Source organism: Geomonas terrae (assembly GCF_004791675.1).
GTDB lineage: Bacteria > Desulfobacterota > Desulfuromonadia > Geobacterales > Geobacteraceae > Geomonas > Geomonas edaphica.
The window spans coordinates 692,058-749,728 of sequence record NZ_SRSC01000001.1; the positions used below are offsets into that span (position 1 = coordinate 692,058).

The 57,671-nt window shown below is 63.5% G+C and carries 42 protein-coding genes and 1 pseudogene (2 of these 43 cut by a window edge); 16 read left to right on the plus strand and 27 right to left on the minus strand.

What is annotated here, in order from left to right:
* On the minus strand, positions 1–381 hold the 5' portion of the coding sequence (locus E4633_RS02890) for a beta-propeller fold lactonase family protein (RefSeq protein ID WP_198419377.1). It extends 2,547 nt beyond the left edge of the window; the window shows 381 of its 2,928 coding nt (coding positions 1–381); it begins with the start codon at positions 379–381; its stop codon lies beyond the left edge, outside the window.
* A gap of 357 nt (positions 382–738) precedes the next feature.
* On the opposite strand from E4633_RS02890, the gene E4633_RS02895 reads away from it, so the two are divergent.
* Positions 739–1,881: a hypothetical protein gene (locus E4633_RS02895; protein ID WP_135868758.1), complete on the plus strand. Its 1,143-nt coding sequence runs from the start codon at positions 739–741 to the stop codon at positions 1,879–1,881.
* A gap of 102 nt (positions 1,882–1,983) precedes the next feature.
* Here the strand turns inward: E4633_RS02895 and E4633_RS02900 are convergent.
* Positions 1,984–2,223: pseudogene (locus E4633_RS02900) on the minus strand (EamA family transporter); the annotation flags it as partial.
* A gap of 161 nt (positions 2,224–2,384) precedes the next feature.
* Between E4633_RS02900 and E4633_RS02905 the strand changes: the two are divergent.
* Entirely contained in the window at positions 2,385–5,369 is a 2,985-nt protein-coding gene (locus E4633_RS02905; protein ID WP_135868759.1) for a tetratricopeptide repeat protein, read from the plus strand.
* Here E4633_RS02905 and E4633_RS02910 read toward each other — a convergent pair.
* From E4633_RS02910 to E4633_RS02920, 3 genes are all read right to left on the minus strand, one after another.
* Positions 5,366–7,657, minus strand: a complete 2,292-nt coding sequence (locus E4633_RS02910) for an ATP-binding protein (RefSeq protein ID WP_135868760.1) — start codon at positions 7,655–7,657, stop codon at positions 5,366–5,368. The two genes, E4633_RS02905 and E4633_RS02910, sit on opposite strands and share 4 nt — an antisense overlap.
* Positions 7,644–8,504, minus strand: coding sequence for a PhnD/SsuA/transferrin family substrate-binding protein (locus E4633_RS02915; protein WP_135868761.1), 861 nt, complete (start codon positions 8,502–8,504; stop codon positions 7,644–7,646). Before E4633_RS02915 ends, E4633_RS02910 begins: the two co-directional genes overlap by 14 nt.
* Before the next feature lie 155 nt (positions 8,505–8,659).
* Positions 8,660–12,784, minus strand: coding sequence for a fibronectin type III domain-containing protein (locus E4633_RS02920; RefSeq protein WP_135868762.1), 4,125 nt, complete (start codon positions 12,782–12,784; stop codon positions 8,660–8,662).
* A 259-nt stretch (positions 12,785–13,043) separates the two neighbouring features.
* Here E4633_RS02920 and tsaA point away from each other — a divergent pair, with 259 nt between their 5' ends.
* From tsaA to E4633_RS02960, 8 genes are all read left to right on the plus strand, one after another.
* On the plus strand, positions 13,044–13,562 hold the full coding sequence (gene tsaA, locus E4633_RS02925) for a tRNA (N6-threonylcarbamoyladenosine(37)-N6)-methyltransferase TrmO (RefSeq protein WP_135868763.1): 519 nt from the start codon (positions 13,044–13,046) through the stop codon (positions 13,560–13,562).
* A 368-nt stretch (positions 13,563–13,930) separates the two neighbouring features.
* Entirely contained in the window at positions 13,931–14,431 is a 501-nt protein-coding gene (locus E4633_RS02930) for a chemotaxis protein CheX (protein WP_162604928.1), read from the plus strand.
* Positions 14,432–14,614: 183 nt separating this feature from the next.
* Complete coding sequence (locus E4633_RS02935; protein WP_135868765.1) at positions 14,615–14,941, plus strand: hypothetical protein; 327 nt, start codon at positions 14,615–14,617, stop codon at positions 14,939–14,941.
* A gap of 95 nt (positions 14,942–15,036) precedes the next feature.
* Positions 15,037–15,453 carry a cytochrome c3 family protein gene (locus E4633_RS02940; RefSeq protein ID WP_162604929.1) on the plus strand — a complete coding sequence of 139 codons (417 nt, stop codon included), beginning with the start codon at positions 15,037–15,039 and terminating at the stop codon, positions 15,451–15,453.
* Between the two features lie 136 nt (positions 15,454–15,589).
* Positions 15,590–16,177, plus strand: coding sequence for a class I SAM-dependent methyltransferase (locus E4633_RS02945; protein ID WP_135868767.1), 588 nt, complete (start codon positions 15,590–15,592; stop codon positions 16,175–16,177).
* Positions 16,178–16,196: 19 nt separating this feature from the next.
* A complete protein-coding gene (locus E4633_RS02950; RefSeq protein WP_135868768.1) occupies positions 16,197–16,820 on the plus strand; it encodes a LysE/ArgO family amino acid transporter in 624 nt (207 codons plus the stop codon).
* A gap of 103 nt (positions 16,821–16,923) precedes the next feature.
* Positions 16,924–18,147, plus strand: a complete 1,224-nt coding sequence (locus E4633_RS02955) for a multiheme c-type cytochrome (RefSeq protein WP_135868769.1) — start codon at positions 16,924–16,926, stop codon at positions 18,145–18,147.
* Between the two features lie 190 nt (positions 18,148–18,337).
* The gene (locus tag E4633_RS02960; protein ID WP_135868770.1) at positions 18,338–18,757 is read left to right on the plus strand and encodes a hypothetical protein; all 420 of its coding nucleotides are present in this window, start codon (positions 18,338–18,340) and stop codon (positions 18,755–18,757) included.
* 101 nt (positions 18,758–18,858) lie between these two features.
* Here the strand turns inward: E4633_RS02960 and E4633_RS20495 are convergent, their stop codons facing one another.
* The gene (locus E4633_RS20495) at positions 18,859–19,026 is read right to left on the minus strand and encodes a hypothetical protein (protein ID WP_198419378.1); all 168 of its coding nucleotides are present in this window, start codon (positions 19,024–19,026) and stop codon (positions 18,859–18,861) included.
* 163 nt (positions 19,027–19,189) lie between these two features.
* On the opposite strand from E4633_RS20495, the gene E4633_RS02965 reads away from it, so the two are divergent.
* A complete protein-coding gene (locus E4633_RS02965) occupies positions 19,190–21,928 on the plus strand; it encodes a phosphoenolpyruvate carboxylase (protein WP_135868771.1) in 2,739 nt (912 codons plus the stop codon).
* Between the two features lie 161 nt (positions 21,929–22,089).
* Positions 22,090–24,510 carry a methyl-accepting chemotaxis protein gene (locus tag E4633_RS02970; RefSeq protein WP_135868772.1) on the plus strand — a complete coding sequence of 807 codons (2,421 nt, stop codon included), beginning with the start codon at positions 22,090–22,092 and terminating at the stop codon, positions 24,508–24,510.
* A gap of 134 nt (positions 24,511–24,644) precedes the next feature.
* Here the strand turns inward: E4633_RS02970 and E4633_RS02975 are convergent, their stop codons facing one another.
* Genes E4633_RS02975 through E4633_RS02985 form a run of 3 tightly spaced genes read right to left on the minus strand, consistent with a single transcriptional unit; the run spans position 24,645 to position 29,616 of the window.
* Positions 24,645–27,455, minus strand: coding sequence for a response regulator (locus E4633_RS02975; protein WP_135868773.1), 2,811 nt, complete (start codon positions 27,453–27,455; stop codon positions 24,645–24,647).
* A complete protein-coding gene (locus tag E4633_RS02980; RefSeq protein ID WP_135868774.1) occupies positions 27,448–28,536 on the minus strand; it encodes an ABC transporter substrate-binding protein in 1,089 nt (362 codons plus the stop codon). The genes E4633_RS02975 and E4633_RS02980 overlap by 8 nt, the downstream gene beginning before the upstream one ends.
* Positions 28,537–28,554: 18 nt before the next feature.
* Entirely contained in the window at positions 28,555–29,616 is a 1,062-nt protein-coding gene (locus E4633_RS02985; RefSeq protein WP_162604930.1) for an ABC transporter substrate-binding protein, read from the minus strand.
* A gap of 312 nt (positions 29,617–29,928) precedes the next feature.
* On the opposite strand from E4633_RS02985, the gene E4633_RS02990 reads away from it, so the two are divergent.
* Positions 29,929–30,729 carry an alpha/beta hydrolase gene (locus E4633_RS02990; protein WP_281276725.1) on the plus strand — a complete coding sequence of 267 codons (801 nt, stop codon included), beginning with the start codon at positions 29,929–29,931 and terminating at the stop codon, positions 30,727–30,729.
* 49 nt (positions 30,730–30,778) lie between these two features.
* On the opposite strand, the gene E4633_RS02995 is transcribed toward E4633_RS02990, so the two are convergent.
* The 3 genes from E4633_RS02995 to E4633_RS03005 form a co-directional block, all read right to left on the minus strand.
* Positions 30,779–31,954: an aminotransferase gene (locus tag E4633_RS02995; RefSeq protein ID WP_135868776.1), complete on the minus strand. Its 1,176-nt coding sequence runs from the start codon at positions 31,952–31,954 to the stop codon at positions 30,779–30,781.
* Between the two features lie 122 nt (positions 31,955–32,076).
* Positions 32,077–33,147 (minus strand): type IV pilus twitching motility protein PilT, encoded by a 1,071-nt coding sequence (locus E4633_RS03000; RefSeq protein WP_135868777.1) that lies wholly within the window; start codon positions 33,145–33,147, stop codon positions 32,077–32,079.
* A gap of 12 nt (positions 33,148–33,159) precedes the next feature.
* The gene (locus E4633_RS03005) at positions 33,160–34,818 is read right to left on the minus strand and encodes a GspE/PulE family protein (protein ID WP_135868778.1); all 1,659 of its coding nucleotides are present in this window, start codon (positions 34,816–34,818) and stop codon (positions 33,160–33,162) included.
* A gap of 300 nt (positions 34,819–35,118) precedes the next feature.
* On the opposite strand from E4633_RS03005, the gene E4633_RS03010 reads away from it, so the two are divergent.
* The gene (locus E4633_RS03010) at positions 35,119–36,123 is read left to right on the plus strand and encodes a hypothetical protein (RefSeq protein WP_135868779.1); all 1,005 of its coding nucleotides are present in this window, start codon (positions 35,119–35,121) and stop codon (positions 36,121–36,123) included.
* Here E4633_RS03010 and E4633_RS03015 read toward each other — a convergent pair.
* From E4633_RS03015 to E4633_RS03045, 7 genes are all read right to left on the minus strand, one after another.
* Positions 36,113–38,554 (minus strand): sensor domain-containing diguanylate cyclase, encoded by a 2,442-nt coding sequence (locus E4633_RS03015; RefSeq protein WP_135868780.1) that lies wholly within the window; start codon positions 38,552–38,554, stop codon positions 36,113–36,115. The two genes, E4633_RS03010 and E4633_RS03015, sit on opposite strands and share 11 nt — an antisense overlap.
* Before the next feature lie 18 nt (positions 38,555–38,572).
* On the minus strand, positions 38,573–39,646 hold the full coding sequence (locus E4633_RS03020) for a response regulator (protein ID WP_135868781.1): 1,074 nt from the start codon (positions 39,644–39,646) through the stop codon (positions 38,573–38,575).
* 198 nt (positions 39,647–39,844) lie between these two features.
* Entirely contained in the window at positions 39,845–40,819 is a 975-nt protein-coding gene (locus E4633_RS03025; RefSeq protein WP_135868782.1) for a transglycosylase domain-containing protein, read from the minus strand.
* A gap of 23 nt (positions 40,820–40,842) precedes the next feature.
* The gene (gene pdxA, locus E4633_RS03030) at positions 40,843–41,820 is read right to left on the minus strand and encodes a 4-hydroxythreonine-4-phosphate dehydrogenase PdxA (RefSeq protein ID WP_135869566.1); all 978 of its coding nucleotides are present in this window, start codon (positions 41,818–41,820) and stop codon (positions 40,843–40,845) included.
* A gap of 106 nt (positions 41,821–41,926) precedes the next feature.
* Positions 41,927–42,661 carry a glycine zipper family protein gene (locus E4633_RS03035; protein WP_135868783.1) on the minus strand — a complete coding sequence of 245 codons (735 nt, stop codon included), beginning with the start codon at positions 42,659–42,661 and terminating at the stop codon, positions 41,927–41,929.
* Positions 42,662–42,715: 54 nt separating this feature from the next.
* A complete protein-coding gene (locus E4633_RS03040) occupies positions 42,716–44,932 on the minus strand; it encodes an ATP-dependent helicase (RefSeq protein ID WP_135868784.1) in 2,217 nt (738 codons plus the stop codon).
* 93 nt (positions 44,933–45,025) lie between these two features.
* A complete protein-coding gene (locus E4633_RS03045; RefSeq protein ID WP_135868785.1) occupies positions 45,026–45,703 on the minus strand; it encodes a response regulator in 678 nt (225 codons plus the stop codon).
* A 445-nt stretch (positions 45,704–46,148) separates the two neighbouring features.
* Between E4633_RS03045 and E4633_RS03050 the strand changes: the two genes are divergently transcribed.
* On the plus strand, positions 46,149–49,574 hold the full coding sequence (locus tag E4633_RS03050; RefSeq protein ID WP_135868786.1) for a CHASE domain-containing protein: 3,426 nt from the start codon (positions 46,149–46,151) through the stop codon (positions 49,572–49,574).
* A 45-nt stretch (positions 49,575–49,619) separates the two neighbouring features.
* Positions 49,620–50,759: an ATP-binding response regulator gene (locus tag E4633_RS03055; protein ID WP_135868787.1), complete on the plus strand. Its 1,140-nt coding sequence runs from the start codon at positions 49,620–49,622 to the stop codon at positions 50,757–50,759.
* Between the two features lie 14 nt (positions 50,760–50,773).
* On the opposite strand, the gene E4633_RS03060 is transcribed toward E4633_RS03055, so the two are convergent.
* From E4633_RS03060 to E4633_RS03095, 8 genes are all read right to left on the minus strand, one after another.
* Positions 50,774–51,667, minus strand: a complete 894-nt coding sequence (locus E4633_RS03060) for an ATP-binding protein (protein ID WP_246037879.1) — start codon at positions 51,665–51,667, stop codon at positions 50,774–50,776.
* Positions 51,668–51,815: 148 nt separating this feature from the next.
* Complete coding sequence (cooS, locus tag E4633_RS03065) at positions 51,816–53,723, minus strand: anaerobic carbon-monoxide dehydrogenase catalytic subunit (RefSeq protein WP_135868788.1); 1,908 nt, start codon at positions 53,721–53,723, stop codon at positions 51,816–51,818.
* Positions 53,720–54,286, minus strand: coding sequence for a 4Fe-4S dicluster domain-containing protein (locus E4633_RS03070; protein ID WP_135868789.1), 567 nt, complete (start codon positions 54,284–54,286; stop codon positions 53,720–53,722). Before E4633_RS03070 ends, cooS begins: the two co-directional genes overlap by 4 nt.
* Complete coding sequence (hypA, locus tag E4633_RS03075; protein WP_135868790.1) at positions 54,283–54,642, minus strand: hydrogenase maturation nickel metallochaperone HypA; 360 nt, start codon at positions 54,640–54,642, stop codon at positions 54,283–54,285. The genes E4633_RS03070 and hypA overlap by 4 nt, the downstream gene beginning before the upstream one ends.
* A gap of 8 nt (positions 54,643–54,650) precedes the next feature.
* Positions 54,651–55,733, minus strand: a complete 1,083-nt coding sequence (locus E4633_RS03080; RefSeq protein WP_135868791.1) for a hydrogenase large subunit — start codon at positions 55,731–55,733, stop codon at positions 54,651–54,653.
* Positions 55,730–56,320, minus strand: a complete 591-nt coding sequence (locus tag E4633_RS03085) for an NADH-quinone oxidoreductase subunit C (RefSeq protein WP_135868792.1) — start codon at positions 56,318–56,320, stop codon at positions 55,730–55,732. The genes E4633_RS03080 and E4633_RS03085 overlap by 4 nt, the downstream gene beginning before the upstream one ends.
* On the minus strand, positions 56,317–57,204 hold the full coding sequence (locus tag E4633_RS21015; protein WP_135868793.1) for an NADH-quinone oxidoreductase subunit B family protein: 888 nt from the start codon (positions 57,202–57,204) through the stop codon (positions 56,317–56,319). The genes E4633_RS03085 and E4633_RS21015 overlap by 4 nt, the downstream gene beginning before the upstream one ends.
* Positions 57,205–57,358: 154 nt before the next feature.
* Positions 57,359–57,671: the final stretch of a Crp/Fnr family transcriptional regulator gene (locus tag E4633_RS03095; protein WP_135868794.1), read on the minus strand. Its footprint extends 347 nt past the window's final position; 313 of the gene's 660 nt are visible here — the last part of the coding sequence; its start codon lies beyond the right edge, outside the window — the gene reads right to left on this strand; its stop codon occupies positions 57,359–57,361.

Genomic DNA, 57,671 nt, shown 5'->3' on the forward strand with positions numbered 1-57,671 from the left:
CTGCACCACCTGCTTTTTGACCGGGGTGCCGCTTGAGATGTCGTAGATGAAAACGTACTCGTTGGAGTCCGGCGTGTACCAAGGGTAGGGAGAACTGGGGGTGGATGTATATACTCGATTGTAGCCGCTGGTCAGCACCAGAAGGGTTTTGCCGTCGGGACTTTTGACCGCCGTCACCGCTTGGCCTGCGAGCCAGTCCGGCTTGTCCGACAACCCGGGGTTCAGCGGCTCGAACCGGGAGCCCGATGGGGCAAGCGGCGTGATGTACTGGTTCATATTGGGAAGGAACTGCGCATCACCGACACTGCTGCTGCCGTTGCATCCCGAGAGCAAAGAGAGTGCTGCAGTCAGAACAATGGCGAACCATAAGCCAGACCTCATAAAAACCTCCTATTGTCAAATAGCTCCTCGATCCAGTCCGGGCGGCAACAGTCGAGACAACAGTTCTCCAAGTCGGTCAGCCTGTGAATTTCTTTAAAATTATTTTCTATTGGACGGGTTCCAAAACCGGAAATACGTCGTCATTCGAGGTCGCAATCTGCCCCTGCAAACAGATTTAAAACTGCACCTGTACGCGGAGCGAGTCCCGGCTTAATCTAATGCACAACCGGCCGGCCGTTTATCAAGAATAGTGGCATGGCTCCCGCTTGAGTCCCAGGCGCGGAAGCCATAAAGTGATGCGTTCAACGGGAAGAGTCAGGAGAATGTTTTGTTCCAAATGAAGAAAAGGAGAATCCAGTGCTTGAACGATTGAAATTAACCTTGGCGGCTTTGTCCTCGTTTACCGTGCTCATTTCCGTCAGCCCCGTCGCTTTTGCGGAAGACCTTACCTTTCCGCTCGGGACGGCAACCCCCTCTGAGACGTGCGGGGCATGCCATGGCGCCATCTACCGGGAGTACACGCTCGGCACCGGTAGCGATAACCACAGTGCCCATGCACAGACAAAACACGGCAACATCGCCATGCCCGCAAAAGTCAGCTCCTCGGCGACGGCTCATGCGACCGCACTTTCCGAGTCGCGCGGCCAAGACAAAAAGGACTTTCACTGCGACAGCTGCCACTTCCCCGACGCCTTCAACATCACCGACAAAGGTGCGGACGGCAAAACAAAACCCAAAACCGCCGCGGCGGTAAATGGCGGACTCACCTGTGCAAGCTGCCACCTTACTCCCGACGGCAACATCCGCGCGTCACACAGCACGAGCGGCGCGCCGCATAAAACGGTAGTCGAACCAGCACTGCAGAGTTCCGTCATGTGCGGCCACTGCCACGGCTACCAGTCCCCCGACAAACGGGTCCCGGGGAAGATGTTCCAGACCTTCCTCGAATGGCAGGAGGATTACTACAAGCCGGGCCTTGGCAAAGATCAGTGCCAGGACTGCCACATGCCCCGGACGCTTCGCAAGACTGCTGAGGACTTCGACGTCCCCCCCCGCAGCGTCGGGCGGCACACCTGGACGGGCGCCCATTCAAGGCAGCGTCATCTGAGTTCCCTGAGTGTCACCATCGTTCAGCCGTATGAGAACAAGCAGTCGCTCGACTTCGCGGTCGTGAACATCGGAGCGGGACACTCCGTGCCGACCGGAGAGCCGTCGCGTGCCGTCTACCTTCAGGTTGAGGTGTCCGATAAAAAGGGAGTAAGCACGAGCCGGAAGGAATGGATGTTCGCCCCGACGACGGACGGGCAGACCACCGACGTCATGGGACCGCACGAGGCTTCCATTCGCGCCGGTGAGGAACGGACGCTTCACTGGGACCCGGCTCTGGCGCCGGGCGAGTACACCGTGAAGGCGAGACTGCTCTATTGTACCGACCGTTTCCAGACCAAGCCGGCAAAGGAAGAAGTGACCAGCGCCACCCTCGTCATAACGGCAAAATAGAGGAGAGCTACACTCGAGCAGTCGTTTCGGCCCCTGGCGAAAGCCAGGGGCCTCTTTGTTTTCAGCTCCTTCCGCCCGTTGCCCGTAAAACCGCCCCCTAGGTTACCACCCGGCCTTTTTTCGCAGCCTTAACGCCCCCTGCAGATACAACAACAGTAAAGACACTATCAGCAAGGCACCCCCCAGAAACCCAAGCGAAGAGAAGCGCTCCCCGAAGAAGAACCAGGCCAGCAAAGTCGCGGCCAGCGGCTCCAGGAGCGTGCTGATACTCGCCGCCGTCGCCGAGGTGGAGCGCATCCCTTTCAGGAAAAGCACATAGGCGAGTGCCGTAGGTACCGCACCGAGGTAGACGAGTCAGCCAAGCCTCACTCATCCTTAATACCGCGTATGTCGACGATCACATCCAGGGCTACTGTCATAAATGCGAGCCGTGCTCTTGCGCCTCCGTGCAAAGAGACCAAAATTAGTCATATTTAATTTTAGTGACAGGAGGGATCGCTCTTATGATATGGGAAAAGCACGTACGGCGTGCGGAGGCAGTGCTAGGCTCCTCGCGGCTCCCCGGGGCCGAAGAGATCATCTCTCTCATCAAACGGGTCAACCCGACCTCGCTCCAGCTTTCGGAGGCCGACCGCGAAACGGGCTACCGATTGAAGGACTCCCTGCAGAACCTGCTACTGGAAAACTACGGCGAGAACTTCCGGCTCGTTCCACACCCATACAGCGACGACATCCTGCTCATCAGGCACAGATTCAATCCGACCATCGACGCCTGCCATACCCACATCAGAGTGCTCTCGATCAAGGCCCTCGATACCATCGATGATGCGTCACGCATCCAGGTGCCGGCAACGACGAAGCCATCCCCCAAGAAAAAGCAGAAGCAGGCGAAAAGTGGCACTCACGCAAGGGAGGCCCTGGCCATAGCCCAGCGCCAGCTGGTTGAGTACGACTACAGCGGCGCGGAGGAAACCCTCGCCGCCATCCGGGTCAGGGACCGCAACGAGTTGGCGCCCCTGATCAAGGCGGTGCGCATCCTAGTGGAGGAGATGGGGACGTACGAAAGCGCCGCAGCAACCATCCTCGCCCAACCGGAAGATGTCCAGGCGGACCGGCAGGTGCGTGAACTACTGGCGCTTACCTGTTACGGCAGAGACATGATTCCCGAGGCGAGGGCCCTTTTCGAAAACCTCCGCCCCGACACCCTCGGCAAGAGCGCACTTTTCGCCTGCGCCGACGTCTCCTTCCGTGACGGGAACCTCTCCGCCGCCCTGTCCTTTTTGAAGCTTGCCGAGGCAAAAGAAGGGATCCTGCCTGCAGAAACCGAGCTGAGAAACAAGATCGAGCAGCGCATGCGGGCGGAGGCGGAGCCGCTTCTGCTGCAGGCCCGGCCTGCTCTGGCCGCAGGGGACCTCGATCAGGCTGAAGCGCTGATCCGGCAGGCCCTTGCGCGCTACCCGCACTACCCGGAGGGGCGCTGCCTGCTGCGGGAAATCGAGGCGAGAAGAACAGAAGGGGAGATCAAGGCGCTCTGGCTTGAGTACGAGAGCTCGGCATCACCGCAGGAGAGGCTGAAACCGCTCGCGAAGCTGCAGGGGCTGGACAGCATCAGCGCGGACCGGGTCAGAGCACTCATCGAAAAGGAAAAGGGGGTACTGAAGCTTCAATCGGTCGAACAGCGCCTGTGCGAGCTCCGCACCCTCGCCGCCGCTGAAGAGTGGTCCGGGTGTTTCGACATCCTGATGTGGCTGTCACACGAGGGCGAGGCCGGGAGACTCGAGGAAGCTTGCGCCGTCGCACCGCTCTTTTCGGTGCTGCAGGGAAACCGCAAGCTGATGAAGCTTCCCGATGAGGAGGCCAAGGAGATATGGCTCTCATTCGTCGCGGTGAAGGCACAGCTTTCGACGGGCATGCGCAGGGGATGTCTGGAGCGTCTGGAGAAGATCAAGCCGTACTTTTGCGGCTATGCCGATTTCGACGAGGAATACGCCGGCCTGCTGGAGACGGAAAGGGAGCTGGCGAGAAGTGCCGCCAGCGACCTGATGAGGCGGATGTTCCAAGCCGGATCTTTGGCTGAAGCGAGGACGTACGCCGCCCGGTTGCGCAGGGTGACCACGAAGCTCCCTGCCGAGGAGGCCGCACGTTCCCGCGAATACAGAGACATGACGCTGAACTACCACAGCTACAGAAATCATACCGAGGAAGACAAACTGGAAGACTATAGGACCGCCCTTTTGCTCGGCAATGCCGCAAGGGCCGCCGCGCTGAAGGATTCCATAGAGGACCGGGAAAAGCTCGCCTCCATCGACAGGGAGATCGCCGATTATTTCGCCATCGAAATCGAACCTGTTACCGTTATCGTCTCGCCGGACGCGGACCTTGATCTCGCGACAAAGCCCCGGGTCCCGTTGATCCTGGTCGGAGAATCGCTCCTGCACAAGCTGTTCAGGGAGGACGATGAGACCATCCTCGTGATAAACGTCGTCAAAGGCACCGCGGCGCGGTACCGGTCCCCGAATTTCAAGGATCTTGGTTTTCTGGACTCCATCCCCGACAGGGACCTCTTTCTCTTCGCCAACGCAGAGACCTCCAACCACGTCTGGCGGGCCAAGCTGTCGGAAACGGAAGCGAGGTTCCTGGCCGAGATAGTCATCAACGAAAATTTCACCTACGAAGGAAACCCCTCGTTCCGGGGCATGCTCATGTCGAGCAGCAAGGACAACGATTACTACGCGGTCATCACGGAGGGGGAAAACATCCGGGTGGTACGGCAGAGCCTCGACGTGGTCAGCACCACGGTGAGAACCTTTCATGCAAAAGGCGAGGTGACCTGCGTAAGCAGGGGATCGTGCCGCCCCGACACCATGTTCCTGGGTACCGATACGGGCACCTTTCTCCTCAACAGCAACCTTGACCTTCCCCCCGGCCAGAGCCGGGCGGCTCGCACCATCCCGATGCAGACTTTTGCCGTGGACTGCGAAAAGCTCCAGGTCTACATCAGGGAAGGAGCCGTCAAGCTGCTGAACTCCAAGCTGAGGATCATAAAGCAGTATCCCAATTCCGTCGCGGGAGGCCTCATCTCCCGGGCAGGCGTCCAGGCTTTATGCACCGAGACCGACGTCGCCCTCATAAGCCTCACGGAGGGAATGGGGACCTTTTACAACCTCAACACGAACAAGTTCAGCCAGACAATAGCGCTCGAGCGGATGATGTGGACCGATACGCCGACCAGGTGGCACGCCTATGATTACGACAAGGATGCCTCCACCCTGCTCCTCTGGGACATCACCCACCGGTTGGACACGCTTTTGGAGTGGAGGATCATCTGCACGGTGGATGAGGACGACGACACCCAGGTCGCGAAGGTCAGACAGTTCGAGGATCCCGACTTTTTCAGCCTCCCCCCCCGAACACCGGTGCAAGGGGACGCGGACAGCGAGCCCGCACCGGAGGAAAGTCACGGCGAGCCCGCAAAGGCCTCAACTTAAGCGGCAAGCACCTCGGCGACCTTGAGGGCGAACTCGTTCAGCGCGAAGGGCTTCGCGATGTAGTGGGTCCCTTCGTCCAGCACCCCCTGGTGCACTATGGCGTTGCTGGTGTAACCGGACATGTAAAGGACCTTCAGGCCGGCGTCGTGCTGGAGGAGCTTTCGGTGCAGTTGCGGGCCGGACATGTGCGGGAGCACTACGTCGGTAACGAGCAGATCGATGCGGCGTCCATCGGAAAGCTTCAGCGCCTCTTTCGGATCTTCGGCTATCAGCATCTCGAACCCCGCCTGCGCCAGAAGCTCGGCCACAAGCAGGCGCACCATCTCGTTGTCCTCGACGAGAAGGATGGTCCGCCTTGCTCCCTCCAGGCTGACCTTGCCGCCGGCATCGGCGCGCTCGGCAACCGCCGTCCCCTCCGCGAGCGGGAAGTAACACTTGAAAACGGTCCCCTTGCCCGGTTCGCTGTACACCCAGATGTTGCCGCCATGCTGCCGCACGATGCCGTAGACGGTGGCAAGACCAAGCCCGGTACCCTTGCCGATCCCCTTGGTGGTGAAGAACGGCTCGAAGACGCGCTGCCGCGTCTCCTGGTCCATGCCGCAACCGTCGTCGGCGACGGCGAGCATCAGGTACCGCCCGGGGATGACGTCCTTGTGCAGTCTGGCGTACTCGTCGTCCAGAAGCACCGGTGCCGTCTCGATGGTTACCACGCCGTGCTCGCTGATCGCGTCCTGCGCGTTCACCACGAGGTTCATCACCACCTGCTCGATCTGGTTTTTGTCCGCCCTTACCGGATAGCTTCCTTCCGCAAGCGACATCTTGAGATCGATGCTCTCGCGGATGGTGCGCCGCAAGATGCTCTGGAAGTTGCCAACTGCCTGGTTCAGGTCGATCACCTTCATCTCCAGGACCTGTTTCCTGCTGAAGCTCAAAAGTTGCTGCACCAGTTCCTTCGCCCCTCCGGCTGCTTTCAGCATGTTACCGCAGCGCTCCTGAACCAGCTTGTTTTCCGGCATGTCGAGCCGCAACAGCTCGCAGTACCCCATGATTGGGGTCAAGAGGTTGTTGAAGTCGTGGGCGATTCCTCCTGCGAGCCTGCCGATCGACTCCATCTTCTGCGCCTGGATCAGCTGGTCCTCGAGGAGCTTGCGCTGCGTCACGTCGATGAAGGTGACCACCGCGCCGCAAATCCTCCCGTCGTCTACGACCGGGTGCGCCCACAATTCGGTCTCCAGCGCCGTCCCGTCCGCGCGCCAGAGTACCTCGGCAGGGAGATGGGCGCCAGCCCCGGTTCGAAACGTGTTGCACACCGGACAGTCCTCGCTGGCGACCTCGTCACCGTCCACACCCGGCGGATGGATGAGGTCGTGGATCCGCTTACCAAGCAGATCCTCCTCCTGATGGTAACCGAGCAGTTGCAGACACGACCTGTTACAGAAGGTGCAGACACCGTCGGGGTCGACACCGAAGATCCCTTCCTCCGTGCAGTCGAGCAGATTGTGTATCCGTTCGTCCTTGGCCCTAAGCTCTTCCTGTATCCTCGTCCGCTCCGCCAGCTCCTGCCGCAAGGTCTCGGTCTGTTCTGTAAGGCGCTGGAAGGCGTCGTTGACAACGTTTCCCATGATGTCGAATTCGGTTACGCCGGTCGGCTCCACGCGCCTGGATGAACTTACCGCCGCAACCATGCTCTCCACCGGGCGCTGCAGATTCCTCCTGAGCACCAGGAATATGCCGAAGACCATGACCAGGCACCCGGTGGCTACGAGCGGCGTGAGCATGGCGACCTTGCCGTCCTGCAGCCAAGTGTTACGGGCCGTGCTTACCGTCACGACGTTCCATCCCCACATGGGGAAGCGCTGACCGAAGGTCGCCACGTCCTCGCCACCGATCTTTATGGCACGGTACCCTTCCGCAGCCTGGGTTGCCACCGCCCGGGTAACCGGGAGGGGGAGCGTGGTGCACAGCACGACTCCGCTCGAGTCGATGACGACACCGCCGTGGCTGGTTCCGGACCAAAGCAGCCTAAGGGTCTCCACTACACTCTTCTGTTTCGCCTCGGTGACTTCTTCGTTCCCGGCGAGCAGGGCGGCAGTGAGGTCGCTGGCGGCAGTGGTGAGGACCTTGCGCACTTCGCCGTTGGCAGAGGCCAGCGTAAAGCGGACGTAGTCGTCGTGGACCCGGACGGTGATTGACTTGATGAGGAAAAGCAGAGCGAAGAAGACGACGGCGATGACGACGAGGCTGGGAGCTATGAGCTTGAAGCCGAGGCTTTTTCTATCGAATGCCATTACCTGCGTCCTTGAACATGTCACGGATACGGAAGACGCCGACGAGGAAGTCCCGGTCAGGGGTGACGAAACCGTGCTTCACCTCGTCGTCCCAGTGGCTGACAAGCTCCCTGTCCCGTGCATTGGTAAGGGGTTTGAGTTTCAGCAAGGATGAAACGAGCCGTTCCCTGGCCTTAGCGGGAAACGCGGGGAGGGCGCAGACGGCAAAATTGGGCAGGGGTTCTGAACGGGAGAGGACATGCAGCTTTTCACGGGAGACCTTCTGGTAGAGGCTCTCCTTTATCCCAGCCGCGGCGATGTCGCCAGTCAGCAGCGCGGATACGAGTTTGTCCTGGCTGCCAAGAAACACGGGTGAGATGTCCGGCATGTAGACCCCGGCATCCTTGAGCATCCTCACCGGCACCACGTGTGCCGCGGTGGAGCCCTTGAAAAAGCCTACCCGCTTCCCTTTCAGGTCGCGCAGGTTCCGGATCGCCTGATCGCTCGACACGAAGACGGAGTGGTAAACCGGCTTGCCGTTTTGAGCGAGGGCTACCAGAACGGGTCTTGCGCCGCAGGCCTCATAGGCGCGGGCGAGCGGAACCGGACCGGTGAAGGCCGCAGAGATTTTTCCGTTGCAGATGTCGTTGAGAAATTCGGCGTGATTCGGGTAGAGCTGGAGCTGCCATTTATCGCCGGTGGTCTTGCTGAGATAATTAACCACCGGTGTAAAAAGCGTCCAGATCTTCTCGGGACTGTAATAGGGAACAACGGCGAAGGTATACGTATGCTGTGAAGCAGCACAGGCAACGTGCGCCGTCAATAACAGGTTAAGGAAGAGACAGCAGCATGCGGCAAGTCTTTTCATCGAAACACCTCGTGTCCCGAATAGGTATAACACAGCGACATCAGCCTACTTATAGGTGATTTCGAAACAAACCCTTACCGAAGACATGATAACGGTCCCTGAGTCTTGTTCAGATCGTCTCCGGAATAAGCCACCCCAGCTCCAGTATCATGCCGTTACCGCCCGAGATACGTGTCAATCATCCTGCGCAGTTCAGCAATTCCAACTTTGCCGTTGTTATCCACGTCGGCACAAGGAGCGGCGCCCTTCAGGCCAAGGAACATGTTTATCACCGATTGCACGTTAAAAGGACGTACTGTGCCGTCATCGTTGCGGCAGGCGTCGCCGGGTACCGTGAGCGGCGTCGTGAACGCGTAGCCGCTGCTTGTCATCGCGTTTCCAGCCGGGTCGACCGAGCGGACGGTAAACCGGTAGGTGCTGCCCGCCGTCAGGTTGGTCAGGACCAGAGAATGGCTGAAGGTCTTGGCGATATCGCCCGCAGTCAGGATGACCTCCGTGCCGTCCACGTTGTAGCTCACCATGGAATCGGCGATCTCATCGGTGCTCCACACCACCGTCGCCTGGTTGGGGCTCAGTGCAGTCACCGTGGGGAGGGCTGTTATCCCCGGTGCGGTCGTGTCCGAAACGGTTTTCGTTACAAATCCCGCGCCCCCAACATCGGCCAGGGCAGAGACTTTTTTGGCGACTGAAGTGACCTGGCCGGACAAGGCCCTCTTCAGGCTGTTGCCGTTTATGTCGGTGCAGGAGATTTCCATGCCGTACGGCGTGTTCGGTGCCAGGTTGGTGATGGTCACCTGATGCTTGTCCAGCTTCGTGCCGTCCGATTGCCGATTTGTGATACTGACTCCCTCCCCGTATTCCACGACTGTATCGCACGGCTTGTCCGTTTCGAAGTAGACGGTTGCCGAGGTGTCGTTCGCGTAGACGATTTCCGGCGCCTGGGTGAGGACCGGCGGATCGCTGCTGGGGATAAGATCCGTTGTGAAGCTGTAGGTCTGGCTGGCCGCGGGGCCGTTACCGGATGCGTCGGTAGCAAGCACGCGGAAGAAGTACGTCGTACCGGGCACCAGCCCGGTCAGCGGCCGGTTGTGCTTGGTCTGCAGCTCCGCTTTCGCATCGGTCGAGTCGAAAGAGGTGGTAGTGCCGAATTCGATCACGCTGTCCGAAGGTTCGTCCGTCTCCCAGTAAATAAGGGCCATCTGGTGGTTCACGTTTTTCACCACAGGCTGCAGGATGATCACCGGCGGTTTCTGGTCGGGAGTAGGCAGTGTGGTAAAGCCGGCCGCCTGGCTCAGGGTCGGTCCGTTTCCGAAACCGTCCTTGGACGAAACTATGAAGCTGTATGCCGTCTGAGCCTTCAACCCGGTCACGCGCATCGCATGGGAGGTTCCGAGGCTGTCGTCGCTGAGAAGACCGTACGCGGTGCCATCATTCCAGGAGACGCCGCTCGTTGCGGGCTCATCGGTTTTCCAGATGATGGTCGCGCCGGTGTCCGAGACATTGACCGCCATCGGGCCTTCCACGATTCTCGGGGCCGTGGTATCGGGAAGTGCCAGGGTTCGGAAAGAGCTTGTCCCGGTGGAAGTCGGCCCGTTGTTGACGGCGTCGACCGCATCGAGCTTCAGGGTGTAAAGCGTTTCAGGAGTGAGTCCCGCAAGCAGCACGCGATGCACGGTCGCAAGAGCCGTGTCCGCGACGGCTTTGTCCGGCGTTGTCGTGCCGTAGAAGACCGTTCCGGTGGATGGCTCGTTGGTGGTCCATTCCACTGCCGCGCTTTCGTGGGTGATGTTCACGATCACCGGCCCGGTGAGAACGACCGGCGGGACAGTATCGGGGACCGGCTTGGTGCTGAAGCTTATGATCTTGCTCGAGGTCGGGCCGTTTCCTGCCACATCCGTCGCGGTGACCTGGATGTAGTAGGTGGTGTTGGGGGAAAGGCCGGTAAGCGGCAGCACGTGCTTTACCGCCAGCGACATTTCCGCGGAGAGCTGTGCAGGCGGGAAAGCGGCTCCAACGAGCACGCCCCCCTTGGCGGGCTCGTTGGTTTCCCATTCGATGGTGGCGGTCGAGTCGGTCGAGGACGAGACGAGTGGACCGGAGATGATTACCGGTGCTGCGGCATCGGGCATGACGAGGATGACGTTTTGCAGCAGCGACTTGGTGGCGTTGACACCGTTGATGACGGTCTGCGAGAAGCCACTTCCGGAAGGAGGCGTCACCGTGAGCGAGTAACCGGTCCCCTCGATCATGCCAAGCACGTAATTGCCGGAGTCGTCTGATTCCACCACGGGAAAGTACGGGATGTTGGAAAAGCTGGAGACGTACTTCTGATAGTTATCAGGCTCAGGGTAGACGGATCGACTCGCCTGGGTGATCTTCACTCCCGCCACCGCAACCCCGTTGGCATCCGTGCATTTCCCACTCAACGTCACCAGCGGAAGCGTTATATCCTGCGTCATGTCCCCCGCAACGGAGAGGTTGCTGAGGATCGAGACATATTCGAAGTACTGCGGCGCGGGAACACTCGGAATGCAGTAACCGTCACATGCGCCCGAGTCATATACGCCTGCCCCACCCAGGATATCTATCCGGTACGTGCCCGTGGAGACCGGAATGGAATATTCCCCCCGCTCATTTGTCACCTGCTGTCCCACAAGCGTCCCGCTTGCCTGGTCAACCGCCTTCACGAAAACCCTGCCGACGACCGTTCCGCTCCCGGTCCTGACAACACCGCTCAGGTAGTTGGCCCGCTGCAGTATGATGTCCAATTTAGTCGGGCCACTCACGTTCACGTTATTCACGACACTTTGCGAGAAAGCACCTCCCGGAGGTGGCGTAACCGTGAGTGAGTACCCGGCACCCTCGATCATACCCAGCACGTAATTGCCGGATGCGTCTGATTCCACCACGGGAAAGTACGGGATGTTGGAAAAGCTGGAGACGTACTTCTGATAGTTATCAGGCTCCGGGTAGACGGACCGACTCGCCTGGGTGATCTTCACTCCCGCCACCGCAACCCCGTTGGCATCCGTGCATTTCCCACTCAACGTCACCAGCGGAAGCGTTATATCCTGCGTCATGTCCCCCGCAACGGAGAGGTTGCTGAGGATCGAGACATATTCGAAGTACTGCGGCGCGGGAACACTCGGAATGCAGTAACCGTCACACGCCCCCGAGTCATATACGCCTGCCCCACCCAGGATATCTATCCGGTACGTGCCCGCAGAAACCGGAATGGAATATTCCCCCCGATCGTTCGTGACCTGCTGTCCCACAAGCGTCCCGCTTGCCTGGTCAACCGCCTTCACGAAAACCCTGCCGACGACCGTTCCGCTCCCGGTCCTGACAACACCGCTCAGGTAGTTGGCCCGCTGCAGCATGATGTCCAATTTAGTCGGGCCGCTCACGTTCACGTTATTCACGACACTTTGCGAGAAAACACTTCCCGGAGGAGGCGTCACCGTGAGTGAGTAGCCGGCACCCTCGATCATACCCAGCACGTAATTGCCGGATGCGTCGGATTCCACCACGGGAAAGTACGGGATGTTGGAAAAGCTGGAGACGTACTTCTGATAGTTATCAGGCTCCGGGTAGACGGACCGACTCGCCTGGGTGATCTTCACTCCCGCCACCGCAACCCCGTTGGCATCCGTGCATTTCCCACTCAACGTCACCAGCGGAAGCGTTATATCCTGCGTCATGTCCCCCGCAACGGAGAGGTTGCTGAGGATCGAGACATATTCGAAGTACTGCGGCGCGGGAACACTCGGAATGCAGTAACCGTCACATGCACCCGAGTCATATACGCCTGCCCCACCCAGGATATCTATCCGGTACGTGCCCGTGGAAACCGGAATGGAATATTCCCCCCGCTCATTTGTCACCTGCTGTCCCACAAGCGTCCCGCTTGCCTGATCAACAGCCTTCACGAACACCCTGCCGACTGCAACTCCGCTCCCGGTCCTGACCACGCCGCTGAGGTAGTTCGCCGTTTGCACCAGGACGACGTTTTGCGTCACGTCACCGCCGGAGACGACGACCCCGTTCACGACGGAGTTACCCAGGTTGCTGGACAAGGGAGGGGCGATGGTCAGGTTGTAGGTGCCGTTTTCAAGGGCGATGGAGTAACCGCCTCCTGTGCCGGTGGTGCTCTTTCCCGCCTCGCTCTGGTCGGATGCCTTGAATGCCGTCACCGTCACGCCTTCCAAAGGGGCGCTCCCGCCGTACACGGTGCCCGCAACGGTCCAGGCAAAGGCTGGATTCACCGTTACAAGAAGCATTGCAAACAGAATCACCAAAGCAGAAAGGTAGGACGTACTAGAGCGCATAGCTCCTCCAGGAGTCGAAGTTCTTTCGACGAAACTCAAAATCATATCTTTGCTATATCGGCTCACATTACAAATATATTAAGTCACATAAATGGGCACTCCAATGACCATTCATGGTTCGGTTATCTGAATCAAAGCAACATATCCTTAAGACTCTGTTGCCTTTTTATATTGCCTGTTCTAAAATCCAGCGCCTTAGAGAGAGCGATAAATGATACAGAGCCCCCATTTCACCTACCGCCCCATCGGCACCCTCAGATCCCCGTATGCACGCCGCATAGATGCGCCGCACCAAGGTACCGTGGTCGCGGGAACGCAGACCGGAGAACCCGCGTCGGCCACACTCGAACTCGAGGAGTGGCTGGACGAGAAGGCAATTCAGGACCTGAAAGGGTTCGAGAGACTCTGGCTCATCTTCGCCTTCCATTTGAGCGAAGGGTGGCGCAGCAGCGTCAAGCCGCCGAGGGGTGGTCCGAAACGCGGTGTTCTCGCCACACGGTCGCCGCACCGCCCCAATTCCATCGGCCTGTCGGCGGTGGAACTGGTCGGGATCGAGGGGAAGACGCTGCACCTGCGCGGCGTGGACCTTCTCGACGGGACCCCTGTCCTGGATATCAAGCCGTACGTCCCTTACGCGGATGCATTTCCCCACGCGAAGGCGGGGTGGATCGACGAGCTCGATGCCACGCTCGGACGCGGCTATGCACCGGGTCCCAGAAGGCCGAGGTAGTCGGCCCATCAGGGCGCCGCGGCGAAGAAAACGCCCCGCACTCCGCGCGCGCCGGGGCAACGGCGCTCTTTACCACACATCCGCCACATGAGTCGAGTGAAATTAGCCGGAGACAACATAGCCTTCTGATCCCGGCTCCCCCTGTTTTCCGCAGCATCCGCCGTTCGCCGGTGTCCCCGGAACACCCACACCGTCCCTAACCGGGACACCACTTTAACGGTACATCCCGCCAAACTCCCGATCCGCCGCGCCTTTGGTGGATGGCACGCCCCCTGCTCTACCCCTTGTCGATACACCGGCCATGCCCCTTTCCTGCCTTCGTGCGGGACAACGGGTGCAGCCGCACTTCACCGGGGATGGAGAAAAACATGTTTTCGGATCATTTGCTTGCAAGAATCGGCAGCGCCGGACCGGCTCTGGAAAAATCGCTCATCCAGGAGACGAGGAAGATCTTCTCGACCCTCCTCGGCATGGACCACCTGCTGCACCTGCCTCTCTCGGTAGATCCCGCCTCCAACTTCGCCGACTGCATCAGCGGCCTGGTCGGCCTTGCCGGAGAATACAACGGCCTGGTGAGCCTGCACGTCTCGACCCGGCTTGCGCATCGCATGGCCTGCCAGATGCTCGATATCGATGAACCCACCGACGAGGAGGTGGAGGACGCCCTGGGCGAGGTGGCTAACGTCCTCGCCGGCGCCTTCAAGCGCTACCTTTCCGAGGAATCCCTCGCCATCAGGCTTTCCACCCCTTCCATCGTATCGGGAAAGCAGTACGTGATCCACGTGGCAAAGAAGCCGGAGGTGATGACCCTGCTCTTCGATTTGGAGGACGAGTGGTTCATCGCGGCGCTCGCCGTGGAACGGGATTGATATCAGAACCTGAACACCCCTTCCGTCGCGATTGTGCAGAGGCTGAACACCCGAGACGAAATGGATTTTCAAGTTCCGAGTCAACCGGCTGTAATATGACGATTTACCACCCTGCTCTTTTTACGGCAGGATGGCATCTTCCTTGTAACGGTACGGTTAACACGCACCGCACAGGAGGAAGCCATGAGAACCCTGACAAGATTTCAAGCAAAGCTTTTCACCATACTGACACTCACACTCACCGCCGTTGCACTGGAGGGGTCCAACACCGCAGCCCATGCCGACGAGACCCCAGCGGCGGCCGCATCGACCAAGGGGATCTGCCCTTACTCCCTGATGCTGCAAAAGTCGGTCGAGGCGCAAAAGGCGTATCTTGCCAAGGTGGAAAAGGCGAAGATGAACAGCCGGATCGATGACCGTGAGGAGACAGCCGACGCGGACGAAGGCGAGACCTCCGGAGAACGCTCCTTCGCCCTGGTGAGCTTCTCATGGGGTTCCAAGACCAGGTGAACCGGAAAAGGCTTCTTCCCTAAAGTCCCGCCGGAGTGCCGCCGAAGAGATCGGACAGCACGCATTTTATGAACCGGCCTGACAAGGGGGCAAACATGCCATGGAGCAATAGAAAAAGCGCAATGATCGCAGCAGCGGCGGCGCTTCTCATAGCTAACGCGGGCCCGGCACCGGCCGACGCACCGCCGGAGATCGACCCGCTGTCGAGGGAGTGCATCGGCTGCCACGACGGCGCCGCAGGGCCGGATGTCCGGGTGAACCTGCGCAACAACGCATCCAACAAGACGATGCATGTGCACTCATTCGACGGGGAGCACCCCATCGGGATGATCTATCAAAGCTACGTGAACAAGCAGGGGTACAAACCGATCTCACCGCAGGAACGCAACATGGTCATGGTGAACGGCGCCGTGGGGTGCCTCACCTGTCATGATCCCTTGAACCCCGCCAAGGGGCACCTGATCAAGAGCGACAAGAACAGCGCGCTCTGCATCACCTGCCACGACAAATAATCCCCATCAAGGCAAGGCCCGGAGTCCCCTCCGGGCCTTCGGTTTTTCCAGATCCGCTTTTTCCCTTGCAAAATTAAGCCGTCGGCTCTAAGTTGCCGGCATCGCTTATCAAACCTCGGCGCCACGGAGGAAGCACATGCAGCCCCTGAACGATTACTTCACACTGCTCAACACGATGGAGTCCGGCGCGGGAGAGGTCGCCATAGACCGCAGCCACAACATGTTCATCATCGGGGCCCTGCTGTCGCAAAAGCCGGACGACGTGCTGGAACTCGGCATCGGCACAGGCTATCTCACCGTGAGCCTTATCCACGCGCTGCGTTACAACGGGAAAGGGAAGCTCACCTGCGTCGACAACTGGGGCGACGCGCGCGGCGGCGACATGGAGGACGTGGCGGGTAACCTGCGCATGGCCGGGGTGAACGTGGTCGCCCCGATGGAAGAGCGCACCTTCCTCGCGAACTCCCCCGACAACGCCTACGATTTCCTCATCTCTGACGCCGACCACGTGAACAGCGGCACCTGGGTGGACGAGCACCTGCGCGTGGTGCGTCCGGGCGGCATCCTCTTCTTCCACGACACCAACAACACCGTCGACTATCCGAACATGTCACTCATCACAAAGCGGGTGCGGGAGCTGGACCTCCCCCATTACCACTTCACGAAGAGCAGCAGGCCCGACGAGCGCTGCGAACGCGGCCTCCTCTTCGTCGTCAAACGCTGACAAGGGATCTCCCCGCACCATGACCCAGTTCCTTTCCCCTCTACTGAGCGGCTTCGGCCTCGGTGCTGGCCTTATCATCGCCATCGGAAGCCAAAACGCCTTCGTGCTGCGCCAGGGGCTCAAGCGGCAGTACGTCTTCACCGTCTGCACCATCTGCTTTCTCTGCGACTCACTGCTCATCTCGCTCGGCGCGGGAGGCTTCAGCTCCGTGGTCGCCGCCTCACCGCTTTTCATGAAGCTGACGCTCTGGGGAGGGGTCCTCTTTCTCTTCGCCTACGGCCTACGCGCCTTCGCCGCCGCCTTGAGGCCCGGCGCGCTGGAGGCGGAAGACGGTACCGCTTCCGAAGTACCGCTCAGGCAGGTGGTGCTCATGACCGTCTCCTTCAGCCTTTTGAACCCGCACGCCTTCCTGGACACGGTGCTTCTTTTGGGAAGCCTCGCCGGGCAGTACCCGGGGCTGTCCCGTCTCGCCTTCGCTCTCGGGGCCATGGCCGCCTCCCTCACCTGGTTCTACGGCATCGGATACGGCGCACGCCTCATCGCCCCCTTTTTCCGCAAGCCGCAGGCCTGGCGGATGCTCGACATCATGGTCGGCTGCACCATGTGGGTCATCGCCTTCAGGCTCGCCTTTCCCGCACGTTAGCCCCCACCCCCGTTCACCGTTTTTTGACCTGCGTCAAGGAAAAGACCGTTTTCATGTGGTTTACATGTCCCCTGTTTTTTTATCCATAAAGGGGAGGTATTTCATGATCGATTGCTGTAAGAGGCTGGGAGGGGCGCTGGCGCTGGTACTCATGCTCGCCGGGGCGGCCTTCGCCGGGAAGAGCAACTGCATCACCTGTCACGAGAAGGTGACGCCCAACATCGTAAAGGATTTCCTGGAAGGGGAAATGGGCAAGAGCGGCAGCGTGGACTGCTCCAGCTGTCACGGCAAGGCGCACCAGAGCGCCGCCGACGTCGCCAAGGTGAGCATGCCGACCGAGAAGACCTGCAAGGAGTGCCACACCAAGCAGCACGACCAGTACGCTTCCGGCAAACATGCCGCCGCCTGGGTGGCGATGGACGCCATGCCGACCAACAAGCTCCAGCCCCACGCCTACATCCAGAGGATGAAGGGCTGCGGCGGCTGCCACAAGGTCGGTATCCGCGACGAGAAATCGCGCGCCGAAGGGCAGTACGGCTCCCCCTGCAACTCCTGCCATACCCGTCACAAATTCAGCAAGGCCGAGGCGAAGAAGCCGGAAGCCTGCCGCACCTGCCACATGGGCTTCGACCACCCGCAATGGGAGATGTGGTCCAACTCGAAACACGGCTCCATCTACCAGATGGAAGGTGACACCGGCCGCGCGCCGACCTGCCAGACCTGCCACATGGGCGACGGCGACCACAACGTGATGACCTCCTGGGGCTTCCTGGCGCTGCGCCTCCCCGAGGAGGACGCCGAGTGGATGGGCTACCGCGTCACCATCTTGAAGGGTCTCGGTGTGCTCGACCCGGCAGGCAAACCGACCGCGCGTCTCGACCTCGTGAAAGCCGGCAAGGTCGCCCGTCTCTCCAAGGAGGAGTGGCAGGCGTCCCGCGACAAGATGGTCGGTATCTGCAGCAAGTGCCACAGCGCCACCTACGCGAAGACCCAGCTCGGCAACGCCGATCAGATGATCAAGGAAGCCGACAAGCTGATGGCCGAGGCGATCACCATCGTCGCCGGCCTCTACGAGAAGGGGGTCATCAAGCCGCAGAAGGGGCAGCCCGCCTACCCGGACCTCCTCACCTTCTACGACACGAGGACGCCGATCGAGCAGACCCTCTACGTGATGTTCCTGGAGCACCGCATGCGCGCCTTCCAGGGGGCGTTCCACATGAACCCCGACTACGTCACCTGGTACGGCCTGGCCGAACTGCAGAAGGACCTGGTGGATATCAGGACCGAGGCCGCGGCGATGACCCGCGAGGCGGAACACAAGAAGTAGACTGAAACTGGTCAACTAAGAGGCGGGGCGTCGCAAGGCGCCCCGCCTTTTTGTTGCGTGCGACATGGGAGTTACCATAACCGCAACGCCTAAAATACCAGAGTTGCCCACCGTTATATTCGCGTTACACTCAAAGGGTTTAAAAAAGGGGTCTTTGAGCAGCGCCACATCAACAAGACGGAGGTGACTTATGCTGAAAAAACTCGCTTTGACAGTGATGATGCTTTCCATGATCACCGCCTGTGCGTCCACCCGCTCGAAACAGGACGCGAACCCCGCCTATGCCTCCCACCAGTTCAGCAACCATGAAGTTGCCATCGCATGGAAGGCGCAGGAAACCGACAAAGGGGTCAGGATCGACGGCACGGTTCAAAACGTGCGTCAGGACATCCCCTACGCCTCCCTCCAGCTCACCGCCAAACTGCTCGACGCCAAAGGCAAGGTCATGGCCAAGGAAACCAAGACCTTCAGCGGACGTTTCGCCGGCACCGAACCCTTCACCATCGAGATCCCGGTGGAAAACAAGGAGTGCCTCGACGAACTGGACTTCTCCTACTCGTACGGGCGCGATGAGGACTTCTACAAAGGCGGCTTCAAAAGCGTGCCGTAACAGACTGTTACGCTTTCTCCAAAACGAAAAGGAAAAGGCCCTGGCTTGTAATGAGCCGAGGGCCTTTTTTTATCTCCAGCGATCATGCGCTTTGACTTTGTCTAGTGCGGGCCGTGGTGCCGCAACCCTTTCCAGTGGCCCCAGTGACCGTGTTCACCATGGCGGAAGGCCTTGATTGAACCTGCCACCACACCGGCGGGAATCAGCACGAGCCAGGCGGTCAGGATGATCGCTACGATCGCTAAAAGCACGAGCAGTAACGTTTTCATGGTACGCCTCCTTTTCCCTCTTAATAAGAAGTGTAGCACACGCGCTCTCACATGAACAAGCCGCCCTGGGGTTTGCAGGGGGCCAATCTCGGGTATCATTCATCACGGTCCGCATCTCCCCGGCATGGTGCCTGCGGGAGCGAGGATCAAAAGGGGGTGTGCCATGACGTCCCAGGACGCAACCGGCAAAGAGGACAAACTGCAGCGCGACCTCGACTACCTCATGGAGTGTCTCGCGGAGATGTTCCACGGCCTGGGCGAGTCCCGGCTCGCCTCCTGCCTTCCCAAGAACGGCTCGGTTGCCCCCTCCGAGGACTGCAAGTTCGTGAGGGCGTGGTCGGTCGCCTTTCAGCTGCTCGGTATGGCTGAGGAAAACGTCGCGGTCCAGACGAGACGGGCCCTGGAAACGAGCCAGGGGCTCGTAGCCGAGCCGGGTCTTTGGGGGAGGGTCCTGGAGAAGCTCTCACGAAGCGGGGTGCCCGAGGAGGAGATCGCCGCCATGCTCGGGGAGATCCGTGTGGAACCGGTGCTCACCGCCCACCCGACCGAGGCGAAACGGGCGTCGGTGCTCCGGCACCTGCGCGAGCTCTACCTGCTCCTCGTAAAAAGGGAGAACACGGTCTGGACCCCCGCGGAGCGCGACGAGATCCGGGAGGAGATCGTGGCGATGCTGGAGCGGCTCTGGCGCACCAGCGAGGTGCACCTGGAAAAGCCGAAGGTGCTGAACGAGCTCGCCACCATCATCTACCACCTGCGCGACATCTTCCCGCAGGTGATCCCGATCCTCGACCGCAGGATCTGCCTGGCCTGGCGCGAGGCGGGGCTCAAGGGAGAACTGTCGCTTTTGACCGAGCGTCTCCCCTGCGTCTCCTTCAGCACCTGGGTGGGAGGGGACCGGGACGGGCACCCGCTGGTAACCGCGGAGGTGACCGAGGCGACCCTGAGGGAGCTCAGGCTGAACGCGCTCATGCTGCTGCACGGTCAGCTCACCACGCTTGGCAGCCGGCTCAGCATATCGCGCCGCCTCCTCGCCCCTCCCCCGGAGCTCGCGCGGCGCCTGGATGAGCTAAAGGCAAGGACCGGTGCGCCTGGGGAGGAGGCGCTCAGGCGCAACCCCGAGGAGCCATGGCGCCAGATGGTGAACATGATGAGGGCGAGGCTCCCGGTTGAGGTAACCGGCGACGGCGAGGTCCTCTGCGGAGCCGAGGGGTCCCGCTATTGCCGGGCCGCCGAGCTGGAGGACGACCTGCGCCTTTTGCGCGACAGCCTGGTTGCGCGCGGCGCCGCCCGCTTGGCCGCGGCCGACGTGGTGCCGGTGTTACGCAGCGTCGAGGTGTTCGGCTTCCACTTGGCCTCGCTCGACGTACGACAAAACAGCGCCTTCCATGACGCCGCACTGGAGCAGCTCATGGCTGCCGCAACGGGAGAGAGCGGTTTTTCCCGGTGGAGCGAGGAGGAGCGCATCGCTTTTTTGGACCGTGAGCTCGCCTCGTCGCGCCCCTTCCTGCTCCCGGGGACAAAACCGGGACGCGAGGCGGAGAGCGTCCTCAGCTGCTACCGCGTGCTCGCCGCCCATCTCGCCTCCTTCGGCGACGCGGGGCTTGGCTCCCTCATCGTCAGCATGACGCGCGGCGTCTCCGATCTCCTCGTGGTCTACCTGCTCGCGCGCGAGGCGGGGCTCGCCGTCCGGGGGACGCAGGGGTTCGCCTGCCGCCTCCCGGTAGTCCCCCTTTTCGAGACCATCGACGACCTGGAGGGAAGCGCCGCCATCCTGGAGCGTTTCCTGAGCCACCCGGTCACCAGGCGCACCCTCGCTGAGCTCAACGGCGAGAGCCCGGTGCAACAGGTGATGATAGGCTACAGCGACAGCAACAAGGACGGCGGCATCATGGCGAGCCTTTGGGGGCTGTACCGGGCCCAGGAGGCGATGCTCGAGGTGGGGCGGCGCGTAGGGGTGCGCCTGCGCTTTTTCCACGGCCGGGGCGGAACCATCAGCCGCGGTGCGGGGCCGACGAGCCGCTTCCTGCGCGGTCTCCCGGAGGGATCCGCCGGCGGCGACCTGCGCCTGACCGAGCAGGGCGAGGTGATCTCGCAAAAGTACTCGAACCCGTTGAACGCCGCCTACCACCTGGAACTGTTGCTCGCCGGCACCGCCGGGGTAAGCATCCCCGGGCGCAGCGAACCGGGCACCGGGCACCCGCTGGAGCCGGTGATGGACCGCCTGGCGCACCGCAGCCGGTGCGAGTATGAAAAGCTCCTCGCCCGCGAGGGGTTCGTCACCTTCTTCCGGCAGGCAACCCCCATCGACGTCATCGAGTCGAGCAGCATCGGCTCCCGGCCGGCCCGGCGCACCGACCACGCCACATTGGCCGACCTGCGCGCCATCCCGTGGGTCTTCAGCTGGAGCCAGGCGCGCTACTTCCTCTCCGGCTGGTACGGCATCGGCTCGGCGCTCGAAGAGCTGATGCTCGAAGACGCCCCCCTCTTCGCGCAGTTCGTCCGCTCGACCCAGAGCTGGACCGCGCTGCACTACATAATCAGCAACGCCGCCACCAGCATCGCGAGCGCCGACCCCGCGATCATGGAGGCTTACGCGGGGCTCGTACACGAAGAAGGGCTCCGAAAGCCGATCCTCGCCGCCATCCATGCCGAGTACCGTCGCACCGTGCGGGTTCTGGAAGAGATCTACGGCGGCCCCTTGGCGGAGCGCCGCCCCGCGGTCCACGTCCCGCTCGCCCGCCGCACGGACGCCCTGCGCGTGCTGCACGAGCGCCAGATCGCCCTGCTGCGCCAATGGCGCCAGGAGGGGATGCGTCAGAACCGGGGGATGTCGGAAGAGCTTCTTTTCCGTCTCCTGGAAACGGTGCACGCCATCGCCGCCGGCCTCGGCACCACAGGTTGACCCCCTCCGCGTAGGGGAATCCGCACCACCACCCTCCTTAATTCCCCATTAGAGAAGGCTCGCTTTGCTCTTAAGAAAAGGGGCGTCATGCCGAAAAGTCCCATTGAATACGGGGAAATACCCGTCACGGACACCTGCCCCCTGACCTAAGGAGCACTGTAATGACCATCAAAGCAAAGCTGATGTTGAACGCCACCATCGTGGTGGTAGCCGTTGCGGCGGTCTCCGTCGCAAGCTTTCTGAGCATGAGCTCCATCAGGGGCAAACTCTCGTACCTCACCGAAAAAAGTACGCCGTACCAGGTCCGCACCCTGGAGTTCCAGCGCGCCCTGCAGGGGGCGACCGCCGACCTCGTCAAGGTGGCGGCGGCCCGCAGCCAGACGGACTTCGCCGCCGCAAAGACGGAGGCGGAGAAATCGCTCGCCGAAGTCAGGTCCTCACAGGAAAAACTGGAGGCGGTATCGGGTGAGAAGCTCGAGGCCTCCACCGAGTTCAGCAGCATCGCCCAGGAGCTCTTCGCCACCATGACGGCCCGGCTCGCCTCGGAGAGGGACTCGACCCAGGCCCACGCCCTCATCCTGCAGAAGAGCAAGGAAGCAAGCAGCCGGCTGCAGGAGCTGGAGGTGAAGGTCAGGACCCTGCAGCAGTCCAGTTCTGCCGCCTATACCAAGGCGAACGACGAGACGGACAAGAGTTCGAGAAGCATCGCCAGCATCGAGACCCTGAAGGCCTCGCTGAAGGACATGAGGTACCTCCTCTACGACATACAGCGCTCCCCGGAGAAGAGGCGCATAACCCAGTACCAGGGAGGGCTGAAGAGGATCCAGCAAAACGGCAACATCAGGCAGAACAAGCAGATAGGCGGCCTCTTCGCCACTTTCACCTCGAAGGCGGACCAGTTCGTCAAACTGGCCACCGAGGGGGGTGACACGCAGCGCGCCGATGCCGTGTTGAAGGAGGCCCTCGCGACGCTTTCCGAGGTCGAGGACCGTATCGAGGACGAGGTCGACCGGGCTCAGGTCCAAGTCGGGAAGATGTCCGACAGGCTCCCGGGGTACCTCTCCCGGGCCAACACCGCGGTGAACGTCCTCTCCTACAACACCGAGCTCGTCTCCCTCGGCAAGTCGCTAGAGGGGCTTTCCGGCCGGCTCTTCTTCGCCAACACCCCGAAGGAGCTGGACGCCGTCGCCGCCGAGTTCGCCCGGGACTACGCCCGCCTCACCGTGGTGGAAAAGGCGGTCGCCCAGCTTTTGAAGGCTGCGGGCGCCGAGCGCGAGTTGCGCAACCTGAACGGGGTGGCCGCTTCGCTTGCCGGTGTGCGCGACACAGTCTTCGCCCCGGACGGCATCGTGGCCAAGCTGCAACAGAAGATGCAGCTCCAGGAAAAGGCGGCACAGGGAGGCGCCAGGCTGCGCGAGGTGGTGGCAAAGCAGGCGGAAAAGGGAAAACAGACCGTGACGGTGGCCCAGGAGGGGCAGGAACAGGCGATCGGGACGGTGAACCGCACCGTGCGCTACAGCATGACCCTCATCGTGGTGATCGCACTCGTCTCCGCCATCGTCGGCAACCTGGTCGGCATGTGGATCTTCCGCACCATCTCCCGCCCGATAGGGGAGCTGATCGCCATGGCGGAGCAGGCGGCCGAGGGGAACCTGGCCGTCCAGATCTCGGCGACGAGCTCGGACGAGGTGGGGAGGGTGCAGGGGGCCATGGCCCGCATGCTTGGGAGCCTTAGAAACGTCGTGGGGAAGATCGGCGAAGCGACCAGCACCCTTGCCGCAAGCTCCGAGCAGATGGCGGCCACCGCCGGAGTTCTGGAGGACGGCGCCGCGCGTCAGGCGCAGCGCGTCGAGGGTTCGGCAACCGCCATCTCCGAGATGACCTCGACCACCATGGACATGGCGAGGAACACGGCGGATACCGCGAACGCGGCCGACACCATGATGGAGATCGCCAAGGAGGGGAAGGAGGCGATGCAGCTGACCGCGGAAGAACTCCGGCACTTCGTCGGCAGCTTCGGGGAAACCGCCATCATGGTGGAGCAGTTGAGCGACCAGTCCGCGCAGATCAGCGAGATCGGCGTCCTGATCAGGGACATCGCCGACCAGACGAACCTTCTGGCCCTGAACGCCGCCATCGAGGCGGCCCGCGCCGGTGAGCAGGGACGAGGCTTCGCCGTCGTCGCCGACAGCGTGCGGCAGCTGGCCGAGCGCACCGCGGTCGCCACCGCCGACATCAACCACACCGTGAAGGCGATGCAGGAGAGCGTGAACCGCTCGGTGACCAAGATGGGGGACGAGAGGAAGTGCGTCGACACCATCGTGGAGCGCGTGCAGGGGACCGGTGAGGCTATCGACCGCATCGCCACCTACGTGGAGCAGGTGAACGAGATGGTACGGCGCATCGCCGTCGCCACCGAGGAGCAGTCGGCATCGAGCAGCGAGGTTTCCCACAACGTGGACGAGATCGCGGGCCTGACGCGCGAGCTGCGCACCGCCTGCAGCGGCATCCGGGAGTCCTCCGCCGGGCTGTCGCACCTGGCCGGTGATCTGAAGGGGATGGTGGAATGGTTCAGGGTGTGACCCTCGCCGACGTGTGAAACAAGAAGGCCCCCCGGCACATGCCGGGGGGCCTTTTCATTGGTATTCCGGTAATTCCCGGGGTAAGAGGAGTGCCGCTACTCACGAAGCGCCGCAGCTGGCCTCATGCTCCCCCTTCAGGACGCGACGCCGGAGAGGACGGACCTGACCTTGGCGGCGAGGCTCCTGACGTCGAACGGTTTCTGCAGGAAGTTGACGCTGTCGTGCACCACGCCGTGGTCGGCGATGATGTCGGCGGTGTAGCCGGACATGAAGAGGCACTTGAGTCCCGGCCTCAGGGCCTGGAGCCGCTGCGCGAGGTCTCGGCCGTTCATCCCCGGCATCACCACGTCGGTCAAGAGGAGATCGACCGCCCCCTTCGCTTCCTCCACGAGGCGCAGCGCCTCCTCCGGCGCCCTGGCCACCATGAGGCGGTAACCGAGGTTCTCGAGGATGGTGCGGCTCATCTCGATGACCGACGGCTCGTCCTCCACGAGGAGGATGGTCTCGTCCCCCCCCTTAATCGGTTCGACGGCCTTCTCCTCCGTCCCCTCGGACGCCCCGGTCTCGACCGCCGGTAGGAAGATGTCGAAGGTGGTCCCCTCCCCCTTGCGGCTCTCCACCCGGATCCCCCCCTGGTTCTGCTTCACGATGCCGAAGACGGTGGCGAGGCCGAGCCCGGTCCCCTTTCCCATCTCCTTCGTGGTGAAGAAGGGTTCGAAGATGTGCTCGAGGAGCGGCTCGTCGATTCCTTCCCCGGTGTCGGCGATCGACAGGAGCACGTAGGCGCCGGGTGAGAGGTCCCCCTTGCCGCGGCACTCCGCCTCGCCCAGGACGACGTTTTCCGTTCTGATGGTGAGCCTGCCGATCCCCGCGATGGCGTCACGGGCATTGACGCAGAGGTTCGCGAGCATCTGGTCCACCTGGGCGGGGTCGATCCTCACCCGGCACGGCCCTGCGCCGGGGAGCCAGACCAGCTCGATCCCCTCCCCGATCAGGCGCTCCAGCATACGGAGCATGCCGGCCACCGTCCCGTTCAGGTCCAGGACCTTCGGCTCGGCGATCTGGCGCCGCGCGAAGGCCAGGAGCTGCTTGGTGATGTCGGCGGAGCGGGCCCCGGCGTCGCGGATCGCCTCCAGGTGCCGGCGCTGCATCGACGAGTGCTCCGGGTCCATGAGGCAGAGCTCCGCATGCCCCAGGATCACGCTCAGCATGTTGTTGAAATCGTGGGCGACGCCGCCTGCGAGCCTTCCCACCGACTCCATCTTCTGCGCCTGGTAGAACTGCTCTTCCACCTTCCGGTACTGGGTGATGTCCATGACGATGGAGAGAAGCGCCTTGCGTCCCGCGAGGGTGATCACCTCGCCCCAGCGCCGGCAGAGGAGAGGCTGCCCGCTTCTCGTGCTGCAGGTGATCTCCAGGTCCTGGATCCTCCCTTCGCGGGCGAGCTTCTCGCGGATGACGACGGCGTCCTCGGTGCGGATCCAGCCGATTTCCACCGCCGTCTTCCCCACCGCCTCCTCCCGGGTGAACCCGGAGGTGGTGCAGAACTTGTTGTTCACGTCGAGAAAGCGCCAGTCATCGAGCGAGGTGAGCGAGATCATGACGGGGGCGCTGTCCCAGGCGGCGGTGAACTTTTCGTTGCTCTCCCGCAGGCGCTCCTCCACCCTCGCCCGCCCGGTTATCTCCTGCTGCAACTCGCGGTTCAGCGCCTCGAGCTGCAGGGTACGCTCGGCCACGCGCTGTTCGAGCCCCTCCTGCGACTGCTTCAGCCGATCCACCATGGCGTTGAAGGAATAGGCAAGCTCGATGGTCTCCCGGGTCCCCTCCAGGGGGACCCTGAGGGTCAGGTCGCCCCCCTCGATCTCCGCCGCGGTCCGGGCGATCCGCTCCAGTGGGCGCCCCAGCACCCGGGCCACCACGAGGGCGCAGCAAAGGGTGACCGCGATCCCGAGCGCGCTGAAAACGAGGGCGCGCTGCAACTGCCGGCGCACCGGCGCCATCGCCTCGGCCTCGTCGATCTTCACCACCATCCCCCAGGAGACCTCCGGGTTGAGCGGGATGTGCCTGAAGGCGGCGAGGACCGGGACGCCGCGGTAGTCGAGCGTCCTGATCGCCCCTTCGCTCCCCTCCGTGGCGAGGCGCGGCGCCTTGCCGCCGTCCACGGTGACGAGCGGCACCACGGGCGCTCCCCCCGGCATCGGATGCCTCGTGGTCATGAGGAAGCGGCGCTTGCCGTCGACCATGACCACCTCTCCGGAGCGCCCGAGGACCCCGGCGATGGAGCCTTCCAGCAGCGGCTTCATGACCTGGTCCAGGTCCACGGAGCAGTCAAGGAGCAGCACCGGCCGCTCGTCCGGGGTCAGGTCCTGGCCTACCTGCCTGACGAGGTGCAGCCGCGCGCTGCGCCCGGGACCACCCGGGAGAAAGCTCACGGTCTCGTCGTTACCCGGGCGGGAGGCTTCCGCGAGCAGCGCCGGAGCGAGCGGGGGATCGGGGAGGTCATCGGCACCCTCCGCCACCAGCGCACCGGTTTGCGGGTCGACGATGCGGACCGCCTCGTAGCGGTAAGCGGAGCGCACCACCTCCAGCCACTCGCCAAGCGACCGGTCCGCCGGCTGCTTCCCGGCGCGGACCCGTTGCACGGCAAGGGACCTGACGGCGGGTGCACTGGCGACGGAAAGGGTGTCGGAGTGGCGTTCCTCGAGCCAGGAGGTGATGAGCTTTTTGTTGCCGTCGGCGATGGAGGAAAGGACGGTGAGTTCCTTGGCGGTGCTGTCGGCGACCCTTCCCTTGGTGACACCGAAGGGAAGGCCGTAAAGCTCGCTCAGTTGCACCGCCATGAGGACCAACAGGGACAGGGTGCAGAAGGTGATGACGACACGTCCGCCGATCCCGGAGTGCCAGGGCATGCGCTGCCTGGAATGTGCGGGCGTTTCCTCAGTCATAGTCGAACCTGGTGATGCGGTACTGTTTCGGGTTTTTCATCACCTGGTCGAGGTATTCGAACTTGAAGCTTCCCTTCAGCATGGCCCACTGCACCGAAGCGGGCACCTTGCCGAGTTTTTTCAGGAAGAGAAACTCGTCGCAAAGGCTCGAGCCGTCCGCCTCGATTCCCCTCGGGAGACGGGGTACCCTGCCGACCGCCTTCAAATCGGGGCGCAGATCCTGGGCCAGGCGCGCCTGGGCTGCCGTCGGCAGGGCTTTGCCGTTCAGGGCCGCGATGTCTGCCGCGTTCCACCGTGCGACTTTTTGCAGCGCGCCCCGGTCCCGCTCCACCCACATAAGCGCCCGCGTGAGCGCCGCCGCGAGCAGGCGGGGGACCTCCGGATGGAGTTCGGCAACCTTAGCGCTCATGGCCAGGAAGGCGATGCTTTTTTGCTTACCGATGGCGGTGAAGCGGTCCGGATAGCGCGCGAGGGTGAGTTCCGGGGTGGGTGCCCATGCCGCGTAGGCGTCGATTTCCCCCTTCAAGAGGGCGTCCTCCATCTCGTTCACCTCCATCGGGACCAGCACCGCATCCGCTTCGCTCAGGCCGCTCCCCGCCAGGGTCTTCATGAGCGCAAAGTGCCCGGTGGTCCCGAAGGTGTTGCCGATCCGCTTACCTTTCAGATCTGCGGCCATCATCCCCTTGGGGCCGATCACGGAGACGTAGTTCTGCTTGAGCAGCGTCACGGCACAAAGCGGCATCCCGGAGGCGACCGCCTTTATGAAGGGCATATCCCCCATGGTGGCGAGCGCCACGCGCCCCTGGGAAAGCTGCGTGATCGCCTCGCTCCCGTCCCGCACCGGGAGCATGGTCAGCTGAAAGCCCTGGCGGGCGAGGGCCTCGCGCAGGATGCGGTCGTGCTGCAGCGCCGCGGCGAGCGCACCCCCCGGAGAAGCGAGCGGCTGGTAGCTGAAGCCAAGCGGCACCGGCTTCGCCGGTACCGCGGCGGGAACGAGGACGAGCAGCACGACGAGCGCAAGATGCAGTCGGCGGAAACGAAGCAGGGCGTGGCATGCCCTGCGGGCGGGGCTGGCTGACATACGGTGATCCTCCGGCGCTTAGGGTGCGTAGTCAAAGGTGGTCAGGCGAAACCGCGAGCGCCTGCCGAGGACGGACTCGAGCAGATCGGGACGGATGCTGGAACGAAACCGCTCCCGCGAGGCGTTGGCCGGGACCCTGCCGATACTCTTCAGGAAGTCGAACTCGCGCAAGAGGTTCGAGTTCGCCTCACGGTCCGCGGCGGAGATGAGCGGTGCCGCGGGCACGTCGAGGAGGTCGCTGCGGGTGATCGCCGCGATGTCGGCGGCGCTGACCTCCGCGTTCCTGCCGCTGAAGGCCGTCATCCCCTGGACCGCCCACTGGCTCGCCGTGTTCAGGTTGTTTCCCTTCTTGAGCCAGCGCACCGCCCTGATGATACCCGCGCAGAGCGCGTCCGCCGCGGGGCGGTTAACCCGCAGCAGCTCTCCGGAAAGGGCGAAGAAGGAAAGACTCACCTGCCGGTAGATGACGCAGAACTGTCCCGGGTACTTCTTCATGGTCATGGTCGGCGTCGGCTCCCAGGCCGCGAAGGCGTCGATGCGCCCCTGTGCGAGCGCCTCCGGCATCTTGTGCAGCTCCATGGGGACCAGGTTCACCTCGCGCTCGGAGAGGCGGACCGAGGCGAGCGCCTGCAACAGAGCATAGTGGGAGGTGGAACCCGGAACGTTGCCAACCTTTTTCCCCGCCAGTTGTTCCAGCACAACGTTACTGTGCGCAAGCACCGAGGCATAGCTCCGCTTCACCGTCCCCGCGATGACAAGGTCGCCCGAGCTTGCCGCCTCGATGGCGGGCATGTCCGAGAACATCACCGCGTCGATCTGGCGGCTGTGCACCAGCGGAACCGCATCGGCTCCCTTGGCCAGGGTCCGAAATGCGATGCGACAGCCCGCCTGCTCCAGCTCACGCTTTAGCAGGCGGTCCCTTTTCAGCGTTTCCCCGAGGACGGCGACGGGGACCGCCATCGGGAAATAGACGAAGGTGATCACCATCGGCTCCGCGGCGGGCTTTTTTACCTTCGAAGCCGAAGGCGCACCGGCAGCCGCAGTGGCGAAGAGCTGCACAAGCAGCATCACCCAGATCATTTTGACTGCATAGCGGATTGCAATGGGAGGTTGATGCATCAGTCGCCTGTATTGAAACAGAATCAATAATGGTTGAAGTTGCTTTACTGATCGGCGATGAACAGAGATAGCTTGAGCATTTTCCGCACAAACAGTGCGGGTTTGGCAGTATAAAATGACACAAGGGAAGTAGACAAGGAAATAGGTGATTGTGCACCGCTTGGGAAACTGTGGAGGAAGGTTGACTTGAAGGTAAAATGCTGTATCTGAACAGCTTGTGCCGCAGCGCCCATCCAAGCCGGGGCCTAAGAACCGCCCAGAAGGAGGATAGCGATGAGTTTCATCACCGTGGGGAAAGAGAACACCTGCAGCATCGACCTGTACTACGAGGACATGGGACAGGGGCAGCCGGTGGTTTTGATCCACGGCTGGCCGCTCAGCAGCCGGTCATGGGAGAAACAGGTACCGGCGCTTCTCAAGGCGGGGTACCGGGTGGTCGCATACGACCGGCGCGGGTTCGGGGCGTCGGGCAGGCCGTCGACCGGGTACGACTACGATACGCTCGCCGCCGATCTTAACGTGCTGATGAACGCGCTCGACCTGCGCGACGCGGTGCTGGTGGGTTTCTCGATGGGCGGGGGCGAGGTCGCGCGCTACCTCGGCCGCTACGGTTCCGAGCGGGTGCAAAAGGCGGTCTTCATGGGTGCGGTGACCCCGTTTCTCCTGAAGACGCCGGCGAACGCCGCAGGGCTTGACGGGAGCATCTTCGAGGGTATCCGGCAGGGGATCGAGCACGACCGGCTCTCTTTTCTGACGAGCTTTCTGGGCAATTTCTACAACGTGCATGCCCTGGGGAGGAGGCAGGTAAGCGAGGAGGTGCTGCGACTTAGCTGGAACATCGCGGCGGGGGCGTCCCCCATCGGGACCCTGGCCTGCGTCACCTCCTGGCTCACCGACTTCAGGGACGACCTTTTGAGCATCAAGATCCCCACCCTGGTGATCCACGGCGACGACGACCGGATCCTCCCCTTCGCCGCACCGGGAGCCGGACGCACGAGGCGGTGGAGGGAAGCCGCCTCGTCGTGGTCGCCGGCGCGCCGCACGGCCTCAACTGGACCCACGCCGAAGAGGTGAACGACGGGCTGATCGACTTCCTGCAGGAAGCGCTGTAAGAAGCTAAGAGCTAGGACGAGACATCGAACTCCCTGAACCTGCGCACCGCCTCGGGAATGGCATCCTCGGTGACGTTCCCGAAGGCGAGGCGCAGGTACCCTTCCAGGCCCGGGCCGAACACCTCGCCCGGCAAAAGCAGCATCCCCGCCTCCTCCACCAGCCGCTTCACGACCTGGCGGCCGGTCTTCCCGCTGCACGGGTGCGCCACCCAGCCGAAGAACGGCCCGCTCGCCACCAGGCGAAACGGGTTGCCCCCCTTCTCCATCTCGGCACGGAACACCTCGTGGCGCCGCTCCATCATGACCCGGTTGCGCGCGACCCATTCGGAAAGGTGCTCGAAGCCGTACCGGACCGCGTGCTGGGTCACCCGCGGCTGGCAGACCGCCATGGTGTCCTGCACCTTCAGGGCGTGACCGATGAACTCCTTGGAGGCGGCGAGCATCCCCGCCCGGTAGCCGGTGAGGGCGAAGGTCTTGCCGAAGGAGGCGATGTGGACGAAGTGGTCCCCCCAGTCCGGGTCCTCGAAGAGCCGGTGCGGCCGCACCCCGCCGGTGATGAAGCTGTTGTAGGTCTCGTCGAGGACAAGCGCCAGGTTGCGGCGGCGGGCAAGCGCGTAAAGCTCGCGCACCGTATCCGGCGGGGTCACCGCACCGGTCGGGTTGCTCGGCGTGACGATGAGGATGGCGCGCGTTTTCTCGCTGATGAGCGCCTCGATGGTGGAGAGGTCGGGGAGCCCGCCCGTCTTCTCGTCGAAGGGGGCGAAGACGCAGCTAATACCCAGGGAGGCGAGCGCCATGGGGTGGTCGAAGTAGGCCGGGAGCTGCACGATCACCTCGTCCCCCGCGCGGCAAAGGGTGACCATGGCGAGCCACAGCGCCTGGCTTGCGCCGATGGTGAGGCAGATCTGGGCAGGGTCGATGCAGGCGCCGTAGAGCTCGCGGTAGCCGCGGCAGACCGCCTCACGCACCTCGGGGAGCCCCTCGTCGATGCTGTAGCGCGAGGTGAGCGGGTCGCGCATCACCGTTTCCAGGTGGTCGATCAGCTCGGGGGGTGGCGGGTAGTCGGGGATTGCCTGGCAGAGGTCGATGAGGGGGAGTTTGGGGCTCGCCGCGGCGAGCCATCCCTTCACCTCGGAGATGGGGGGCGGGTGCACTCCGCGCACCAGGGGGGAAACCGGGAACTTCATGCGGCAGCTCCTGCAACGGGACTAGGCCGTTCAACGTTCAACGTTCAACGTCAGACCCGTCAGACCAGTCGGACTCGGACAAAAAAACGGCCCTCCGTTTCCGGGGGGCCGTCCACAAAAGGCTAGTGCTCGGGCGGGGTAGTGAGGTACTGCTCGAACTGCCGTTTGTCCTGGCAGCAGCGGTACGCCTCCTCCGGACTCACCCGCTTGGTCTTCAAAAGATCGAGGATGTGCTGGTCCATGAGCTGCATCCCGTCCTTCCGACCGGTCTGCATGATAGAGGGGATCTGGAAGGTCTTCCCTTCGCGGATCAGGTTCCCGACCGCGGGGTTCCACACCATGATCTCCTGGGCGGCCGCCCTCCCCTTCCCGTCGGCGGTCTTCAAAAGCTGCTGGCAGACCACCCCCTTCAGCGACTCGGAGAGAATGGCACGCACCTGCTCCTGCGCGTCCTTCGGAAAGACGTCGATGATGCGGTCCACCGTCTTCGCGGCGGAACTCGTATGCAGGGTCCCAAAGACCAAGTGCCCGGTCTCGGCGGCGCTCATGGCGAGACTGATGGTCTCAAGGTCGCGCATCTCCCCAACCAGGATCACGTCCGGGTCTTCCCTCAACGCCGCCCGGAGCGCACTGGAAAAACTCTCGGAGTGCTCACCGATCTGGCGCTGATTGAAAAGAGACATCTTGTTCTCGTGGATGAACTCGAGCGGGTCCTCGAGGGTCAGGATGTGCTCGCGCCGCGTGCTGTTGATCAGGTCGATCATGGCGGCAAGGGTTGTGGACTTGCCGCTCCCGGTCGGACCGGTGACGAGCACGAGCCCCTTCCTGAGCTTCGTCATGTTCCGGATCCCGTCCGGAAGACCAAGGTCATCGGCCGAGAGGATCTTGCTCGGGATGATCCTGAACACGGCGGCGATGCCGCGGTGCTGCAACATGTAGTTGCCGCGGAAGCGCGCAAGCCCCGGCACCGAGTAGGCGAAGTCGAGGTCGTGCTTCTCCTCGAAGGTCTCGCGCTGCTTCGGCGTCAGGATCTCGAAGAGGATCGCCTTCAGCTCCTCGTGGGAAAGCGACTTGAAGTTCTGACGCTCCATTTCGCCGCGCAAACGGAAAATCGGGGGAGAGCCCGCGGAAAGGTGCAAATCGGAAGCCCCGGCATCGTGCAACAGCTTGAACAGCGCATCAATCCTTGCCATATCTAATCTCCGTCACAGTAGTATCGAGGCGACGTATTCGCCCGGGGAGATCTCCCCGCGTTCGAGGAGCTCGAGCCCCTCTTCGGCCACGCCACGGAAGCCGGACTCCCTCAGGTAGCGGAGCATCTCGTCGCTGTTGCGGATCATCTCCAGCGCCTCCAGGAGCTCGCCGTCGAAACGGAGCACCTCGAGGAGGTATTTGCGGCCTTGGTAACCGGTCTGGTCACAGGCGGGGCAGCCGACGGGCCGGAAAGAGGCGCGCTCGCTCGCCGGAAGCCTCAGTGCGGCCAATTCCTCCGGCGCGGGTACGTAGCGCTCCTTGCAGTCGGGGCAAAGGAGGAAAACGCTGCGGCAGCCAACCACTCCCTTCAGGTGGGTCGGGATCAGGAAGTTCTTCTGAATCAGGTAGAGCAGCTGTTTCAGCACCTCACCCTTGCTCCCGTGCGAGATCCCGGCCAGCACCAGTTTGCCGCGCATCACCGCCTTGCTCGCCGCGATGAAGGCGGGAAGCTCGGTTATGTCCTCGATGACGAGGGTGTCGGGATCGTGGTCCATGGCCCGGGCCGTCACCGCAGCGGTGTCGTCGGCGATGCAGCGCGCCAGGGGGAGGCGGGGGAAGCGTTCCTTGCCGCGCCCGAGCCGCTCACCCACGATCATCACGTTGCGGTCGGTGTGGTCGCACGAGTCGAGGAAGAGGTCGATGAGCCTGCCGCGCGTCTCCGGCTCCCTGCCGGAGAAGAGGATGAGACCGTCGCGGACGCCGGCCAGGGCGTCTATGTCGGCGCGCTGCCGCGGGGCGAGCCCCAGGTCGTCGAGACCGGTCAACTGCGGCGCGCTCACGTGCAGCCTGAGCGTCACGTATTCGCCGCCGTCCCCCGCCATGAGGAGCGCCTGGAAGGGGATCTTCTTTCCCTGCAACAAGAACCTGAGCACGCCGTTCGACGCACCCTGGGTGGCAGCGGGGAGCGAGCAAAGGCGCCGAATGCGCTCGGTGAGAAGGGCGTAGTGGGTGATGGCGAGGCTGCCGAGCTCGGTGGTCTTTCTCCCGGCACGGGCTAAGAAACGCACCCGGTCCCCCAGGGGCTGCAGGGCGAGGCTGTCGAACTTCTGCTGCACCACGCGCAACAGGAGGTGGTTCAAAAGGGTCGCGCAGGTGAGATCCGTGTTGATGGCGGAGAGCACGGTCGCGCTGAAAAGCCCCGAGGAAAAACCGAGCTCCGGCTGCGTGACGTCTGGCCCGTAGAGGATCTCGTGCATCTCGCGGATCTCGCGGATGAGACCTACGGAGATGTTGACGTGGCACCCGGTGACGCGGGAGAGCTCCTCGATGGCGCCCTTGTCGAGCGGGTCGGCCATGGCGACCGAGAGCTCGGTGCCGGTCAAGACCACCGGGCAGAGGCTGTAACGCCGTGCCAACTCCCCCGGGACCTTCTCCACGGCGGCAGGATCTATGTTCTCCTTCTTGAGGCGTACGTAGGGGATGTTCAGCTGGTTGGCGAGCGCCCAGTCGATGTCCTCCTGGGTGACCACCCCCATGCGGACCAGCGCTTCGCCGACCCGGCATCCCGAGACCTTCTGCGCCTCGAGGGCGGCCCTCAACTCATGCTCGGTGATGATCTGCGATTTGAAAAGGACCTCACCGATGGACCCTTCCTTGACAAGCCCGTTCATTGCATTACCTCCGGGTTCCTGCAGATGGCGGTGCCACGGAAATGTAACCGAAAACGCATCGAATGACAATTGGCAATGCCGAGGCACAAATCAATTGACAATTGACAGTGGACAATTGACAATGCCACGTTTGCTGCAGGCATAGAAGCCGATGCCCCGTACCTCTACAAGCAGAACCTCAACGCAGATCCCCTTCCTGACTATCCGTAAGTCGCGTTGCAAGTCACTGCCATCATTACTGAACAAGACAACACGTTGTCAATTGCCAATTCTCAATTGTCAATTGAATAAGGAGTTTGCATGCAGAGAAAAGCCATCGCCCTGCTTTCGGGCGGACTTGATTCCACCCTCGCCGTGAAGGTGCTCCTCGAACAGGGGATTGCAGTAGAGGCGCTCAACTTCACCTCACCCTTTTGCACCTGCACCGGAAAGAACGCCGGTTGCAAGTCTGAGGCGGTTCGCGTGGCGGAGGAGTTCAAGATCCCCATCAAGGTGATGCACAAGGGGACCGACTACCTTGAGATCATCAGGAACCCGAAGCACGGCTACGGCAAGGGGATGAACCCCTGCATCGACTGCCGCATCTTCCTTTTGCAGAAAGCGAAACAGTACATGGAGGAGTCGGGCGCCGACTTCGTCATCACCGGCGAGGTGCTCGGCCAGCGCCCCATGAGCCAGCGCCGCGACACGCTGCGCGTGATCGAGCGCGAGAGCGGCCTCGAGGGGCTCCTCTTGCGCCCCCTCTCGGCCAAGCACTTCAACCCGACCATCCCGGAGCAGGAGGGGTGGGTGGACCGCGAGAAGCTCCTCTCCATCTCGGGACGCTCCAGGAAGGAGCAGTTCGAGCTCGCCGAGGAACTCGACGTGAAGAACTACCCCTGCCCGGCCGGCGGCTGCCTTTTGACCGAGCTCTCCTTCGTCGGCAAGATCCGCGACGTCTTCGACCACTCCGACGAACTGAACATGAGGGACTTCAGGCTCTTGAAACTCGGGCGCCACTTCAGGATCGGACGTCGCACCAAGGTGATCGTAGGTAGAAACGAGGCGGAGAACGATCTCGTCGAGCGCAACATCCAGGCGGGTGAGGCGGCACTGCGCTGGAAGGACGGCAAAAGCCCCCTCGCGGCACTCATGGGGGAAAGCTCTCCCGAACTCCTCGAGCGCGCGGCGCAGATCCTTTTGCGCTACACCAAGGCGGAGCCGGGTGAGACTGCCACCATCGCGGTCACCTGCGACGGCGTCGAGAGCGAGTTCGTCACCACTAACGCAATGGACGAGGCCGCGGTGGAAAGCCTCAGGGTATAACCTCCCCTTCCCTTCGTTGCGGCGGCTCGCAGTAACGGTAAACGTTCTTGCCGTCCTGTTTGGCGCGGTACATGGCGCCGTCGGCGCAACGCACCATGCCATCCATATCGGTATCGTTAACGGGGTAGATGCAGATACCGATGCTCACCCCGACCGACGCCTCCTCCCCTTCCACCTGGAAGGGGAGCGAGAACGCCGCGATGATCCGCTCCGCAACCACCGTCGCGTCCTGCGGCTCCGCCATCTTGCTCAGGATGATGGTGAATTCATCCCCTCCCATGCGCGCCACCATGTCGCAGGCCCGCACGCAATCTTTCAGACGGCGCCCCGCCTCCAACAGCACCACGTCCCCCGCGGCATGGCCGAAGCGGTCGTTCACCTCCTTGAAGCAGTCGAGATCCAGGTACATGAGCGCCATCGGGTGGTGATAGCGCTTCGCCTCCGAGACCACGTGGTTCAGCCGATCGAAGAAGAGCACCCGGTTCGGCAACGAGGTGAGCGAGTCGTAGTGGGCAAGCGTTTCCAGGCGCGCCTTGGCGAGTTTTCGCTCGGTGATGTCCCGGAAGATGACCTGCAGCGCCTTCTGCCCACGGTACACGAAGGGCCCCACCCCGAGCTCCACCTCGATAGCGGTGCGGTCGCTGCGCAACAACCTCTCCTCGACCCACGGCGCGGTGGTATCGGTCGACTCCGCGTAGCTCATCTGCTCCAGGAAGACCTCCTCCGACTCCCTCTGGATGAACTCCCGCATCTCGCGCCCCATGAGCTCGTCGGGGACGCCGCACCCGAGCATCTCGCACCCCGCCGGGTTCACGAAGACGAAGCAGCGGTCCACGAGGATGGCGATGCCGTCGAGGGAGAGCTCGACCAGGCGGCGGAAGCGCTCCTCGCTCTCGCCGATCGCCTCGACCATGTTCCTCAACTGCTCTTCGGTGTTGGCGCGCGTGGTCACGTCCTGCAGGGTCTGGATCGCCGCCAGGAGGTTCCCCTCGGTGTCCCGGATCGGGGCGGCATCGAAGCATAGGTAGCGTTGTTTTCCCTTGAGCCGGTACCACCCCTCCGCCCGGAGCCCCTCCGGGATGAGGGCCGAGTCCGCGTAGCAGGGGTAGAGATCCGCCATCTCGTGCAGCGCTCCGTCCACCACCACGTCGGCCAGCACCCGGCGCGGCTCCTCGTAGAAGGCGCGCCACGGCTCGGCCCCGCCGACCTGACGCGAAGCCTCCACGCCGGTCAACTCCTCCATCGCCCTGTTCCAGATGATGACCCGGTGCCGGGCGTCGATGACGAAGCAGGGAACGGCGGAATGCTGCAAAAGCTCTTCCGCGAAGCTCTTCTCCCGCTCCAGAAGACGCCGCTGGCTGGTCAGCTCCTGCATCATCGCGTTGAAGGCCTGCACCAGCTCGCCGATCTCGTCCCCGCTTTGCAGCGGGATCGGTGTGAAGGGAGTCCCGTCGCGGCCGGACTCGCGCACCCGGCCGGCGAACATCAGAAGCGGAGCGGTGAGACGGCCTACGAAGAGCCAGACGGTGATGAGCGCCAGCGGCAGCAGCCCGCAGAGGCTGTAGAGGACGAGCCTTTCCGCCCTGGCGATCGGTTCGTAGGCCGTTGCGAGCGGGCGCTCCGCGGCGAGGATCCACCCCGTCGTCTTAAGCCGCTTAAAGGAGTAGATGCCGTCCACCCCGGAGGGGCTCACCATCTCCCCGCTCCCCTCGTACCCGGCGATGGCCCGGTCCAGGAGCTCCCGCTCCCCCCTGTGCGCCATGGGGATGCCGACCTTGTCCCGGTCCGGGTGCGCGATCATCTGGCGGTTGTCGTTGAAGAGGAAGAAGTTGCCGCCGTCCCCCACATGCATGCGGGCCACGCGGCTCAGGAAATTTTCCTCCCGGAGTTCCACCTTCCCGCCCAGCACGCCGATCACGCTGCCGTCGGCGCCCATGACCGGTGCGGTGAACATCACCACCTGATGCCCCTCGCCCCGGGCCGAGGTGAAGGGTGTGGAGATCTGCGGTCTGCCCGAGGCGAGCGTGCGTACGAAGTACTCGCGCGTGGCGAATTTTTTTCCGATGAGCGGGGTCTCCCCCGGAGCGTAGGCGAGAAGGGTGCCGGCAGGTGAGAAGAAGGCGGTGCCGTCGCTGAAGACCTGGTGCAGGTCGAGGCGGGAGTCGAGGAAATGCTGCAGTTTGGCGGCGTCACCGGCCATCGATGGTGGAATGCTGAGTGCCACCGCGGTGAGTTCCCGTTGCGCCGCGGTGATCCGGTCGTCGAGTTCGCCCGCCATGGCGCTCACGACGGAGAACTGCCGGCTGGCGGTGCTGGCCTTGAACTCCTGGATGAAGAACAGGAGTCCCAGCCCGGCGACCCCGGTGCTCACGGTGCCGACCAGGATGAAGACCACCGCAGCCAGCTTTATTTTCAGGCTGAACCTCGACATTGCCGTCGTCTGCTTCGTTTAGTCGGTGTGGGTGGCGAAAATCTGCTCGAAATCGCCCGCCGCCCCCGCGAAGGCCTCCAGGACCTCCGGGTCGAAATGGTGCGGCATGGTCCTGCCATCCCCCTTGGTGATGATCTCCACGGTCCTGTCGTGGTCGAGGGCGGGCTTGTAGACCCGCTTGCTCCTGAGCGCGTCGTACTGGTCGACCAGCATCACGATGCGCCCCTCCATCGGGGTCGCTGCCCCGACGAGGCCTGCGGGATAGCCGCTGCCGTCCCAGCGCTCATGATGGGTGTTGGCGATGGAGGCCGCCATCTGCAGCACCATGTGGTTTGAGCCGGTGAGGATCTTGCCGCCGATGGTGGTGTGCCCCTTCATGATCTCGAACTCCTCCCGGTTGAGCGGTCCCGCCTTGAGCAGGATGGCGTCCGGGATGCCGATCTTGCCGACGTCGTGCATCGGCGCCGACATGGCGATGGCGTCGGTGAAGTCGCGCGGCATGGCGAGCTGCTCGGCCAGCCGCTTCGCGTACAAGCCGATGCGGGCGATGTGTTTGCCCGTGTCCTCGTCCCTAAGCTCCGCCGCCGCGGTGAGCCTCTCGATGGTCTCGCGGCTCATGGCGCGCATCTGCACCAGGGCCTCCCCGAGTTCGCGGGTCCGGTCGAGGACCTGGCGCTCAAGCTCCGCCTTGTAGTTCTTCTCGACAAGGACCAGGCGCTGGTAGTTGATCCCCTTCTCGACGGCGTAGATGAGGTAGGGGGTCTTGAAGGGCTTGATGATGAAGTCGAAGGCCCCCTTCTTGATCGCCGAGACCGCCATCTCAAGCTCCGCGTAGGCGGTCATCAGGATCACCGGGATGTCCTTGTCGAACTCGTGCACCTGTTCCAGGAGGTCGATCCCGGTCATCTGGGGCATGTTGACGTCGGTCAGCACCACGTCCGGCGGCGACTGGCGCAAAAGTTCCAGCGCCTCCATGCCGTTCGAGAAGGGGTGCACCTCGAAGCCGCTCACCGACAGGAGCAGGGCCACGCTCTCCAGGACATAAGGGTCGTCGTCAACCAGGATGACGCGACCGGACACAGTTGTTTCCATAGCTTCTCCGGATGTTTGCGCGATGATTGCTCCCTTACGTAATGTCGGCAGATTTAATGGGAACTTGAGGGGGAGTTTTCTAAGGAAAGGCTAAGAGGTGCGGCGGGGACGGGGAGGAAAGGGTAAAAGGGGACTGGCCCGCAGGTGCCTGTCCCCCTCCGATAGTGCCGGAAAGGGGGACAGGTCTGCGTTGTCCAGCTACTGCTTCTCCTGCGCCGGGGCCTCCTCCTTCGCGGGAGGAGCTCCCGCGTCCGGGGCTTTTTCCGGCGCGGGTTCGCCTGCGGCAGGCTGCTCGGTGGCAGCGCCTCCCGAGGTTTCGGCGCCCCCCTTGCCGGGCTCCTCGGACAACCCCTGCGGCACGGTGGCGCTGGTGTGGTTCGCCATGACCTCGACCTGTTTGATGCTCTCGTCGACCTTTCTCTGCAGACGTCCGATGTTGGGCATCTCGGCCAGTGCCGCCTGGTATTCGCCGGAGGAGAGCACCCCCTTGTTGGCCAAAAGCCTCAGGATCATGTTGGAGCGCTTGAGCACCTTGTCCAGGTTCTTGTACGGGTTGTAGGCGACGCGGGGACCGGGGAGCATGGCGGCCAGGAAGGCGCACTCGCGCGGGGTGAGTGCCGCCGCGGGTTTGCCGAAGTAGTAGCGTGCGCCGTGGCCGATGCCGTGCACCATGGGCCCGAGCTCGATCACGTTCAGGTAGAGCTCGATGATGCGCCCCTTGCTGAGTTCCTGCTCCATCCGCTTCGCAAGGTAAAGCTCCTTCGCCTTCCTGGTCAGGGTCTTTTCCCGGGAGAGGAAGAGGTTCTTGGCCACCTGCTGCGTGATGGTGGAGGCGCCGCGGGCGAAGCTCTGCTTCTCGAGGTCGTACTTGATCGCCTCCTTGATCGCCTTCACGTCGACCCCCTCGTGCTTGTAGAAGGAAGCATCCTCGGCGAGGATCACCGCCCACTTCATCTCGGGGGGGATCTGGGCAAGCGGGGTCCAGTACTTGTTCTTCGGCCCCACCACCAGGGGGTGGTAGTTACCCTGCCAGTCCTTCACCTGGATGGTCATGTTGGTCTTTTTGTTCTTTAGCTCGGTGACCGGCGGGAGGAAGAACAAGGAAACGACGACGTAGACGACATAGAGGGCCAGGAGACCGGCGCCCCAGCGGAGGTATTTCTTCAGATTCATGTGATGCGATTCCTTTCTAAGCCTCAGATTTCCTGAACCGTCTGTGCCATCCCCGCCGCCATGACGAGGGCGGCCTTCATGCTGGCGGCACTCGCGCGGCCGGTCCCGGCCAGGTCGTAGGCGGTGCCGTGGTCCACCGAGGTGCGGATGATGGGAAGCCCCAGGGTGACGTTCACGCCGTCATCGAAGTGGAGCAGCTTGAGCGGGATGAGCCCCTGGTCGTGGTACATGCAGACCACCGCGTCGTACCCCCCCTCACAGGCGAAGTGGAAAAGGGTGTCGGCAGAAAGTGGCCCCGTCGCGTCGATCCCCTCCGCCCTGGCCTGCGCGATGGCGGGAGCGATGATGCGGCTTTCCTCGTCGCCGAACATCCCCCCCTCGCCGCAGTGCGGGTTGAGCGCAAGGACGGCGAGGCGCGGCGCCCTGCAGAACCAGCGGGAGAGCGAAGCGTTGGTGATCCTGATGGTGGAGAGGACGCGCTCGAAGGTGACGAGCTCAGGGACGCGTGAGAGCGCCTCGTGGATGGTGACCAGGGTGACGCGCAGGCGCTCGCCGGCGAGCATCATCACCACCTCGTGCCCGCCGGTCAGCTCGGCGAGCAGTTCGGTGTGGCCGGGGAAGTGGTGCCCCGCGCTGTTCAGCGACTCCTTGTTGATGGGGGCGGTCGCCATGGCCGCCGCGGTCCCTTCCATGCAAAGGCGCGCCGCCTCGCAGATGTAGCGGTAGCAGGCGTCTCCCCCGGCGGGGGTGGGACGGCCGTACTCCATCTGGTCCGCGTTGAGGGTGGAGAGCTCACGCAGGTAGAGCGTCCCCGGTGCTGCTGCCGCGGGAGGGATGAGGTCCGGGGCGGAGACGATGGCTAAGTCTACGCCGGCGACGGCGATGCCGCGCTCCATGGCGCCGCGGTCGCCCAGAACCAGCGGGCGGCAGAGGGCGGTTACGGAGGGGTCGGCGAGCGTGGCGGCGATGATCTCCGGCCCGATGCCGCTCGGGTCACCCATGGTTACGGCGATGATCGGTTTTTCCAAAGGGTTCTCCTTTAAGGCCCGCACAAACGAATAGGGGCCCTTGAGCCCCTATTCGCGCTTCAAGCTGCGAGCTTCGCGCCTACTTGCGCACGTTGAGCGGCAGGATCAGCTTCTGTACCTGGCCGGTCTCACGCTCGCGCCACTGCAGCCTCAGCTCCTTGGCGCTCGGGGCCTCCCCCGGGAAGAAGACGAAGCCGTTGGAAAGGCTGTCGGCGGGGATGGGACGCCCCTCCAGCCCCTTGCTCCTCAGGTCGTCCGAGATGCGGTTCTCACGCTCGTTGGAGGTCCCCTCCGAGGTCCCGCCGATGACGGCGCCGCCCGCCGCACCGATCGCGGCACCCTTGCCGAGGCTCCCCGCTACGCTCTGGCCGGAGACGATGCCGAGTGCGGCACCGAGCACGGTACCCGCGGCGGCGCCGAGGAGGGCGCCCTTGCCGGCACCCTTGCCGAAGAAGGAGGCGAACTGGGTCGAGCTCTCCAGCCGGTCGAAGGCGACCTTGTTGGTGACCATGGGCCAGTAGTTCCCCCCCTCGTCCACCAGGAAGGTCTGCCCTGCCATGAGCTCCAGGGTCTTGCCGCTCTTGTTGTCCATGACGAGCATGACCGGTAAAAGCCCCGCCCCCTTGATGTCGAAACCGAAGGCCTGCTCGGCGGAGTCCGCGGTCGCGTACGCCTCGCCTCCGAGGGAGACGCCGTTTTGCTCCATGTGGTTCACGTACGCCTCGGGGGGACGGAAGGAAACGTACTGGCTCTTGTAATGGGTGCATCCGGAAAAGAGCATCATCGCGATCATCATGGCGGCTACTTTTCTCATGGCTGGCCTCCTTGTATTCTCATTAGTATCACCGCAGTAACTATATACCCGTTTTCAGGCCCGCTCAAGCCCGGCGAAGCGTACGAGGAGCTTCTTCGGCCCGCCGAGCGAGTTGAACCAGACGATCACCTTCTGGTTGTCACCCTCCCCCTCGATCTTCCGGATGGTGCCGGGACCGAACTGGGCGTGGCGCACCTTCATCCCGACCCAGATGCCGTCCTCCCCGTCTTCCGGGACCATGCGCACCTCGTTGTCCGCCACCTCCGGCTCCATCTCGTCCTCGAAGAGGGAGGCGAGGTTGTGCGAAGAAGAAGAAGAGGAGGAGAAGTTGTGCGAAGGCTCACTGCGCTGCCAGAGGTCGCCCCCGTCCAGGAGCTCCTTCGGGATGTCCGCGATGAAGCGGGCCGGCGCGTTCATCTGCTCCTGGCCGAAGATGTGGCGCCGGCGCACGTTCAAAAGGAACAGGCGCTTTTTCGCCCGGGTCATCCCGACGTAGCAGAGCCTTCTCTCCTCCTCCATCTGCTCCGGATTCTCAAGGGCGCGCGCGTGGGGGAAGAGCTTCTCCTCCATGCCGATCATGAAGACGAGCTGGAACTCGAGTCCCTTGGCCGAGTGCAGCGTCATGAGCGTAGCCGATGCCTTCTTGCCGTCCCCCTCGTGCTCGAGGTCGCTGACCAGCGCCACCTGCTCCAGGAAGTCGGCGAGCCCCTTCTCCCCCGGCCCGGTCTCGTAGACCTGCATGGCGGTAACCAACTCCTGCAGGTTCTCGATGCGGTCCTGCCCTTCGTCGCGGGGCAGGCTCTTCAGGCGCGCGTAGTACCCGGAATCGTTGATGACGGCGGCGGTGAGCTCGGAGAGCGGGAGCTTTTCGGAGAGGGCCTTGTAACCCTCCATCTCGTTCACGAAGGCGGCGACCTTTCCCTTCGCGGCGGCCGGTAAGAGCGGCCCGTAGGCCCCCTCCAGCATGGCGTCGTGGAACGGGATCCCCTTTTCGTTTGCGAACTCGGCGATCCTCTGCACAGTCGTGTTGCCGATGCCGCGCGGCGGGGTGTTGATGATGCGCTTTAGCGAGACGTCGTCGGCGGGGTTGTCGAGCACCTTCAGGTAAGCGAGGATGTCCTTCACCTCGAGGCGCGCGTAGAAGCGGACGCCGCCCACCATGTGGTACGGGACGCTCGCCGCCACCATGGCGTCCTCGATGACGCGGGACTGGGCGTTGGTGCGGTAGAAGACGGCGACCTCGGAGAGGTCCCCCCCCTCGGAGAGGAAGCGCTCGATCTCGCGGCAGACGAGGCGCGCCTCCTCCCACTCGTTCGGGAGGGTGCGGTAGACGATCGATTCCCCTTCCGGGTTGTCGGTCCAAAGGCGCTTGGGCTTTCTGCCCCGGTTCTTCTGCACCACGTGCCAGGCGCCGTCCAGGATGTTCTTCGTGGAACGGTAGTTCTGCTCCAGCTTCACCACCTTCACGTTCGGGAAATCCTTCTCGAACTCAAGGATGTTGCGGATGTCGGCGCCGCGCCAGCCGTAGATGGACTGGTCGTCGTCCCCGACGACGCAGAGGTTCTGCCTCTCCCCGGCGAGGAGCTGCACCAGGCGGTACTGCACCGGGTTCGTGTCCTGGTACTCGTCCACCATGATCCAGCGGTAGCGCTTCAGGTACTTTTCCAGCACCTCCGGGTGCTCCTCGAAAAGCTGCACGGTAAGGAGCAAGAGGTCGCCGAAGTCGACCGCGTTGCAGCGCTTCAGGCGCTCCTGGTAGCAGCGGTACACCCGGGCGAGCGTCGCCTGGTAGGGGGAATCGGCCGGAACGTCGAAAGGGGTCATCCCCTGGTTCTTGAACTCGTCGATGGAGCTCCCCAAAAGCTTCACCGGATAGCGCTTCTCGTCCAGGTTCAGTTCGGCGGAGCAGTCCTTCAGGAGGCGCTCGCAGTCCTTGTCGTCGTAGATGGCGAAGTTCGGGTCGTAACCCAGGCTTTTGATGTCGTTTCTTAAAAAGCGGGCGCAGGTGGAATGGAAGGTGGAAACGAGCGGCGTTTCGCCGTCGCCCAGCATGTGCCGGATGCGCTCGCGCATCTCGCCTGCGGCCTTGTTGGTGAAGGTGACGGCCAGGATCTGCCAGGGGGGGACGCCCCGCTCGTGGATCAGGTAGGCGATGCGGTGCACGATGACGCGGGTCTTGCCGGAGCCCGCGCCGGCAAGGACCAGGAGCGGTCCCTCGCCGTGCTGCACGGCCTCCTTCTGCGGAGGGTTCAGATTGTGGAGCAGTTTCATGGTTTTCCTTAAGGCCCGCCGGGGCTTAGGCGCCCCGGGAGGAAGCGCCTCTTTATACCACCTAAGCGCCGTTCAGGTCAAAAGGGAATCTGCCTACAGCTTCTCCAGGGCCCGGGCCAGCGCCCCGCGCAGCGGTTTCGGGAGCAGGGCGAACCTGACGCCGATCCCCCTCGGACGGGTCTTTCCGCTCTCGTCGATCCAGACTGCTTTACAGGGGGTGTCTACGGCGGTGCCGTCGGGAAGGGTGAAGGAGACATGAATGACGTTCCCCGCCTTGGCGATTAGGTCGGTGACCAGATAGGCCCCCTCGACCCCGAGGTCGTGCAGCGCACATGGTGCGGAGACCCCGTTGCAGGAAAGGGTGGCCGGGAGGCAGCAGGGGACGCGCTTCTCTCGACGGTCGATGTCCGGGATGAACTCGCGGGCGATCTCGAGAAAACGGTCGCGGCCGGCGGGCTTGGTGAGGAAGTAGTTGCAGCCGGCGGCGAAGCTCTCTTCCCGGTCCGCCTCCGATGTACTGGAGGATATGATCACCACGGGGGTGTCGCCGTGCGACTGTGTGGCCCGGATCGCCTTACAGCAGCTCGCGCCGTCCATGTTGGGCATCTGCAGGTCCATGAAAACGACGCGAGGACTGTAGGATTGCACCGCTTCCAGCGCCTCGACGCCGTCGCGTGCGGTAACGATTTTTACGTCGGCATGCCGGAAAAAATCTCTCTCGATCTCGAGGAACATCTGCAGATCGTCAACGAGCAGAATGGTGGGTTGCAATGGCGTCTTCTCCCTGTGGGGGCAAGTTCTTGAATATAGAATTTTCCCGATAAAATACGACTTACCGTGCGCCAAGTCAAGGTACAGCAGTCCCCAGAGCCGCTTCTGTCCGCGCATGCGACCGGCAAGGGAGCCACGCCTGCCCTTGGAAATCATACAAACTACCGGACTTTGGGCCTTTACGGTCGTGAGAGCGCGATAAGGCGAAGTAAGACAAACACGGACATGAAAATGGGCCCCGAGCTTATATATGACAGGAACAATTATTGTTATCTTTCAAAGGCTTTCCTGAACCAACCCGTAAAGCACCCCTCCCCCCGGAGGGGGAGGCCGTAGGGGGGAAGCTGGCCGGCAAGGGGACAGGCACCTGCGGAGCCAGTCCCCACGATCATCCGTCAGTCAGGATCGCCTTTACCGCCGTCCGTTGCATGGAGCAGCCGCGTTTATGACAGCAAACAGCATGACCCGCATCCCCATCGTTGCCCTGGCCTACGCCGTTCTCGGCGCCCTCGGCCTCGCCCTGGCCATTCCCCCGGGCTATGCGAGCCCGGTCTTTCCCGCCGCCGGCCTCGCGGTCGCCGCGGCACTCTACTTCGGCCACCGCATCCTCCCCGGCATCTGGCTCGGCTCGCTCTTCATCAACCTTGCCACCCCCTGGTACCACGGCACGCTCCACGCAGACTCGGCGGTAGTGGCCGTACTTCTCGCCACCGGTGCGACGCTGCAGGCCTACGCCGCGGCAGACCTGGCAACCCGGTTCCTTGGCGATAAATGGCGCGTGCTCGAAACCGAGCGGGATATCGCCTGTTTCCTCGTCTGCAGCGGGCCGGTCGCTTGCCTCGTCTCGGCCACCGTGGGCATCGCGGCGCTTCACCTGGCCGGCATCATCCCGAGCGAGGATCTTGCCTTCTCCTGGTGGAGCTGGTGGAGCGGCGACACGTTAGGGGTGGTGCTATTCGCTCCGCTCACCCTGATCTTCCTGCTCAGGGAATCCCCCTGGAAGGAGCGTTTGGTGAACGTCACCGTCCCGATGACGGTAACCCTCATGCTGGTTACGGCGTCCTACCTCGGCATCGCACGCTGGGAGCAGAGACAGCAGGAGGCACAGGTCGCCGACCACGGCAGAAAGCTGACCCGGCTCTTGGATCACCGCCTGATAGCGCACCAGGAGGCGATCGCCGCGCTGCGCCGGGTCATCGAGATGAACCCGGAGATGACCTTCCAGCAGTTCGAGTATTTCACCAGCATCACTTTGCATGACAACCCGGACATCTTCGGGCTGAGCTTCAACCCCTTCGTCCCCCATGCCGACCGCAGCCGCTTCGAAAGCGCGATGGCGGCGAAATCCCCGACCGGCAGTTTCAGGATCACCGAGAGAAACAGCCGGAAAGACCTTGTCCCCGCCGGAGCCCGCCCGCACTACGTCTGTGTCGGATACATCGCTCCCATCGCCGGGAACCTCCCCGCCATCGGCTTCGACATCAACTCGGAGCCAATACGCCGCGCCGCCATCGACAAGGCCCTCAGGACCGGGCGTCCATCGGTCACCGCGCCGATCCAGCTGGTACAGGAGCAGCAGAAGCGGGTGGGGGTACTGCTGCTGCATCCCGCCTACCGCCGCTCCGGGGCGGCTGTCGCGACCGACCCCGCTTCGCCTCTGGGGTTCGCCGTCGCCGTCATTAAGGTCGACGAGATGATCCGGATCGCCATCCGCGACCAGTTGCCCGAGGGGCTGGAACTGCGGGTCAGCGATCCCGCGGCGCCTGCGTCAAAACGCGTCCTCTTCCAGTCGGGAAGCGAACCGCAACCCGCCGACTCCTACGCTTGGCACGGCAAACTCACCATCGCCGACCGCCACTGGACCGTCGACATCTTCCCCACCTCCGAGTACCTCGCCCAGCACCGTTCCTGGATCGCCTGGAGTGTCGGGATCATCGGGCTCCTCTTCGCCGCCCTCCTGCAGGTGATGATGCTCGCCATGACCGGGCGCACCTCGGTGATCCAGCGGCGGGTCGCCGAACAGACCGTGGCGCTCATGCAGGCGAAGGAACAGGCGGACGCGGCAAACCAGGCCAAGGGGGAGTTCCTTGCCAACGTAAGCCACGAGATCCGCACGCCGATGAACGCCATCATCGGCATCGCCTATCTCATGCGCCGCGACGCCACTGGCCGCCAACGCCAGCAGCTGTGCAAGATCGACCGGGCCGCCCGACACCTGCTCGGCATCATCAACGACGTACTCGACTTCTCGAAGATCGATGCCAAGAAAATGACTCTGCAACCTACCGTGTTCGGCGTCCCCTCCATCATCGAAACGATCCGCTCGGTACTCGCGGACCGGATGGAGCAGGCCCAGGTGGAATTTATCGTCGACGTACGCAACATCCCGCGTCGCGTGTACGGCGACGACCTGAAGTTGGAGCAGATATTGCTTAACTTCGTCAGCAACGCGTTCAAGTTCACCGAGCGCGGCACCATTGAGCTGGTTGGCGAGAAAATACGATGCGAAGGGGAGCAGGTCTGGCTCAGGTTCTCGGTGCGCGACACCGGCATCGGCATGACCGCCGAGCAGCGAGAGAAGATCTTCAACGCCTTCGAGCAGGGGGACGGCTCCATGACCAGGCGCTACGGCGGGACCGGCCTTGGCCTTGCCATCTGCCAGCGCCTGGCGGAACTGATGGGCGGACGCATCCACGTCGAAAGCACCCCCGGTGCGGGTAGCACTTTCTCCCTCGAGGCACCTTTCGGCTTGGTGGACGGCGCCGAGGTCACCGATCGCAGCGTAGCAGCGGCAACGGCGCGGGCCGAGGCGGTTGACGTGGAGGCACGCCTTGCCCCCCATGCCGGCCAAAAGATCCTCCTTGCCGAGGACAACCCGCTCAACAGGGAAGTGATCATCGATCTTTTGCGGCATGTGGGGCTCGAGGTGGATGCGGCGGTCGACGGCGAGAAGGCGTTACAACTCGCCCGGCAAAAGCGTTACGACCTCGTGCTTCTCGACCTGCAGATGCCGGTGATGGGGGGGATCGAAACGGTGCAGCAACTGCGAAGGCTTACCGGGTATGAGTCGGCACCCGTGCTCGCGCTGACGGCGAACGCCCTGGAAGACGACGTGGAAGCCTGCCGCCGCGCCGGGATGAACGCCCACCTAAGCAAGCCGGTCGATCCGAACCAGCTCTACGCCACGCTGCTCAACTGGCTGCCGAAGCCGGTCGCCGCACCGCGTAGCGCGGCAAGCGGGCCCAAGACCGAGGAGAGTACCAGCGCCAACGACCTCATCATGGGGATTCCGGGGCTGGACGTCGCGACGGCGTTGCGCAGTTTCCGCGGCAACGCGGCGCGCCTCGTCGCGATGCTGTCGCGCTTTAGCAGTTCGCACGCGGCGGACACCATGATCATCGAGGAGGCAGTCGAACAGGGAAACATTGCGGCGGTACGGCATCTCGCCCACAACCTGAAGGGGACCGCGGGGGCCCTCGGGCTCGCGGCCATTCAGCTGGCCGCTGGGGAGGTGGAAATGGCGGCGAGGACGCAGCAGCCCAAGGAGGACCTGTTGCGGCTTTGCCGGAACCTGCAGAGTAAAGTCGACGAGGTTTCGCCTTTCCTGCAGTCCCTTCCGGGAGCGCTCCCGGTGCCGGAGGCGGCCGTTCCCTGGCCCCGGCTGCGTGACGGCATGCAGCGGCTACATGACCTGCTTGCCAACGACGACATCGAGGCGGTACAGTGCTTCGACGAGTTGCGCGGCATGCTGTCCGAGACGGGGCAGGAAGAGACCCGGGAACTGGCGCGACACATGGAGTCCTTCGCCTTCGACCGGGCACTGGTGCAATTGGGAGCGATGATGGAGCGGTTTCAACAGGCCCCGAAGTAAGAGCGGATGCCGATTGCGGCAGGGCAATGAAACGAGGAGGGTTTGATGAACAGCAAAAAAGAGCGCCCGACGGTCCTCATCGTCGACGACACCCCGGACAACCTCGCCTTCATGGGACAGCTTCTAAAGGACGACTACCAGGTGCGGGTGGCCACCAACGGCGCGAAGGCCCTGCAGATCGCACGGGACGCGCGCCCTCTCGACGTCATCCTGCTCGACATAATGATGCCCGAGCTCGACGGTTACGAGGTGTGCCGTCTCCTTAAAAGCGATCCCGCCACGAGGGAAATCCCCGTCATCTTCCTGACCGCGAAATCGGATCCGGATAGCGAGCGCCGCGGCCTCGAGCTCGGCGCCGCCGACTACATCACGAAGCCGATCAGCCCTCCCATCGTGCTCGCACGCATCAAGACCCAGTTGAACCTGAAGGCCGCCGCCGACTTCATGCGCAACAAAAACGATCTTCTGGAGCGGGAAGTGCTCCAGCGCACCGGGGAGCTGCAGAAGTCCAACCAGCAGTTGCGGCTGCTCGCCGCACGCGTGGAAACGGTAGCGGAGCAGGAGCGCATCGAGATCGCAAGGGAACTGCACGACGAGTTGGGGCAGCTCTTGACCGCCTTGAAGCTCGACCTCTCCTGGCTCAAAAGGCGCTGTCCCGAGGGGGACACGCCGGTCGCCGGCAAGATCGAGGCCATGGACCAGGTGATCAACGCGACCATCGGAACGGTGCGGCGCCTGACCACCGGGCTGCGCCCGAGGATGCTGGACGAACTCGGCGTGGTTGCGGCGATCGAGGCGGAAGTGCAGGAGATGCGCAACCGGCACCTGGAGTGCACCCTCGACGTCCCGCGGCGTGACACCGCAATCGACAAGGAGCGCCAGGTGTCGCTGTTCAGGATCTTCCAGGAGAGCATGACCAACGTCATGCGCCATTCGGGCGCCACCCGTGTCGAGATCCTGCTCGACCTAGACGACGAGCGCGCCATTTTGCAGGTGACCGACAACGGCTGCGGCATCGGCAGCGCGCCCGCCAACAACCGTTCCCTCGGACTGGTCGGGATGCAGGAGCGCGCACACCGCTGGGGGGGCAGCTTCGAAATCCTTGGCACCCCCGGTGCCGGCACCACGGTCCGCGCCGTCATCCCGCTCAGGGAGAGCGGCGACGCCGGAATCGGCGCCACGTGATCCCGACTTGAGAGCTACGCCGACTTCCCGTGCCTTTCCAGCAGGCGGTTCTTTATCTCACGCACTTCCCGGAGCGCTTTGGGGCTCAACCGGTCCGGAGCCACGTTCTCTCGGTCGGCACGCCGCACCTCCTCGCAGAAGGCGAGGCTCCCGAGCAAACGGTCCGCCGGTATCGCCGCTTCGATGAGGCGCAGGTCCTCCGCGTCGCGCACCTTGCTTCCCACCACGAAAACCTCCTCGATGCCGAGGTCCCCGGCAAGCTTCACGATCTGGTGCGCCGTCTGGAGGCTGCGCTGCCCCGGCTCCACCACGACCACCAGTGCGTCCACCGCTTCGGCAGTGCGGCGCCCCAGGTGCTCGAGACCCGCCTCCATGTCCATGATGACCACCTCGTCACGCTCTAGGAGAAGGTGCCCCATGAGGCGCTTCACCAGAGTGCTTTCCGGGCAGGCACAGCCGCTCCCCCCCTGCTCCAGCGTCCCCATCCAGAGGAAACGGACCCCGTCGTGCTCCATGCAGAACTGCTCCGGAAGGTCGCTCACCTTCGGATTCAGCTTGAAAAAGGAGCCGTAGCCGCCGTTTGCGCCGGTGCGCTCCTCGGCGAGCTCCTTCATGCGCGCCACCGGCTGGAGGTCCGCCGCACGTTCCGCCGGGATGCCGAGCGCCGCGGCCAGGTTGGCGTCGGGATCTGCGTCGACGGCCAGCACCCGGCCGCCATCGTCGGTGAAGGCGCGGCAGAGGAGGCTCGCGAAGGTGGTCTTCCCGACGCCCCCCTTGCCGGTGATGGCGATCTTCAGCCCCGGTCCGCGCTGCGGGACAGCATGGAGATGGGGGTGGTGATGGTCGTGATGATGATCATGGTCATGGTCATGGTGGTGGTCGTGAGCGTGGTTATGGTGGTCGCACATAATTTTCCTACTCCATTGTTTTTTGCCCTGGTCCACGTCCCCGCCCCCGGAGGGGGAGGGTTAGGGAGGGGGGAGCGCAGCAGCTCGCTCGACCTCCCCCCCTCCCAACCTCCCCCCTCCGGGGGGAGGAGCCGTCGGCCCCATTCCGTTAAATTCCCAGGCCCTTCCTGCGCTCCTCGATCACCTCCAGGAGCTTATCCGCCGCGACCTCCGGGTCGAGCTCGACCAGGAAGTAACCTCCCAGCAGATCCTTCGCAGTCTGGGTGAGGAGTTCGGTCACCTTTGCCGATCCGGTCACCTGCGGCATGGTGCCCAGGTGGGTCGGGATGCCGAGGGCAACGCTCCAGGTGCCGATGGCGACCGCCTTCTCCGACATCGCTTCGGGCGCCGAGGCAACGAGGGGAAGCTGGTCGAGATCGACGCCCAGCTTGTCGGCGACCGCCACGGCCACCTGGACGGCGCGGCTGTTGTCCACGCAGGAGCCCATGTGCAGAACGAGCGGCAACGGCCCGTTCAGACCGGCGGAGGTGCCGATCGCGGTCAGGACAGCCTTCAGCGACTCGCCCGCGTACTCGAGCGTCGCCTCCTGGGTCATCAGGCCGTGCTTCGCGAAGGACCCGGCGCCGCAACCGGTGGCGAGCATGAGCACGTTGTTGGCGGCGAGCTTCTTCGCCATGGTGACAAAGCTGCTGTCCTGGGCCACCTGGGTCGAGTTGCATCCGGCGAAGAGCGCGATGCCGCGGATGTTGCCGTTGGCGATGTTCTCGATGAGCGGCTGGAGCGGGTCTTCTGCGTTCAAGGTGGCCAGCGCGGCAAGCACGGACTCGACGCCGAAACCGACTATGGCGGTCTGCTTGAAGTCCGGGATGTTCACCCGGCGCGGGTCGCGCCGCTTGTAGGCGTCGATGGCGGTGGCGACGATGCGGCGCGCGTTCTCCAGGGCGGTCTCCTCCTTGAAGTCGACGTGGGTCGCGCCCGGGATCTTGTTCTCCGCCATGGTGGTGATCACGGCGGTGTGGAAGCAGGCCCCGATCTCGCTCACCGAGGGCATGATGCACTGCACGTCGACCACCATGGCGTCCACCGCGCCGGTGACGAGCGCAAGCTCCTGGGAGAGGTAGTTCGCCGCGAGCGGAATGCCGTGGCGCACCATCACCTCGTTGCCGGTGCAGCAGATGCCGACGATGTTGATGCCCTCCTTCGCACCGGCCTTTCTGGCCTCCTCGTCCATCTGCCCCGCCACCTCGCAGACCACCTCGCTCAAAAGCGGGTTGTGGCCGTGCACCGCGATGTTGACCGCATCCTGCTTGATGACGCCGAGGTTCGCCGCGGTCACCACCGGAGCGGGAGCGCCGAAGAGGGCGTCGGAGAGCTCGGTGGCAAGGCACATGCCGTTAAAGTCGGCGAGCGCCCCCTTGATCCCGCCGAGGATCAGGTTCACCGGGTCGGCGTCGCACCCGACCAGGGTGCGTCCCATGATCTGCGTGATCACCGCGTCGATGTTGTGCGGCAGGACGTGCAGGGCTTGCAGCCGCTCCAGGCGTTTCTTGGTGAGGGTCGCCTCGATCCAGTTGCAGGGGACGTCGTGGTCCTGGTTCTGGAAGTCCTCGAGTGTCGCCTTCGCCACCGCGGCGGCGATGGCCGGGATGTCCTCACCCTCGGTGCAGATGTCGAGCTTCGCCGCGACCGCGCGCAGCTTCGCCTCGTCGCGGATCTGGTAGGCGGGAAGCCTCCCCTCCGCCACCCCCTGCAGGGCGAGCGCCACGTGGCGGCCGTGCTCGGAGTGTCCCGCCGCGCCGGCGGCGATCATGCGGATCACGTTCCTCGCCACGATGGTGTCGGCATCGGCGCCGCAGATGCCGCGCTGGGGGCCGTCCCCGAAGGGGTCGATGCGGCAGGGGCCTTTCCAGCAGATGCGGCAACAGACACCCAACTGGCCGAAGCCGCACTGCGGCTGCATGGCGCGGTGACGGTCCCAGACGGTGGCGATGCCTTCTTTTTTCGCGATGGGCAACAGGGTCGCCGCGGACGGATCGGTGCTGAGCTTCATGGTCATATCCTTGCCTTCCTTGATTTGAGATGTTGGAGCGATTGGGCCAGCTCGGCGGCCCGAGCCTCGATAAGGGTCTGACGGTACTCTTCCAGGTCGACGAGCGAGAGCGCCTTGGTGGGGCACGCCTCGACGCAGGCCGGGAGCTCGCGCCCGGTGCCGGCGCAGAGGTCGCACTTGCGCGCGATCCCGCCGTTTGTGCGGCAGCTCTCGGGATCGCTCCCCTCGTGTTTCACGCTGATGGCGCCGAAGGGACAGACCATGACGCAGACCTTGCAACCGACGCAGTTCTTCTCGCGCACCCCGACCTGTCCGCTCTCCTGCAGCATCGCCCCGGTGGGGCACGCCGCGGCACAAGGTGCATCCTCACACTGGCGGCACTGCACTGGCATCATCACCCCGCCCGCCGCCACCACGCGGTTACGCGGCCTCAGGGTCAGCCCGGCGAGCGCCGCCTGGTGCAGGCCGGTGCCGGAATGGGCCACCGCACAGGCCAGTTCGCAGCCGTGGCAGCCGAGACAGCGCTCCGGGTCGGCAAAGACGATGGCATTTTCACGTTGTCGCTTCATTGATGGTCTCCTTTGCATACGGCCTCCAAACTCTCCACATACAGTTCCCTGCCGCCGGTCATCGCGACATCGCCCGACGCGCAGGACGGACAGGTAAAGTTGAAATCTGCGATCCTGAAGTCCGCGCCGCAGCCGCGACAGCGTCCGGTGAGCGGCACCTCCTCGATCTCCAGCCGTGCCCCTTGGGCCACCGTCCCCTCTGCCACCACCTCGAAGCAGGCGGTGAGCGTCATAGGCTCCACCGCGGCGAGCTCTCCCACCTTCAGGCGCACCTTCGAGATGGACTCGATGCCGCGCGCCGCCACCTGCTCCTTGATGATCTCGAAAAGACCGGTAACGAGGGTGATCTCGTGCATGGCGCCCCCTAGCGGTCCGTGCAGGCGATGCAGGGATCGATGCTGTTCACGATGAGCGGGATGTTCGCAACCGGCTCCCCCTTCAGCATCACCTTCAGAGCGTCCCAGTTCATGTAGGAAGGGACGCGCCACTTGAGACGCACCGGCATGTCGGAGCCGTCCGTCCTCAGGTAGTACATGAGCTCGCCGCGCGGCGCCTCGGACTTGGCGATCGCCTCCCCCGCCGGGATCTCGGGGAGGGTGTCGGCGCAGAGCGACCCGCCCGGGAGCTGCGCCAGGCACTGCTCGATGAGAGACACCGACTGGCGCGCCTCGGCAAGACGCACCAGGTTGCGCGCCCGGACGTCCCCCGCCTCCTGCACGGCGACCTCGAACTCCAGCCGGTCGTAAGCGCCGTAAGGGCTCTTCTTGCGCACGTCGTAGTCGATGCCGCAGCCACGCGCCACCGGCCCCACGACGGCGTACTCCCGCGCCGCCACGCGCGGCAGCACCCCGACCCCGGCCATGCGCACGAGGAGTGCCGGGTTGTTGTCGTATTGCAGATAGAGCTCGTCCAGCGGCTGTTTCATCGCCTCCATCTGCCGCGCCAGGTAGGCGGCCCCCTCGACGCTCAGGTCGTAGCGCACGCCGCCGATCACGTTCGCCGCCAGGTCCATCCGGTTGCCGTAGATCGCCTCCTTGGCGCGCTGCATGATCTCGCGGACCTCCATGACGCGCCTAAAGAGCGCGGTTTCGCCGATCACGTTCGCCTGCACCGCGCAGCAGAAGAGGTGCGAGGCGATGCGCTTGATCTCGTCCGCTACCGCGCGCAGGTACTCGGCCCGCTCGGGAATCGTGATGCCGGCCACCTCCTCGACCGCCGCGCAGAAGGTACTCGGATGACTGTTGGAGCAAAGGGAGCAGAGGCGCTCCAGCAGGGTGATGTTCTGGTAGAAGTTGCGGCGCATCACCAGGTGCTCCATGCCGCGGTGCACCTGCCCGGGGAGGACGTCCAGGTCGGCGACCCGGTCCCCTTCCAGCTTCACCCGGAAGTACATCGGCTCCTCCAGGGCGAGCTGATGCGGCCCGAGTTCGATCAGTTTCGTGCTCATGGCTCCTCCCGTTCGCCGGCAAGGACCTTGTCCCAAAGAGCCTTGCCGGTTGCCGCGTTGGTGAAAGTGGAATACGGCACCAGGCGCTCGAAGGGGGCGTGGGGTAGCGAGTGATCGAGGAACAGGCGCCTCGGGTCGGGATGTCCCACCACCTGCACGTCGTACAGTTCCATCAACTCCCGCTCCTGCCAATCGCAGTTGCGGAAGATGGCGGTAAGAGAGGGAACCCGCGCCCACTGAAGCGGGAGAATGACAGTGAGAGTCAGCGTGGTGCCGTCGAGGTCGAAGTGGTAGGCGATCTCGCGCTCGCCCTTCTCCCGGGCGCGTTCCGGCAGGTAGGCGGTCACCATGGCGAGCCGGCCGTCGAGCTCCGCCACGGCGCGCGCCGCCGGTAGCAGGGACTCGCCGGAGGGGAGGCGGCACCAGCCGGTCTGGACCCCCTTGTGGTCCTGGCACCAAAGCACCTCGGTTTCCTCGCCGGCGGCACAAACCAGGGCGGCTGCAACGCAAGCTTCAAAACCATCCCTCACCCCCCCTCCAGGCACCCTCTCCCGTATTTCGCTTGTCAGGTTGATGCAATCGCTCATCGTCTGGGCACTCCTATGCTCATCTGTTGCCGGCAGGCCGGGCAGAGGCTTTTCAGTCGTTCGATGTCGGGGTTGGGGCGGCGGAAGGCGGCATGCAGGAGCTGCGGGGCGGCCGGGACGATGGGCTCGCCGCAGCCGACGCAGGGTGCGTAGGGGACCTCGCCCCGCTCGACCTGGCGGAAGGCGTCAGCGGCGGGGTGGTCGAGACGCCAGTCGCCGGTAACGGAGAGGGCGCCGGTGGGGCAGTAGTGGCTGCACAGGCCGCAGAAAACGCAGCTGTTATGCCAGAGAGTCAGGCTGACGCCATTTTCTCCCTCTTCGAAACGGATCGCACCAGCGGCACAGACATGGCGGCAGATACGGCAGTCCACGCAAGAGCCGGCGTCGTAGCTCAGCCTGCCGCGCACGGGGAAGTTGTCGACGGGTACCGCCCGCCGAGTCGGCGTCCCACCGTCCCGGCGGACACGCCGCAGTTCCAGCGCCTCTGCGATGCCCGCCAAGAGGGCCTGGGGGCGCGGCGGGCAGCCGGGGATATTGACGTCCACCGGCAGGTGGCGCTCGAGCGGACCGTCGACGGCGTAGCTGTCGCGGAAAACTCCCCCGGACACCGGGCAGACACCGACCGCGACTGTTACCTTGTCCTGCAGCGTCTCAGCGTAAAGCCGCAGCACCTCTTCCCTGGCGCGGACGGTGAGCGGCCCGGTGATGAGGACGATGTCAGCCTCGCGCGCCGCTTCCGTGTAGCGGCAGCCCAATTGCTCCACGTCGAATTCGGTCACCGCCGAGGTCACCGCCAGTTCGACGTCGCAGCCGTTGCAGGACCCGGTGTTGATGCGGAACAGCCGTACCGGCTCTATCGCATTTTCTTCTGCCTGGATGTGCATCGAGATCTCCCATTGCAGACAAGTTGCAGCATGGGAGGCAATGTAGGGGAAAAATGACGCGCGGTCTGTCGGGGAGCCGACAATTCGAGATTTTTCTTTCTTAGGCGGGAACTGGACCGACTGGATGGTTCCGGCAAGGAACTGCCTGACGGGATCAGGGGATTTCTTTCATCTCTTTGAAGGCGTCGAGGTCCTTGATGAGGAGGGTCTTGCGGTCGATCTTCTGCAACAGGTCTGCCTTGATGAAGTCGTTGACGATCTGTGAGATGGTCTGGCGGGTGGTGCCGACCAGGAGGGCGATGTCTTCGGTGCCGAGGCCTAGCTGCACCACGGTCCCCTGCGGGGTCACGCGCCCACGGTCCGCCGCCGCTCCCACTAGGAACTCGACAAGGCGCAGCCGGACGTCCTTGAAGGCAAGTCCCTCGATGGTCTGGATGGAACTCTGCAGGAGCTCACCCAACACCTTC

Bases quoted from the DNA above. Each gene is read 5' to 3' on its own strand.
- E4633_RS02945 (WP_135868767.1), top strand. From the start codon at position 15,590: ATGCAGCCCCTGAACGATTACTTCACACTGCTCAACACGATGGAGTCC.
- E4633_RS03015 (WP_135868780.1), bottom strand. From the start codon at position 38,554: ATGTCGAGGTTCAGCCTGAAAATAAAGCTGGCTGCGGTGGTCTTCATC.
- E4633_RS02940 (WP_162604929.1), top strand. From the start codon at position 15,037: ATGCCATGGAGCAATAGAAAAAGCGCAATGATCGCAGCAGCGGCGGCG.
- E4633_RS03010 (WP_135868779.1), top strand. From the start codon at position 35,119: ATGCAGAGAAAAGCCATCGCCCTGCTTTCGGGCGGACTTGATTCCACC.
- E4633_RS02960 (WP_135868770.1), top strand. From the start codon at position 18,338: ATGCTGAAAAAACTCGCTTTGACAGTGATGATGCTTTCCATGATCACC.
- E4633_RS02905 (WP_135868759.1), top strand. From the start codon at position 2,385: ATGATATGGGAAAAGCACGTACGGCGTGCGGAGGCAGTGCTAGGCTCC.
- E4633_RS02975 (WP_135868773.1), bottom strand. From the start codon at position 27,455: ATGACTGAGGAAACGCCCGCACATTCCAGGCAGCGCATGCCCTGGCAC.
- E4633_RS02995 (WP_135868776.1), bottom strand. From the start codon at position 31,954: ATGAAGTTCCCGGTTTCCCCCCTGGTGCGCGGAGTGCACCCGCCCCCC.
- tsaA (WP_135868763.1), top strand. From the start codon at position 13,044: ATGATACAGAGCCCCCATTTCACCTACCGCCCCATCGGCACCCTCAGA.
- E4633_RS02985 (WP_162604930.1), bottom strand. From the start codon at position 29,616: ATGATCTGGGTGATGCTGCTTGTGCAGCTCTTCGCCACTGCGGCTGCC.
- hypA (WP_135868790.1), bottom strand. From the start codon at position 54,642: ATGCACGAGATCACCCTCGTTACCGGTCTTTTCGAGATCATCAAGGAG.
- E4633_RS02950 (WP_135868768.1), top strand. From the start codon at position 16,197: ATGACCCAGTTCCTTTCCCCTCTACTGAGCGGCTTCGGCCTCGGTGCT.
- pdxA (WP_135869566.1), bottom strand. From the start codon at position 41,820: ATGGGTGACCCGAGCGGCATCGGGCCGGAGATCATCGCCGCCACGCTC.
- E4633_RS02990 (WP_281276725.1), top strand. From the start codon at position 29,929: ATGAGTTTCATCACCGTGGGGAAAGAGAACACCTGCAGCATCGACCTG.
- E4633_RS02910 (WP_135868760.1), bottom strand. From the start codon at position 7,657: ATGGCATTCGATAGAAAAAGCCTCGGCTTCAAGCTCATAGCTCCCAGC.
- E4633_RS03050 (WP_135868786.1), top strand. From the start codon at position 46,149: ATGACAGCAAACAGCATGACCCGCATCCCCATCGTTGCCCTGGCCTAC.
- E4633_RS20495 (WP_198419378.1), bottom strand. From the start codon at position 19,026: ATGAAAACGTTACTGCTCGTGCTTTTAGCGATCGTAGCGATCATCCTG.
- E4633_RS02935 (WP_135868765.1), top strand. From the start codon at position 14,615: ATGAGAACCCTGACAAGATTTCAAGCAAAGCTTTTCACCATACTGACA.
- E4633_RS02920 (WP_135868762.1), bottom strand. From the start codon at position 12,784: ATGCTTCTTGTAACGGTGAATCCAGCCTTTGCCTGGACCGTTGCGGGC.
- E4633_RS03085 (WP_135868792.1), bottom strand. From the start codon at position 56,320: ATGAGCGATTGCATCAACCTGACAAGCGAAATACGGGAGAGGGTGCCT.
- E4633_RS21015 (WP_135868793.1), bottom strand. From the start codon at position 57,204: ATGCACATCCAGGCAGAAGAAAATGCGATAGAGCCGGTACGGCTGTTC.
- E4633_RS03005 (WP_135868778.1), bottom strand. From the start codon at position 34,818: ATGAACGGGCTTGTCAAGGAAGGGTCCATCGGTGAGGTCCTTTTCAAA.
- E4633_RS03035 (WP_135868783.1), bottom strand. From the start codon at position 42,661: ATGAGAAAAGTAGCCGCCATGATGATCGCGATGATGCTCTTTTCCGGA.
- E4633_RS02970 (WP_135868772.1), top strand. From the start codon at position 22,090: ATGACCATCAAAGCAAAGCTGATGTTGAACGCCACCATCGTGGTGGTA.
- E4633_RS03060 (WP_246037879.1), bottom strand. From the start codon at position 51,667: ATGTGCGACCACCATAACCACGCTCACGACCACCACCATGACCATGAC.
- E4633_RS03040 (WP_135868784.1), bottom strand. From the start codon at position 44,932: ATGAAACTGCTCCACAATCTGAACCCTCCGCAGAAGGAGGCCGTGCAG.
- E4633_RS03000 (WP_135868777.1), bottom strand. From the start codon at position 33,147: ATGGCAAGGATTGATGCGCTGTTCAAGCTGTTGCACGATGCCGGGGCT.
- E4633_RS02930 (WP_162604928.1), top strand. From the start codon at position 13,931: ATGTTTTCGGATCATTTGCTTGCAAGAATCGGCAGCGCCGGACCGGCT.
- E4633_RS03055 (WP_135868787.1), top strand. From the start codon at position 49,620: ATGAACAGCAAAAAAGAGCGCCCGACGGTCCTCATCGTCGACGACACC.
- E4633_RS02965 (WP_135868771.1), top strand. From the start codon at position 19,190: ATGACGTCCCAGGACGCAACCGGCAAAGAGGACAAACTGCAGCGCGAC.
- E4633_RS03070 (WP_135868789.1), bottom strand. From the start codon at position 54,286: ATGAAGCGACAACGTGAAAATGCCATCGTCTTTGCCGACCCGGAGCGC.
- E4633_RS02915 (WP_135868761.1), bottom strand. From the start codon at position 8,504: ATGAAAAGACTTGCCGCATGCTGCTGTCTCTTCCTTAACCTGTTATTG.
- E4633_RS03025 (WP_135868782.1), bottom strand. From the start codon at position 40,819: ATGAATCTGAAGAAATACCTCCGCTGGGGCGCCGGTCTCCTGGCCCTC.
- E4633_RS03020 (WP_135868781.1), bottom strand. From the start codon at position 39,646: ATGGAAACAACTGTGTCCGGTCGCGTCATCCTGGTTGACGACGACCCT.
- E4633_RS02955 (WP_135868769.1), top strand. From the start codon at position 16,924: ATGATCGATTGCTGTAAGAGGCTGGGAGGGGCGCTGGCGCTGGTACTC.
- E4633_RS03080 (WP_135868791.1), bottom strand. From the start codon at position 55,733: ATGAGCACGAAACTGATCGAACTCGGGCCGCATCAGCTCGCCCTGGAG.
- E4633_RS02980 (WP_135868774.1), bottom strand. From the start codon at position 28,536: ATGTCAGCCAGCCCCGCCCGCAGGGCATGCCACGCCCTGCTTCGTTTC.
- cooS (WP_135868788.1), bottom strand. From the start codon at position 53,723: ATGACCATGAAGCTCAGCACCGATCCGTCCGCGGCGACCCTGTTGCCC.